Source organism: Paenibacillus sp. 1001270B_150601_E10 (genome assembly GCF_015558675.1).
Taxonomy (GTDB): domain Bacteria; phylum Bacillota; class Bacilli; order Paenibacillales; family Paenibacillaceae; genus Paenibacillus_B.
This window is the reverse complement of record NZ_JADMOL010000017.1, coordinates 1-50,274: the sequence shown is the minus strand read 5'-3', so window position 1 is coordinate 50,274 and position 50,274 is coordinate 1. Positions and strand designations below refer to the sequence as shown.

Annotated in this window: 47 protein-coding genes, 1 pseudogene and 2 riboswitches; of the genes and pseudogenes, 20 read left to right on the top strand and 28 right to left on the bottom strand. The window is 44.9% G+C overall.

Translation table 11 applies throughout. From position 1 onward, the window contains the following. The 3 genes from I2H74_RS22595 to I2H74_RS22585 form a co-directional block, all read right to left on the bottom strand. Positions 1 to 628 (bottom strand): hypothetical protein (locus I2H74_RS22595; RefSeq protein WP_195576509.1); only part of this gene is annotated, 628 nt, incomplete at its 3' end. Between the two features lie 31 nt (positions 629 to 659). Next, positions 660 to 1,187, bottom strand: a complete 528-nt coding sequence (locus I2H74_RS22590) for a GNAT family N-acetyltransferase (protein WP_195576508.1) — start codon at positions 1,185 to 1,187, stop codon at positions 660 to 662. A gap of 151 nt (positions 1,188 to 1,338) precedes the next feature. Further along, entirely contained in the window at positions 1,339 to 1,899 is a 561-nt protein-coding gene (locus tag I2H74_RS22585) for a nucleotidyltransferase family protein (RefSeq protein WP_229506130.1), read from the bottom strand. 551 nt (positions 1,900 to 2,450) lie between these two features. Here I2H74_RS22585 and I2H74_RS22580 point away from each other — a divergent pair. Beyond that, positions 2,451 to 3,236, top strand: a complete 786-nt coding sequence (locus I2H74_RS22580; protein WP_195576506.1) for a TerC family protein — start codon at positions 2,451 to 2,453, stop codon at positions 3,234 to 3,236. 71 nt (positions 3,237 to 3,307) lie between these two features. Here the strand turns inward: I2H74_RS22580 and I2H74_RS22575 are convergent, their stop codons facing one another. The 6 genes from I2H74_RS22575 to I2H74_RS22550 form a co-directional block, all read right to left on the bottom strand. Continuing rightward, complete coding sequence (locus tag I2H74_RS22575; RefSeq protein WP_195576505.1) at positions 3,308 to 3,823, bottom strand: DinB family protein; 516 nt, start codon at positions 3,821 to 3,823, stop codon at positions 3,308 to 3,310. Positions 3,824 to 3,843: 20 nt separating this feature from the next. Continuing rightward, on the bottom strand, positions 3,844 to 4,587 hold the full coding sequence (locus I2H74_RS22570) for a spermidine synthase (protein ID WP_195576504.1): 744 nt from the start codon (positions 4,585 to 4,587) through the stop codon (positions 3,844 to 3,846). A gap of 14 nt (positions 4,588 to 4,601) precedes the next feature. Further along, entirely contained in the window at positions 4,602 to 5,162 is a 561-nt protein-coding gene (locus tag I2H74_RS22565) for a uridine kinase family protein (protein ID WP_195576503.1), read from the bottom strand. Between the two features lie 70 nt (positions 5,163 to 5,232). Further along, complete coding sequence (locus tag I2H74_RS22560; protein ID WP_195576502.1) at positions 5,233 to 5,742, bottom strand: GNAT family N-acetyltransferase; 510 nt, start codon at positions 5,740 to 5,742, stop codon at positions 5,233 to 5,235. Between the two features lie 135 nt (positions 5,743 to 5,877). Beyond that, positions 5,878 to 6,204 (bottom strand): CHY zinc finger protein, encoded by a 327-nt coding sequence (locus I2H74_RS22555; RefSeq protein WP_195576501.1) that lies wholly within the window; start codon positions 6,202 to 6,204, stop codon positions 5,878 to 5,880. A gap of 94 nt (positions 6,205 to 6,298) precedes the next feature. Continuing rightward, complete coding sequence (locus I2H74_RS22550; protein WP_195576500.1) at positions 6,299 to 6,751, bottom strand: NUDIX hydrolase; 453 nt, start codon at positions 6,749 to 6,751, stop codon at positions 6,299 to 6,301. 166 nt (positions 6,752 to 6,917) lie between these two features. Between I2H74_RS22550 and pepT the strand changes: the two genes are divergently transcribed. Next, positions 6,918 to 8,150 carry a peptidase T gene (gene pepT / locus I2H74_RS22545; RefSeq protein ID WP_195576499.1) on the top strand — a complete coding sequence of 411 codons (1,233 nt, stop codon included), beginning with the start codon at positions 6,918 to 6,920 and terminating at the stop codon, positions 8,148 to 8,150. 79 nt (positions 8,151 to 8,229) lie between these two features. Here the strand turns inward: pepT and I2H74_RS22540 are convergent, their stop codons facing one another. After that, complete coding sequence (locus I2H74_RS22540; protein WP_195576539.1) at positions 8,230 to 8,811, bottom strand: nitroreductase family protein; 582 nt, start codon at positions 8,809 to 8,811, stop codon at positions 8,230 to 8,232. 109 nt (positions 8,812 to 8,920) lie between these two features. Continuing rightward, positions 8,921 to 9,094: a hypothetical protein gene (locus I2H74_RS22535; protein WP_195576498.1), complete on the bottom strand. Its 174-nt coding sequence runs from the start codon at positions 9,092 to 9,094 to the stop codon at positions 8,921 to 8,923. A gap of 779 nt (positions 9,095 to 9,873) precedes the next feature. Between I2H74_RS22535 and I2H74_RS22530 the strand changes: the two genes are divergently transcribed. Together I2H74_RS22530 and I2H74_RS22525 are read left to right on the top strand one after the other, a co-directional pair. Further along, positions 9,874 to 11,607 (top strand): sensor histidine kinase, encoded by a 1,734-nt coding sequence (locus I2H74_RS22530; RefSeq protein ID WP_195576497.1) that lies wholly within the window; start codon positions 9,874 to 9,876, stop codon positions 11,605 to 11,607. A gap of 23 nt (positions 11,608 to 11,630) precedes the next feature. Beyond that, positions 11,631 to 13,238 (top strand): response regulator, encoded by a 1,608-nt coding sequence (locus I2H74_RS22525; RefSeq protein ID WP_195576496.1) that lies wholly within the window; start codon positions 11,631 to 11,633, stop codon positions 13,236 to 13,238. Between the two features lie 23 nt (positions 13,239 to 13,261). On the opposite strand, the gene I2H74_RS22520 is transcribed toward I2H74_RS22525, so the two are convergent. After that, positions 13,262 to 14,686: a carbohydrate ABC transporter substrate-binding protein gene (locus I2H74_RS22520; RefSeq protein WP_195576495.1), complete on the bottom strand. Its 1,425-nt coding sequence runs from the start codon at positions 14,684 to 14,686 to the stop codon at positions 13,262 to 13,264. A 314-nt stretch (positions 14,687 to 15,000) separates the two neighbouring features. Here I2H74_RS22520 and I2H74_RS22515 point away from each other — a divergent pair, with 314 nt between their 5' ends. The 8 genes and pseudogenes from I2H74_RS22515 to I2H74_RS24880 all read left to right on the top strand — a co-directional run bounded on the left by I2H74_RS22515 (position 15,001) and on the right by I2H74_RS24880 (position 21,645). After that, positions 15,001 to 16,353 carry a carbohydrate ABC transporter substrate-binding protein gene (locus I2H74_RS22515; RefSeq protein ID WP_195576494.1) on the top strand — a complete coding sequence of 451 codons (1,353 nt, stop codon included), beginning with the start codon at positions 15,001 to 15,003 and terminating at the stop codon, positions 16,351 to 16,353. Positions 16,354 to 16,443: 90 nt separating this feature from the next. Further along, on the top strand, positions 16,444 to 17,337 hold the full coding sequence (locus tag I2H74_RS22510; RefSeq protein WP_195576493.1) for a carbohydrate ABC transporter permease: 894 nt from the start codon (positions 16,444 to 16,446) through the stop codon (positions 17,335 to 17,337). A gap of 13 nt (positions 17,338 to 17,350) precedes the next feature. After that, positions 17,351 to 18,244 (top strand): carbohydrate ABC transporter permease, encoded by an 894-nt coding sequence (locus tag I2H74_RS22505; RefSeq protein WP_195576492.1) that lies wholly within the window; start codon positions 17,351 to 17,353, stop codon positions 18,242 to 18,244. A gap of 9 nt (positions 18,245 to 18,253) precedes the next feature. Further along, on the top strand, positions 18,254 to 18,433 hold the full coding sequence (locus I2H74_RS22500; protein WP_195576491.1) for a DUF6903 family protein: 180 nt from the start codon (positions 18,254 to 18,256) through the stop codon (positions 18,431 to 18,433). 19 nt (positions 18,434 to 18,452) lie between these two features. After that, positions 18,453 to 20,627: a 1,3-beta-galactosyl-N-acetylhexosamine phosphorylase gene (gnpA, locus tag I2H74_RS22495; protein ID WP_195576490.1), complete on the top strand. Its 2,175-nt coding sequence runs from the start codon at positions 18,453 to 18,455 to the stop codon at positions 20,625 to 20,627. A 304-nt stretch (positions 20,628 to 20,931) separates the two neighbouring features. Further along, complete coding sequence (locus I2H74_RS22490) at positions 20,932 to 21,111, top strand: stalk domain-containing protein (RefSeq protein ID WP_229506129.1); 180 nt, start codon at positions 20,932 to 20,934, stop codon at positions 21,109 to 21,111. 45 nt (positions 21,112 to 21,156) lie between these two features. Then, positions 21,157 to 21,309 (top strand): annotated as a pseudogene (locus I2H74_RS22485) (IS1595 family transposase); the annotation flags it as partial. 120 nt (positions 21,310 to 21,429) lie between these two features. Beyond that, on the top strand, positions 21,430 to 21,645 hold the full coding sequence (locus tag I2H74_RS24880; RefSeq protein ID WP_324254138.1) for a DUF3923 family protein: 216 nt from the start codon (positions 21,430 to 21,432) through the stop codon (positions 21,643 to 21,645). Between the two features lie 361 nt (positions 21,646 to 22,006). On the opposite strand, the gene I2H74_RS22475 is transcribed toward I2H74_RS24880, so the two are convergent. The 4 genes from I2H74_RS22475 to I2H74_RS22460 all read right to left on the bottom strand — a co-directional run bounded on the left by I2H74_RS22475 (position 22,007) and on the right by I2H74_RS22460 (position 27,201). Beyond that, entirely contained in the window at positions 22,007 to 22,297 is a 291-nt protein-coding gene (locus tag I2H74_RS22475; protein ID WP_229506128.1) for a hypothetical protein, read from the bottom strand. Between the two features lie 23 nt (positions 22,298 to 22,320). Next, a complete protein-coding gene (locus I2H74_RS22470; RefSeq protein ID WP_195576488.1) occupies positions 22,321 to 23,307 on the bottom strand; it encodes a nucleotidyltransferase domain-containing protein in 987 nt (328 codons plus the stop codon). A gap of 194 nt (positions 23,308 to 23,501) precedes the next feature. Further along, the gene (locus tag I2H74_RS22465; RefSeq protein WP_195576487.1) at positions 23,502 to 24,401 is read right to left on the bottom strand and encodes a glycoside hydrolase family 43 protein; all 900 of its coding nucleotides are present in this window, start codon (positions 24,399 to 24,401) and stop codon (positions 23,502 to 23,504) included. Positions 24,402 to 24,432: 31 nt separating this feature from the next. After that, complete coding sequence (locus I2H74_RS22460) at positions 24,433 to 27,201, bottom strand: glycoside hydrolase family 2 protein (RefSeq protein WP_195576486.1); 2,769 nt, start codon at positions 27,199 to 27,201, stop codon at positions 24,433 to 24,435. Positions 27,202 to 27,350: 149 nt separating this feature from the next. Between I2H74_RS22460 and I2H74_RS22455 the strand changes: the two genes are divergently transcribed. Next, positions 27,351 to 28,283, top strand: a complete 933-nt coding sequence (locus I2H74_RS22455; protein WP_195576485.1) for an ArsR/SmtB family transcription factor — start codon at positions 27,351 to 27,353, stop codon at positions 28,281 to 28,283. A 73-nt stretch (positions 28,284 to 28,356) separates the two neighbouring features. Here I2H74_RS22455 and I2H74_RS22450 read toward each other — a convergent pair whose 3' ends face one another. The 4 genes from I2H74_RS22450 to I2H74_RS22435 form a co-directional block, all read right to left on the bottom strand. Continuing rightward, entirely contained in the window at positions 28,357 to 29,235 is an 879-nt protein-coding gene (locus I2H74_RS22450; protein WP_229506127.1) for a GNAT family N-acetyltransferase, read from the bottom strand. Between the two features lie 53 nt (positions 29,236 to 29,288). After that, positions 29,289 to 30,260 carry a tetratricopeptide repeat protein gene (locus I2H74_RS22445; protein ID WP_195576483.1) on the bottom strand — a complete coding sequence of 324 codons (972 nt, stop codon included), beginning with the start codon at positions 30,258 to 30,260 and terminating at the stop codon, positions 29,289 to 29,291. A 414-nt stretch (positions 30,261 to 30,674) separates the two neighbouring features. Continuing rightward, complete coding sequence (locus tag I2H74_RS22440; protein WP_195576536.1) at positions 30,675 to 31,193, bottom strand: GNAT family N-acetyltransferase; 519 nt, start codon at positions 31,191 to 31,193, stop codon at positions 30,675 to 30,677. A gap of 76 nt (positions 31,194 to 31,269) precedes the next feature. Beyond that, complete coding sequence (locus I2H74_RS22435) at positions 31,270 to 31,758, bottom strand: DinB family protein (protein WP_195576482.1); 489 nt, start codon at positions 31,756 to 31,758, stop codon at positions 31,270 to 31,272. 186 nt (positions 31,759 to 31,944) lie between these two features. On the opposite strand from I2H74_RS22435, the gene I2H74_RS22430 reads away from it, so the two are divergent. Then, positions 31,945 to 32,391 (top strand): hypothetical protein, encoded by a 447-nt coding sequence (locus tag I2H74_RS22430; RefSeq protein ID WP_195576481.1) that lies wholly within the window; start codon positions 31,945 to 31,947, stop codon positions 32,389 to 32,391. Positions 32,392 to 32,445: 54 nt separating this feature from the next. Here the strand turns inward: I2H74_RS22430 and I2H74_RS22425 are convergent, their stop codons facing one another. Beyond that, entirely contained in the window at positions 32,446 to 33,045 is a 600-nt protein-coding gene (locus I2H74_RS22425) for a class I SAM-dependent DNA methyltransferase (RefSeq protein WP_195576480.1), read from the bottom strand. 511 nt (positions 33,046 to 33,556) lie between these two features. Between I2H74_RS22425 and I2H74_RS22420 the strand changes: the two genes are divergently transcribed. After that, entirely contained in the window at positions 33,557 to 34,339 is a 783-nt protein-coding gene (locus tag I2H74_RS22420) for a class I SAM-dependent methyltransferase (protein ID WP_195576479.1), read from the top strand. Positions 34,340 to 34,463: 124 nt separating this feature from the next. On the opposite strand, the gene I2H74_RS22415 is transcribed toward I2H74_RS22420, so the two are convergent. The 4 genes from I2H74_RS22415 to I2H74_RS22400 form a co-directional block, all read right to left on the bottom strand. Continuing rightward, entirely contained in the window at positions 34,464 to 34,847 is a 384-nt protein-coding gene (locus I2H74_RS22415; RefSeq protein WP_195576478.1) for a hypothetical protein, read from the bottom strand. 263 nt (positions 34,848 to 35,110) lie between these two features. After that, entirely contained in the window at positions 35,111 to 39,004 is a 3,894-nt protein-coding gene (locus I2H74_RS22410; RefSeq protein ID WP_229506126.1) for a glycosyl hydrolase family 18 protein, read from the bottom strand. Positions 39,005 to 39,124: 120 nt separating this feature from the next. After that, a riboswitch (cyclic di-GMP riboswitch) is annotated at positions 39,125 to 39,209 on the bottom strand. A 452-nt stretch (positions 39,210 to 39,661) separates the two neighbouring features. Beyond that, complete coding sequence (locus I2H74_RS22405) at positions 39,662 to 40,387, bottom strand: MOSC domain-containing protein (RefSeq protein WP_195576477.1); 726 nt, start codon at positions 40,385 to 40,387, stop codon at positions 39,662 to 39,664. A gap of 153 nt (positions 40,388 to 40,540) precedes the next feature. Continuing rightward, positions 40,541 to 41,032 (bottom strand): hypothetical protein, encoded by a 492-nt coding sequence (locus tag I2H74_RS22400; RefSeq protein ID WP_195576476.1) that lies wholly within the window; start codon positions 41,030 to 41,032, stop codon positions 40,541 to 40,543. 547 nt (positions 41,033 to 41,579) lie between these two features. Here I2H74_RS22400 and I2H74_RS22390 point away from each other — a divergent pair. After that, positions 41,580 to 42,866: a chitinase gene (locus tag I2H74_RS22390; RefSeq protein ID WP_195576474.1), complete on the top strand. Its 1,287-nt coding sequence runs from the start codon at positions 41,580 to 41,582 to the stop codon at positions 42,864 to 42,866. A 122-nt stretch (positions 42,867 to 42,988) separates the two neighbouring features. Here the strand turns inward: I2H74_RS22390 and I2H74_RS22385 are convergent, their stop codons facing one another. Then, positions 42,989 to 43,315: a hypothetical protein gene (locus I2H74_RS22385; RefSeq protein ID WP_195576473.1), complete on the bottom strand. Its 327-nt coding sequence runs from the start codon at positions 43,313 to 43,315 to the stop codon at positions 42,989 to 42,991. Positions 43,316 to 43,675: 360 nt separating this feature from the next. Here I2H74_RS22385 and I2H74_RS22380 point away from each other — a divergent pair, with 360 nt between their 5' ends. Beyond that, complete coding sequence (locus I2H74_RS22380; RefSeq protein ID WP_195576472.1) at positions 43,676 to 44,065, top strand: hypothetical protein; 390 nt, start codon at positions 43,676 to 43,678, stop codon at positions 44,063 to 44,065. A 110-nt stretch (positions 44,066 to 44,175) separates the two neighbouring features. Here the strand turns inward: I2H74_RS22380 and I2H74_RS22375 are convergent, their stop codons facing one another. Next, positions 44,176 to 44,883 (bottom strand): DsbA family protein, encoded by a 708-nt coding sequence (locus I2H74_RS22375; RefSeq protein WP_229506125.1) that lies wholly within the window; start codon positions 44,881 to 44,883, stop codon positions 44,176 to 44,178. A 295-nt stretch (positions 44,884 to 45,178) separates the two neighbouring features. Next, on the bottom strand, positions 45,179 to 45,568 hold the full coding sequence (gcvH, locus tag I2H74_RS22370) for a glycine cleavage system protein GcvH (RefSeq protein WP_195576470.1): 390 nt from the start codon (positions 45,566 to 45,568) through the stop codon (positions 45,179 to 45,181). Positions 45,569 to 45,805: 237 nt separating this feature from the next. Beyond that, a riboswitch (glycine riboswitch) is annotated at positions 45,806 to 45,898 on the top strand. Positions 45,899 to 46,113: 215 nt separating this feature from the next. On the opposite strand from gcvH, the gene gcvT reads away from it, so the two are divergent. Genes gcvT through gcvPB form a run of 3 tightly spaced genes read left to right on the top strand, consistent with a single transcriptional unit; the run spans position 46,114 to position 50,144 of the window. After that, the gene (gcvT, locus tag I2H74_RS22365; protein WP_195576469.1) at positions 46,114 to 47,214 is read left to right on the top strand and encodes a glycine cleavage system aminomethyltransferase GcvT; all 1,101 of its coding nucleotides are present in this window, start codon (positions 46,114 to 46,116) and stop codon (positions 47,212 to 47,214) included. A 48-nt stretch (positions 47,215 to 47,262) separates the two neighbouring features. Next, positions 47,263 to 48,624 (top strand): aminomethyl-transferring glycine dehydrogenase subunit GcvPA, encoded by a 1,362-nt coding sequence (gcvPA, locus tag I2H74_RS22360; RefSeq protein ID WP_195576468.1) that lies wholly within the window; start codon positions 47,263 to 47,265, stop codon positions 48,622 to 48,624. Then, entirely contained in the window at positions 48,621 to 50,144 is a 1,524-nt protein-coding gene (gene gcvPB / locus I2H74_RS22355; RefSeq protein WP_195576467.1) for an aminomethyl-transferring glycine dehydrogenase subunit GcvPB, read from the top strand. The genes gcvPA and gcvPB overlap by 4 nt, the downstream gene beginning before the upstream one ends. Positions 50,145 to 50,274: the final 130 nt, after the last annotated feature.

Genomic DNA, 50,274 nt, shown 5'->3' with positions numbered 1-50,274 from the left:
ATACAGCTCCAGATCGAAGTCGATGATCATCCGGGAAAGGAGCTTTTTCGTCCAGTATCCTTTGCCGCCATGACGCCTCGCTGCTTAGATCCATGCTGATGCCGCCTTGTGCCCATGATTGCTTCGGGTTCTGAACCTGCACCTCATCGCCCCTTCTTATGACCTGTACCTTTAGCTGATTGGTCACTCCATCCCAGACAAGCGTCCCACGGGCATATTTCACATTTTGATCGCCAGATCCATATGCACCGGCTGCTCCATTGATCGGTGCACCATTCATCATCGCAAGGCTGAGCTGTGCAGATTCATAGAAGAAGCCACCGTTGATGCCTGTTAACGCAGACTTGGTTACGTTATCATGGATCGCCTGTATAGAGATATATTGTGGCTTTGTCTTTAGAACATGAAGCTCCATCCCATTCGATGCATGGTAGCTATGATAGCTGTAAAGCCCAGCATCAGCATTGTCCACACTATCCTTAACGTTCCATACGCCGCTTAAGATGATAATCGTAACCAGTACAGTAAAAAGGATCGATCCCATCAGCGTTATTCGTCTACGCGTCCATCCTGAAGCTAGAGGTGTTTCATCAGTGCCCGCTTTCTCATTTGCATTCGTGCGTGACATGGAACTGGCTCAGCTCCTTCCTACCCAACAACTACAGTTTTTTAAGCATATGAATATCTTTCGGCTCCTTTGAGAAGAGCTCCTCATCAACCTGACTCGTCAATGCTCCCCCATGGCTTTGATAGAAGGATACCGCAGATTCTGTCTCCGTAGAAGAAATATACAACCACTTCGCTCCCAGCGCTCTTGCTTCCTCCTCCAAGAGCTCGATGATCCTCGAACCTATGCCTTGTCTCCTGTAGGACCTTGACACATACATCAGATCCAACTGCAGCTGATCCTGTTCTTCCCCTCTCCACTGGTGAGCAAGCACACCGAACCCTGCTAACCGCTCGCCATCAAAAGCTCCATATGCTGTACCACCCTGCGATAGCTCATATTCAAAACGAGTCTTAATCTCTTGAAAAGTTGTCTCGTCCCAGGATTGGCACTCATGATTCTGAGGAATTGCAGTCATCTTTCCGTTCTCAATCTCATAGATGAATGGAATATATTCAGAACGGTCAATATCCTTAATCTTTTGGCTCTCCTCAGCCGTCATTATTCGATAGTGCAACATATATATCATCCTTTTCATTTATCTATTTCAGCGCATCGATCTATCATTCACGATGGACATCGTGAGCGCTAAAGGTGTTGATAGTTATAATCGTTTTGAAAATAATCCGCTTCCCATATTGAATAAAATTGCGAGGAACATGCTCTAAAGGCTAGTCCTCCTTCGTAAGCATCGGCCACCGAGTTAGCCATCCTTTCGATTGTACGCGATGATTGTAATATACCTCGTCTGAAAACAAAGGACTCTTGCGAACCTTCATCTCCATCATGTCGGCAAAGCCCCACGGGCATACCCATTCCAGTGCATCGTCAGCATTCAGTCTGACGCCTACAGCCGTTGCTGTCTCTGGCCATTTGCTTAGCGCATCCTCCACGGACGAATATGGCAGGATCTGATTTCGAATATGCATGCGAGCCTGATTTTTCACCGACCATTTCCAAAAAGGATCCCGCTCCTCGAGCTTTGCTTCATAAGCAAGATCGACAGCTTCATCGAGTTGATCAGAATCGTAATATACGACATCTGTATCGTTAATGGGCGCAAGCTCGTTACGATCATGCAGCTGATTCCAGATATAATTGCGGACAAAACCTGCAGCGATATAGCCTTGAGGCAGATGTAACGCTCGAACATGCTTGAGCGCCTCCATCATCGCTGCATTCGCTCGCACAAATGCTTCTGCTTGACGTTGATACATGTCTTCTTGACGCATCAAGTTCCTCTTTTCCGTAAACAAATTTTTCGTGAGATTCCTTTATTATACATGAAATATTGCATGATTTGGCAGTGTGTGCCTTTTTTCTCGAATTCAACATATCAAAATCATTAAAATTGCTTATTGACAGTTTATCGAAAAATAAATTATGATGATCTAGCAAACATAAGATCCAATAAGAATCACTCACATGATTAAAGGGGAGTAGCTGTTCAATAAAGTCGTCATTACGAGATCAACCATCTCCGGCTTTATTGGCAACTGACGTTGTTAGCGAGACCTTTACCATTGACAGGGTAAAGGTGTATTGATACAGAAGACCTTTACCACAATAGGTAAAGGTCTTTTTTTGTGGATTCATTTGCTATCGGATCATTACGATCCACAAGGCAATCGCCAGAATTCCACATGAACTGCCCACACCCTGTGCATGCAAAGACAGCATCATTGGAAAGATATTGATGGCAAAGGAGATGAGTCGGTCACAGGATACCCTTATCGCACATCACATTTTAGAAACATAGAGCGACTATATAGGAGGAAATCATATGGATATTGGACTTTTATTAGAATATGGCTGGGTACTTATCGTTCTCGTCGTGCTTGAAGGACTGCTCGCCGCGGATAATGCGCTCGTACTTGCCATCATGGTTAAGCATCTGCCTGATGACACAAGAAAGAAAGCCTTGTTCTATGGCTTGGCTGGAGCGTTCGTGTTCCGACTCGCATCCTTGTTTATCATCTCATTCCTTGTTGACGTGTGGCAGGTGCAAGCGATTGGTGCTCTCTACCTGCTCTATATCTCCGCGAACCACATTATTCGTAAGCTTGTTGTGAAAAAAGCTGAGGATGAGCATGCGGATAAGGAAAACAAACCGAAGAAGGAATCCGGATTCTGGGCTACCGTATTTAAGGTTGAGCTCGCTGACATCGCCTTTGCAATTGATTCGATTCTTGCTGCAGTAGCCTTGGCCGTTGCCCTTCCACCAAGCGGTTTGCCTGCTATTGGCGGCATGGACGGCGGACAGTTCATCGTTATCTTCCTGGGCGGATTTATCGGATTGATCATTATGCGTTTCGCTGCAAACTTCTTCGTGAAGCTGCTTCATTCTCGTCCAGGTCTTGAGATCGCTGCATTCTGTATCGTTGGTGGGGTCGGGGTCAAACTAGCGGTTCATACGCTCGCGCACCCATCCATTCACATTCTGTCTCATGACTTTGCAGAAAGTGCGGCATGGAAGATTACGTTCTACGTTGTGCTTGTACTCATTGCTGTATGCGGCTGGTTTTTATCCAGCAAAAAGGAAGACGAGAATCAAGTATCTGCTTCCTAACTCATAAACACATAGCAAAGGCTCTATTCCATCTTAGGAGTAGAGCCTTTTTATATCACTAACATATGCAGTTACACCTCATATCGTTCATGCAGAACATTCCAATGATGGCGCTCATGTCCTGCAATAATATGAGCCAAGGCGAGCGCTGATATCGGCTGCTGATACAAGCTGCCACAGCGGCTCCATGCTGCTTCTGACAAGTTCTTTATCAGAAGCAGCGTCGAGGTTCGGGTCGTTTCATATTGAGCAATCAGGTCTGAAATCTCCCAATTCTCATATTGAGCATTGCGGCCGTACAACTGCTCATCAAAAGGTGGCAGTGCGCTCTGATCCCCTCTTGCCGCACATAACAGTCGATAGCTCATAATCTGCTCTGTATCGATAATGTGTCCGATGACCTCTTTAATCGTCCATTTCTCTGGAGCATAGCGATAATACCATTCTGTTTCCGTTAGGGCTCTTAACGCCTCAGCCGTTTCCTTTTTCTGCTGAGTCAGCATGTCCACAATATTCCCTTCGGGAACGAGTTGAATATATGTACCAAAGTAAGACGGATATTGGTCTTCTGTTAGCTTCATTAGCATGTTCATTCTCCCCTTTCTTTTCAACGATCCCATAGCTCCATGCCAAGAATCAAGTCAATCGGTTCAAATCCTGCCATCCGATCTTTATCTGGTTCAAGCAAGGGAACATAGCTTCCAACCATGATGAGGTTCTGCAGCATTATAGGGTTACTCGCTTCTAAAGCAAAGGTTGCCGTATAAGGAAACACATACGCGAGGGTGGCTGCTATCGACTGAATCCGATAATCCTTCTCCGGTATTCCAATTGCATTCATGATCAAAGCCCCGCGACCCGTAAGCTTCTCCTTGACCATCAGGAAAAACTCCACCGTTGTCAAATGATGCGGCGTTCCGGCAGCAGTAAAAGCATCCAGCAGCACAAAGTCAAATGAACATGGCTCCTGCTGCTCCAGTATGATTCGTCCATCGCCAACATGAACCGAATGTGGCGATTCATAGAAATATTGACGGCTTAACGCCACGACATGGGGATGAATGTCCGCTGCAATCATTTCCTTTTGGGCAAAGCGCCTTACAAGCGTCCCGGTCCCATACCCGATCAAAAATGCTTTTTTAAAATCCGGTGCATGGTGTTCCATAAACGCTGACATGGCCCGAGGATACTCAAGAACCATCCGTTCAGGCTCACGAAGGTCAATCACGCCTTGAACAGCCTGCTCATGAAAAGACATGACCCGAAAGCGTCCTACTTCACCATACAGCTCGTTTGTTTCATAGACGGTGATGGTCTCTTTTTCACTTTGTTGCTGTGCAATGATGTACAAATCCTTAAACTCCTTTACTTCAACTGTGCACGGAGCCAACCTTCCACCAATGCGACCTGCTTTTCCTCTAAACGATTTCCATTTAGGATCAGATCTGCGTATTTCTTCGAGAGAAGAACATGTGCCTGTTCACGGTGCTTGGCCGCATTCACATAATAATCTGCGATCTCCTCTATCGTCAGTCCGCGTTCCTTCATATTGCGCTTAATCCGGCGATACATGCGCTCGTCTGAATCAAGATCGATAAAGACGGACAAATGAAGAAGATCCCGAATGGCTTCCACTTGCAGCGTAAAAATGCCTTCAACCAAAATGACATCAAGCGGCTCCTCACGCTTCAGCAGCCCATCGAGATGCGAGAGAATCGAAGCTTGATTAAGGCAATCGGGATGATTAAAGTCATCCATCTCTTCCCCTGTAATTGGAGATATCATCTTCGGTAAGGGCCATTTGAAAAATTGATCTGTGCGCACTACTGCAATTTTCAGGTCCTGTAATGCCTTGGCTAATTGGTCGCAGTACGTCGACTTTCCGCTGCCAGAGCCGCCAGTAATGCCAATCAGGATTGGTTGCATACAAACACCTCTTCTTTATAGAATGAAATGCCAGAATGAATTGCTCGCTTTCTGTTGACTTCAAAGGTGATCAGGTCAATTTTTTCGTAAAAAACAGGTTCAAATCATCATCTACCAATACGTGCGTTCCAGGCTTCACTTCCTGATTCTTATAAACGAGTCCATGGCCATCCAGAATATAGCCTCTACGGCAATACAAGCGCTGAGCTTGCCCATAGTCACGGAACAATCCCACTCCAATCCCTATAATTCCACGCTCATTGCGAACAATCGATTCGAATTCTTCAAGAAATTGATTGCCAATACCGTGACGCTGATAGGAAGGGAAAACGTTTAAATCATTAATCTCAGGGATGTCCTGCTCTTGGAAAGGCAGATAGTCCGAATCATACTTCAAATGGCAGCAGCCCGCTACTTCACCATCAGCCAACGCTAGAAGTGAGACTCGCTTTCCGTTCAGATTCTCTTCCATACAGCGATCATAATACTCATCTGGACGATGAATCTGTTCACGCTCAAAAGCAAGCTTCCACTTCTGCTTCGTCTCCTCATCGCGAATGACTGCAAATGTAATGTTCATCGTGATTCCTCCTTGACCATTACGTTCATGGCTATCAAAGATATGTAAGCATTTTCTTGTAAAGTGTATCACAGGTTGGAAGGGGCGCATATATGGAATGTGCTATCCCATATGATTATAGTTGATCTATCCTGCTCAAGCTTCAAAATAGAGGTTGCGATGGTTGCCGCAGCCCGGATTAAAGGAAGCTTTGCAGCCTGGACACGTATATTGGCAATCCAAATACTCCTGAATAGTCCATTCATGATGGCATGCGCCGCAAAGAATGGCTGTCGTGTTCCATTCGCGCATCGGCCACACTTCAGCCTCATGATCCGCATGCTCCTGATGACATTGGTAGCAGGGATAATAGGTGTTGCAGCATTTGAACTTGATCGCGATAATATCGAGCGGCTGATGATAATGCTTGCAGCGTGTGCTTGAATCCAGCGCGCTGATAACCTTACATTTACCTCGTTCCATAAGATGTTCTGCCTTTCTGCTAGCTTTCGTTCTGTTGGATAATATGTGCTCTTGCACTCATTGCATGATGATATTCATAACTTTACATTAGACCCTATAGTGATGAGCCAGTCGTCTGCTGTTGGATATCCTTTATGGCCTTATAAACAAAAGGCGTGACACATTCAGGTGACAACGCACCGACATCGATCCATTCCGCTCCTAGTGAATCTTCACCATCCCCATTGACTTTCAGACTCATGGGCGAATGGAGCAAGTTGACCGTGTAAAGAATCCCAAGGTGATGCAGATCCTCCTCTTCTCCAGAAGCAAGTGTAATTTCCATCTGGTAGGATTCCACGGAATAGAGGGAATAGGAGATTCCAACAATGCCTGTCTCCTCCTCCCATTCCCTGCACAGTGTTTCCTCCGGGGTTTCACCATGTTCGATCGTGCCTCCAGGAAGGTCCCACTTTCCTGTATGAGGTCCTCTTGCCTTTTTGATCAATAATATCTTGCCTTGCTCTACACAAATGCCATATACACCAAGATGTCGATATTGATTCATCGAACTCCCCTTCACGTAAGATGGATGCTTTTCTATCAGGTTCCATTAAATATAGCAGATGATGGGATTCTCGTTCTATACACACTCGCGCATGTTGTCGATATGGCGTGTTGAAAGTATCCATTCGTGGTAAACTAAGGATAGATACATAAAGGAGATGAAGGCAGTGAAGCAAGAACTCATTGATAGACTTACGACTTATGTGAAGGTGGATACCCAATCCAATGACGAAAGTGAAACTTGTCCATCTACCCCAGGACAGCTTGAGCTTGGAAAGCTGCTCGTTGAAGAGCTCCAATCCATTGGCATGGAAGAAGTCACAATGGATGACAACGGCTATGTGATGGCTACGCTGCCTGCCAATTCGGAAAAAGAAGTGCCAACCATTGGCTTTTTAGCCCACTTGGATACGGCCCTTGATATGACAGGCAAAAATGTAAATCCTCAGCTCATTGAACAATACGATGGCGAGGATATCGTCCTCAATCCAGCGAAGCATGTCACTCTTTCACCAAGAGAGTTCCCTGAGCTTAAGCAGTATAAGGGACATACGCTCATGACGACAGATGGAACGACGCTCCTAGGAGCCGACGATAAAGCTGGCATCGCAGAGATTATGACCGCCATGAATTATTTGATTCAGCATCCAGAGATCAAGCATGGCCGGATTCGAGTCGCCTTCACGCCGGATGAGGAGATCGGACGCGGCCCTCACAAGTTCGATGTCAAAGCCTTCGATGCGGCATATGCCTATACGATGGATGGCGGTCCACTCGGTGAGCTTCAATATGAAAGCTTTAATGCAGCGGCTGCCAAAGTTACGATTTGCGGAGCAAGCGTGCATCCTGGTACGGCTAAAGGAAAGATGATCAACTCCATGAAGGTTGCGATGGATATTCATCGCCATTTGCCAGCGCTGGAAGCGCCTGAGCACACAGAAGGCTATGAGGGCTTCTACCACCTGACTTCCTTCCACGGTGACGTCGAATCCTCCACGCTCAGCTATATTATTCGCGACTTTAAAAAGGAAAGCTTCGAAGAGAAGAAGGCCTATCTGGAACGCATTGTGAATCAGTTCCAGCAGCAATACGGTGAGAAGAACATTACCCTTGACATGCACGATCAGTATTACAATATGAGAGATAAGATCGAACCTGTCATGGAAATCGTGAATATTGCGCACAAGGCGATGGAAGCATTGGATATTAAGCCTGTCATCCAGCCTGTACGCGGTGGTACAGACGGTTCACAGTTGTCCTACATGGGACTTCCGACGCCTAACATCTTCACTGGCGGTGAGAATTACCACGGCAAATTCGAATACGTATCCGTGGATAATATGGAAAAGGCGACAAAAGTGATCATTGAGATCGCAAAGCGATTCGAGCAAGAATCCTAGGCTATACAGCAATGCTATAATGCTAAAGCAAAAACCCCCTATATTCGTTCAAATGAACGTTATAGGGGGTTTCTTCGTCTTACAGTTGGTCTTCTTCGATCCAGACCGTCTTCTCTGCAAAAGGAATTCTAGTACCAGGCTTTGGCGTCATGTCCGGATATCCGATATAAATAAAGCCCAATACCTCGTCTTGTTCGCGAAGTTTAAAGAGCTCCTTCATCTTCGGATGATAAGTTGGCAATCCTGTGCGCCATACAGCTCCAAGCCCCAAGGAATGTGCAGCGAGCAGCATGTTTTGAATGGCTGCATTCACAGCTCCGATCTCTTCAATATGGACCGCCTTCGGATCATCTGATGGAATCGCTGCTGCTGCAATCACAACTGGAGCTCGGAATGGGAGCAGCTTCTGACGCTCCAGCGTCTCCTGATTCTCAGGCGTGGATGGGTCTTCCATCTTCACGGCAGCAATATCAGCCAATGTGCGGCCAAGAGGTCTGCGACCTTCACCTGTCAGCACGAAGAACTTCCATGGCTCTGTCTTATGGTGATTCGGAGCCCATGTTGCCGCCTCTAGCAGCTGTTCAATCTTTTCACGTTCAACGGGTGTGTCTTGAACCTTGCCAATGCTTCTTCTTGTATGGATAGCCTCTAATAATTGCAATTTAAGCACCTCAATTTTTAATGATAAACATTCTCATCAATGAGTGTACCATAATTACTGAATAATGGAAACTGACGTTGTTTAAGCTGTTTCATCCACGCACGAGCCATTAGCCGTGCAGGTTATGGATCGTTCGTCGTGCAAGCGAAAGCTTGTACAGCTCTGCCAGATCATAGCGCTGAATGCTCTCAAAGCGTCTTTCCGTCTCGGTGATGCTTACACGATCTACTTTAACAGCATATTGCAACAGTTTGCAGGCATTGTAATCGTTGCCCGTATACACGTCGACATAATAGAAGTCGAGCGCAGGATCATTCGGTATATCCGGATCTTTCGTCTAATGGTATAGATGTTCGAATCGTTCCTTCAGTTTAAGACAGCTTTAATATTTGGTTGCTTCCTTCTGCAAGAATGGCAGACGTAGCATTGCTTCCAGCCACGAAGCCTTTTCTGGTTCCATAGATGGATAATTATTCGTATACGACACATCATCCAAATGAATAATTTAGACATCATCTTGTTCCTTTTATTCTGCACGAAATCCTTCTTCATTCTTGTAGCAAATGGACTCAAAGCGCTTCATTATGCATCATTCAAACGGTTATACTTACATGTCACAATCAATTAAGATTGGTGATTTTTTATGATCTAACGCGAATCTGGCATCAAATCCGAAAAAAAACACGGTTTCATCGACAAATAAAACTGGTTATCTATAATTTATTCTCCTTTTTTTATGATGAAATAACGCTTCTAGTCATGAGATCTCTCCCCTTTCTTATGAAAGCGTTGTTATTTTATGCTATAACCTTATTATTAGATATTGCATTCGTAATACAGCAACAAAGTAAACAAGTTCATGGATGATATTAGCTTTTATATGTCCGGTTACATCACTAGTCGTTATCGTCTTTTTCTCATAATTAGATTTTATTTCATTGCCCTCATCGGATAGACAATTTTATTCTCTTTTTGGACTATCCTACCCAATTGCGTTATGGTAGACAGGCTTTTCTCGATATCTATGATAATATAGGCTTAACAAATGAAGGGGCCAGATTTATGTTACGTAAATTCAAGATTCAACATCGATTAATTAGCACTTTCCTGGTCGTTTCGGTTCTTCCTATCATCTTTCTTGGATATTACGCCTATCAAATCTATTCGGAATCGATCAGCGACAAGCTCAGCAAATCCACCTATCAGGCTGTCACCTTAGTCAATAGAAGCTTGCTTGCCGAGCTCCAGAATTATCAATATCTGTGTGGATCAATCTCGACAAATGAATTTGTTCAAGCGAACCTGTCTAAAGAAGTCACGCAGCAAGAAGTCGATGAGAATGCCAAGGAAGCCGCAATGGATAACATATTCAGAACGATCTTTCCTTCCCACGTCGTTAACGTAAGCATCGTGGATTCGAACCATCATCTATTTTATGAACTGGGATTCGAGACCATCAGCAGTCAAGCCTTGGAGAAAGCCATACAAGATGTCGATAAGAATGCCCCGTACGATGGCCTTACTTATATTAAAACTGTAAGGTCGTACGACACCATCGTTTTGGGTAGAAAAATACATGCCTTGAATGACAGCTCAGTCCAGATCGGATATGCCTTTGTATTCATCAGTAACGAACTGTTCACGAAAAACATTCTATCTAGCATCGATTTAGGAACGGGCTCGAAACTCATGATTATGGGTCGTGATGGAAGCGTTTTATCTGCCAATGACAAAGAGATCGCATTAGGAGAATCGTATGCTGGGCCCGAACTTTTCAAATTAATCAAGGAACAACAAGCACAGGGTAGCCACTCATTTTCTGCACAGATCAATCATGAATATCAACAAATTTCTTATATCTATAATAAGCAAGTCGGCTGGTATCTCGTATCAATGATGCCTTATTCGTACATTAATTCCGAGACGAACAGAATCACTACCAGCATAACGTTGATCAGCCTGATCATCGTCCTTTTCTGCATTGTCATCATCTATTTCATGTATAACAGCATCGTAAAACCGATCAAAAAAATCATCACATTTAGCAATCAGATTTCAAATGGCATATTCTCGAATCGTATTCAAGACCATCATGAGGATGAAATGGGCGTGCTTTCACGCAAAATCAATAGCATGGTGGATGAAATTGAGAAGCTGATGCACAATCAGAAACTGGATCAAAAGCGCAAGCGTGAGCTCGAGCTCCAGATGCTTCAATCTCAAATTAATCCACACTTTCTATTCAATACCTTGAATACACTGAGATGGCTGGCCATTATCAATCAAGTTCCGGTGCTAAGCAACGGCATCAGCTCCTTATCTGAATTACTTCACAGTACGATCTTGGATCAGGATGAGGAAATTACAATTGAACAGGAAATTCATAATCTAACCCATTATTTTGAGATACAGAAGATTCGCTATGCTGATAGCTTTCATTTTGAATATGAAATCGATGAAGATCTTCTCAACTGCCGCCTTCCTAAATTGATCTTGCAGCCTGTGGCCGAGAATGCGATCATTCATGGTTTATCCGATCATGGAAAGTTCATTGAGATAAAAATTAAAGTACAGCAAATCGAAAACCGGATTCATATTGAAATCATCGACAATGGCAAAGGATTTGATACAAGCCTTGTTCATGCCCCGCACAATAATAAAAAATTGTCAGGCATCGGGATTATGAACGTGAATGAACGCATTAAGCTCTACTATGGAGAAGAATATGGTTTATTTATTTCGAGTGCGATCGGTCAAGGTACCCGTTGTAAAATAATCATTCCTAAACATGAGTAAAGAGTTACAAGGGGGTCTTCACAATGTATAATGTGCTGCTAGTAGACGATGAACCAATTGTAAAAATCGCCCTTCGAACGATGATCCATTGGGATGAGCTTGGGTTTCCAATCTGCGGAACGGCTTCTGATGGGAAAGAAGCTTTGAATTTGATGAAAAAATTAAAACCAGATATCATAATTACAGATCTCAAAATGCCGAATATGGATGGCCTGCAATTCATGCGAGAGCTTAACGCGCAAAACTATAAAGGAAAGGTTATTGTGGCAAGTAACTTCGGGGATTATGAGCTTGTTCGCGAAGCGATGCTGCTTGGCGCTGTTGATTATATTCTTAAAATTAGTATCCAAACGGAGGGCCTTATCACACAGCTTCGGCAGACAGCCACTCTTCTCCAGGAAGAGCAGCATACTTTACAAGAACAGGAAGAGAAGGACCGATTTTTGAGAAACAATCTAAAAAGCGTCAAGAATTCCATTTTAAAAGATTACTTTACAGATACAAATTACGATATTCATCATTTCCTGCAAAATCAACAAATCGCACTGAATCTGTGGACAACTCCCTGTTATCTATTCTATATCACATTTGATTTGGACGCTTCCGATGAACACAGGGTGAAAGGAAATATTTCGGCATCGTTTATCGAAAATACGATCCTAAATCTCATTGAGACGGTCAACGATATGGAAGTATTTCAAGTAGACGCCAACAGCATTATTGCGTTGATTCCAGTCCATCAGCTGAAAGAGCATCATATGGAACCGATCGATTTTATGAGCAAAATTTGCAAATTAATAGAAATGTATATTTCGTTAGAACCTATTATCGTATTTACGAAAGAATTTGTTGGCTATGATGAAGCAAGGCGGAAATATTGGGTCTGTATGGACGCCATGCAAATTAATTTCTATCATCATCATGCTGTGATTGATGTGAGTGAAGTCGAATTTGCATTAAATATGGGACAAACAAACTATGTGGATTACTCGACATCCGTACTTCAGCAGTGGCAAAAGGATGGCAAGGATTCGATCAAAAGTAGGCTGGGATCACTAGCCCAACAATGTAAGCGCAAACAAATTCACCCAGATACCGTCAAAGAATTCATAATGAAGTGCCTTGATTATATTCCATTAAGTGAAAGCAAGATTCAAGTCCATGATGCAGAGCGATATAAAAATCATAGTAAAAACATTGCGAAATGCAAAACAATGGATGAACTATTGTCCGAGACATGGCAAGCCTTCGAATGTTTAAATATATTTCCGGAAGTCTCCACTCTACCAATATTAAAGAAAGAAGTACAAGATGTTATTCAATATATCGAATCGCATTACCAAGATAAAATTACACTTGAAATGATCGCGGATCATGTTAACTTCAGCGAGAATTATTTGTGCCGTGTGTTTAAGGAACAAGTAGGGACAAGCCTGATTACCTATATCAACCAAGTTAGAATGAATAAAGCTGCAGACTTAATCATGAAGGGCAGCATGTATATGAAGGAGGTTGCCTCGTTGGTCGGCATAAGCGATCAATTCTACTTCAATCGATTATTTAAAAAACAATTCGGCATCTCTCCTTCTGAATATAAGCCTAGACAATTAGCATCTAAAAGAAATAGCTAAAAATAAAAGCGTCCCATGCGTCACTATGACGACGCGTGGGACACTTCGACTGCGATCTCCGCTTGAATGATTCCAAATGCCTTCTCGACGTTTTCCATCCACTCATCCGTCGTCATCTTCCCCGTCATGATTGGGGTCATCGCCTTCTTGAACAGCTCTGCCTTTATATCGATCTCCGAACCCTTCGGAATAGATATCCAATCTTGGAGAATTATCGTTGCTCCGTCATATGCACTGAACATTTCATATACACCCGGCGATAAGTAAGGCTTTGAATGCTCTTTTGCATCCTTGAGCGCATATACACCATTCGATTTCTCTGCAAACAATTTAACGGATGCATCGGTGTAAAGAAATTTCAGAAATTCCTTGGCTAGCTCTGGATTTTTGGCCCTTGCTGGAATCGAAAATTGTTCGTAGCTTGTAAGAATATAACGTTGATCGCCTTTTTTGAATACAGGAACAGGTATCATGCCGAACTCGAAGCCCGGTTCTCTAGGCGAGTTTTTCATTTCATTTTCCATCCAGGTTGCATTGACAATAAATACAGCTTTCCCAAGCATCATATCAGTTTGTGATTGCGTATGATTCAGGGCAAACGTCCCATCCATTAAAAAGCCTTTCGTACCAAGCTTAGCGAATGTATCAAGAACTTTCTTAACCGCTTTCGTTCTGAAAGAGCCGGGTTCATACGCAAAAATTCGTTTAAGGTGGTCAATACCAGCCGTATTCGCAATGGAAGGATACATGATTTCCTCTAAGTAATTCGGATAAATGCCTTGGTAGGTAAACAAGGCTCTCTTCTTCTTCTTTCCCTGCTCATCGACAAGGAAATTCTCTTCCTTCTTTAATTCCTCATCCAATGCGAAGAATTCATCCCATGTTTCGGGCAGCTTCCACCCTTTTTCTCGAAATAAATTTTTATTGTAAATCAACCCCATCGGACCCGCATTAAATGGTGCCAAATAGATTTTTCCGTCTTGGTACGGTGAAAATCTCGTACTCTCAAGCATGCCCGGAAGAACCATATCCTTCAGCAACTGATCCTTGTCTAATGCCTTGCTCTCAAAAACATCCGTAATATCTAACAAGGCTTTTTCCTTCACTAAGGCGTCAATTATCCCACTCTGCTCTGTATCCATAATTGCTAAAAAGTCCGGTGGGTTACCTGCCACCAGCTGAGGCCTGATGACATCAGTAATTCTGGGGCTGATTGTCAAATTGACTTTCACGCCCGGATACGCTTGTTCAAACATCGTGATGACTTCTTCCCAGTATTCAGGTCCATATGCACCTTGAAATACGGCAATACTTAATTCCTTGTCATTAAAAATAAAACCCTCTTCGGTAGATATTGAACTATCTTGAATGGAAACGGCATTATTACTCCATCCCATGAGGCACCCTATAAGAATAACGACTAAGAATAAACCTGCCATTTTCCGCATTGCGTCCACTCCTAAGCACTTTTCCAATGCCTCGAATATTTCTACTATACGTAATTGTTCTATAAGCGTACATAAATAAAATGAAATAATCTATGTACAATCTTAGCTTATATCCACTTTTATCACATAACTTTTTGAATAATCCTTACATGACATTTTTTAAAATGACATCCTTGGTTGAACTTTTAGATAATTTTTGCATCTCTATGGACGATTCTATCGACATCAGCAAAGCTAATTGTAATCAGCAATTTGAATGCGTAATCTAGTCAACAAGCAGTCATCTACAATTAAACGAAATGTGGAGGGTTCATATGAAAAGAATAGTTGGCCTTGTACTAACGGCATCATTGACACTCGGTCTTGCAGGTTGTGGCGGCAGTAATGAAAGTAATTTGAACACAGCTCCTGGTGAATCAGGTGGTAAGAGCGGCGATACTCGTACAATAAAATTCGCTGCATTGGAAACCGCTTACGGAGCAGACGTATGGAAACAGGTTGCTGCGTCCTTTGAGAAGCTTAATCCTGACGTAAAGGTTGATTTAACCATTGATAAAAGGATCGAAGATGTTATTGGACCTAGTATGAAATCCGGTGAATTCCCAGATATTGTTCATCTAGCGGTCGGCCAGCCTAAGGGTCTTACCGAAACCTTTATCAAGGATAATAACCTTACTGATCTTACGGATGTGCTCTCCATGACAATCCCTGGTGAAAGCGTTACCGTAAAAGAAAAGCTCATTCCAGGCTTCACAGACACCACCATTACGAATCCTTATGGAGACGGTAAAACGTATCTGATGCCAACGTTCTATAGTCCTTGCGGTCTATTCTTTAACGCAGACCTGTTTACACAGAAAGGCTGGGAAGTTCCAAAGACATGGGACGAGATGTGGGCTTTAGGCGATAAAGCGAAAGCTGAAGGAATCGCGTTATTCTCTTACCCAACCACAGGTTATTTCGATGCCTTCTTCTACGCGCTGTTGAATGAGGTAGGAGGTCCTGAATTTTTCACCAAAGTGATGAACTACACGGAAGGAATCTGGCAAACGCCAGAAGCGAATCAAGCACTCGACCTCGTAGTTAAGCTGGCTTCTTACACGGATAAAACGGTTCCTGCGAATGGAAATAAAGATAATTTCACGAAAAACCAACAACTGATTTTGGACAACAAAGCGCTCTTTATGCCTAACGGCACGTGGGTCGTAGGTGAAATGAGCAAAGCGCCTCGCGCAGAGGGCTTTAAATGGGGCTTCACTGCACTCCCATCTATCACTGAAGGAGGAGACCGGTATTCCTACACCTTCTTTGAGCAAATGTGGGTTCCTGCCAAAGCGCAAAACGCGGATCTAGCGAAGCAATTTATCGCTTATTTATATTCGGACGAAGCAGCTTCTATCTTCGCTAAAGCAGGTGCAGTGCAGCCAATCAAAGAGATGTCTAGCAAGCTGGACGGCGACAACAAGCTTTTCTATAGCATTTATGATCAAGGCGCTAAAGCGGCGATGGGCGCCTTCGCAACCACAGATCCTGTTGAAGGCGTTAGCATCTCTGATGCGGTGTTCGGTACAGTTGATTCTCTCGTTACGGGCGCCAAAACCAAGGAGCAATGGGTGGAAGCCATAACGAAAGCAAGCGACGCCTTACGCCCTGCTCTGAAAAAATAATAGCATGGCTTGACATGGGTTTGGGCAAGCACGTAATGTAGGGCAGCCTCGCTGCCCTACATTACGTTACCATAGGAAGGAGTTAAGGCTATGAAACACAACAAAGGAAGAGGACGCTTCATATTCTTTTGCCTTTCACCGGCGATCACCCTTTTTGTTATCTTTCTAATTATCCCGACAATCGACGTGTTCCGGATGTCGCTATATAAATGGGGTGGTTACACAGATGACAAAACCTTTGTAGGAATGCAAAATTTCTCGAAGCTTTTTCAAAGTGAAAAATTCTATCAAGCGATGCAAAACAGCATCCTGCTGATCGTCATCGTATCTATCATTACTTTTGCATTTGCGCTTCTATTTGCATCCATGCTTACGCGAGAGAAGCTCAAGGGACAGAACTTTTACAGAGTTGTATTTTATATCCCGAATATTCTATCCGTTGTCGTTATTAGTGCTATTTTTTCAGCGATTTATGATCCGAACAACGGACTGTTAAATGCATTCCTGAATTTATTTCAAGGTGCTGAATCAGAACCCGTTCTTTGGCTAGGTGATCAAAAAATTGTCATATTCAGTCTCGCTGGTGCAATGATTTGGCAGGCCATAGGCTATTATATGGTGATGTATATGGCAAGCATGGCCAATATCCCAGAAAGCTTATATGAATCTGCTAACCTTGAGGGCGCAAGCCGCACACAGCAATTTTTCAACATTACGATTCCCTTAATCTGGACGAACATTCGCACGACGCTTACCTTCTTTATCATTAGCACCATTAATATGAGCTTTTTGTTCGTTACAGCGATGACAGGTGGTGGTCCGGATGGTGCTACCGAGGTAATCCTGAACTATATGTACAAGGAAGCTTATACGAATTCATCGTATGGTTACGGTATGGCGATTGGTGTCGTTGTATTCCTGTTCTCATTTGCACTAGCAGCAATTCTGAACGCGGTTACCAAACGAGAACACTTGGAATTTTAAAGGAGGGGACAATATGAGGAAAGATAACCACACGCTGAAAACAGGCAGCAATTCATTTTATAAGGCCTTTATCTACTTCCTGTTGACAACGCTTGCAATCATCATCATCGTCCCGTTAACTTGGGCGTTTACTGCATCTGTAAAACAAGATGTTGAATTTTACGGCAGTCCATGGGCGCTGCCCAAAGGACTTCACCTGCAGAACTTTGTTGATGCGTGGCAAAAGGCAAGCATGGGCAGCTATATGCTCAACTCGGTTATCGTAACCGTTTTAGCACTTGGGTTACTCCTAATTATTGCTTTGCCAGCAGCCTATGTTCTCTCAAGATATACTTTTAAAGGAAATGCCTTTTGGAACACGTTGTTCATGGCTGGATTGTTCATCAATGTGAACTATATTGTCGTCCCGATCTTTCTCATGCTCAACAATGGTGACAAAACGATTCGCAGCATCATCGGACACCCGTTCTTCCTAAATAATTTGTTCATTCTAGCACTTGTCTATGCTGCGATGGCGCTACCATTCACCGTATATCTGCTGTCAGGCTACTTCAAATCACTGCCGAAGGAATACGAAGAAGCAGCTTCTGTTGACGGTGCAGGATACTTCCGAACGATGGTTCAAGTCATTATGCCGATGGCTAAACCAAGTATTGTGACTGTTATTTTATTTAATTTCCTTTCGTTTTGGAACGAATATATCATCTCAATGACACTGCTCACGCAGCCTGGACTTCGTACCTTGCCTGTCGGCCTTATGAATCTAATGGCAGCACAAAAATCTGCTGTTCAATATGGTCAGATGTATGCCGGTCTTGTGCTTGTCATGCTGCCAACCCTGATCCTGTATATTCTAGTACAAAAGAAGCTGACCCAGGGGATGACCATGGGCGGACTGAAAGGTTGAGGTGCTATTATGAATGATTCCTTGAGAGAGACGTTGCGTAATATGCTGATGCTGATCGTCTTTATTGTCGCTACCGTTCTTGTCATTATTGGCCAAAAAAGCATCGGTGCTGCTGGTCTAGGGCTCATGCTGTTTGGGCTGGCGATGTTGATAGGACTTCTATGGTTCTATAATCGTAAATACAAATAACAAACAAGGAGAGATTGTCATGAATAATAAATATGGGCGTGTCACCATTCCAACAGATTTAGATGTCATTGCACAAACCCAAGAAATCATGAAGCGCTGGGGTGCAGATGCTGTCCGCGACTGTGATGGCACTGATTTTCCAACTGAGCTGAGCAACACAGGCAATAAAGTCTACTCTACTTACTATACAACTCGTAAAGCCAATGCATGGGCTATAGCAAATCCAGATGAGATTCAGCAGATGTATCTGATGACGCCATTTTATACGGCAGAAGATGCTAACTTAGCGATTCCGCTAATGAAGGGCCTCTATCCAGATATGCTGAAGGTGAACAGTAATGATGACATCAAGCGTTGGTGGGAAGTTATCGATCGTGCGACAGGGGAAGTCGTCTCCACGGAAGCCTGGAGCTATGATGAGTTAACAGGCTGTGTGACCATTGAAGCGGTTCCGTTCCATGATTACACCGTTAGCTTTTTGGCTTATATTATGTGGGATCCTGTACATATGTATAATGCCGTAACCAATAGCTGGGAAGGGGTTGAGCATCAGATTACCTTTGATGTTCGTCAACCAAAAACTCGTGAATTCACGATGCAGCGTCTGCGTCAATTTATTGAAGAGCATGCTTACGTTGATGTCATTCGATTTACGACCTTCTTCCATCAATTCACGCTCGTCTTCGATGAGCTTGCACGTGAGAAATATGTAGATTGGTATGGCTATTCCGCTTCGGTCAGTCCTTATATTCTTGAGCAGTTTGAACAGGAAGTCGGCTATCCGTTCCGGCCTGAATATATCATCGATCAAGGCTACTTCAATAACAACTATCGTATTCCAACGAAGGAATTCCGTGATTTCCAAGCCTATCAACGCCGGGAGGTTGCAATCCTCGCGAAGGAATTAGTTGATATTACACATGAATATGGGAAGGAAGCGATGATGTTCCTCGGTGACCACTGGATCGGCACAGAGCCATTCATGGAGGAGTTCCCTACCATTGGCCTAGATGCCGTAGTTGGAAGTGTCGGCAATGGTTCAACGCTGCGACTAATTAGTGACATCCCTGGAGTGAACTATACCGAAGGACGTTTTCTACCTTACTTCTTCCCTGATACTTTCTATGAAGGCGGAGATCCGGTAAAAGAAGCCAAGGTCAACTGGGTAACAGCAAGACGGGCAATTTTGCGCAAGCCGATTGACCGAATCGGCTATGGCGGCTACTTGAAGCTGGCGCTTGATTTCCCAGATTTCATTGATTATGTGGAGAGCGTCTGCGACGAGTTTCGCACGCTGTATGACAACGTTCAAGGCACAACGCCTTATTGCGTGAAAACGGTAGCCGTTCTTAATTGCTGGGGTAAAATGCGGGCGTGGGGCAATCATATGGTTCATCATGCGCTCTACTATAAACCAAATTACAGCTATGCTGGCATTATCGAGACGCTATCCGGTGCGCCATTTGATGTCAAGTTTATCAGTTTCGACGATATTAAGCAGGATGCCTCCATCCTTGATGGAATCGATGTCATCTTAAATGTTGGGGATGGTGACACGGCATATACAGGTGGCAGCTGGTGGCTGGATACGGACATCGTTACAGCCGTGAAGAAGTTCGTACATCGTGGCGGCGGCTTCATCGGGGTCGGAGAGCCTGCTGCGCATCAAGCGAACGGACGCTACTTACAACTGACGAACATCCTAGGCGTTGAACTGGAGCGAGGCTTCACACTTGGCTATGATAAGTATAACTGGGAGGAGCACGACCACTTCATCACAGCGGATTGCAAGCTCGATAAAGCAGGCAAGCGTGTCATCGACTTCGGTGAGGGCAAGAAGAACGTATTCGCGCTTGAGGGCACGTCTGTACTTCGTCACATCGACAAGGACGTACAGCTTGCCGTCAACGAATTCGGCAAGGGACGCGGCGTCTACATCAGCGGCTTGCCGTACAGCTTTGAGAATAGTCGCTTGCTCTATCGGGCTATTCTCTGGAGCACTCATAGTGAAGATGAACTGCATCACTGGTTCAGTGACAACTACCATGTAGAAGTTCATGCCTACGTCAAGAACGGCAAATACTGCGTCGTCAATAACACGTACGAGCCGCAGGAAACCGTCATCTATCGCGGTGACGGCACCAGTTTTTCGCTTACGCTAGAGGCTAACGAGATTAAGTGGTATGAGATATAAATGAATCAAACTCTTTATGCTAGATTTGTCTAGTGTAAGGAGTTTTTTTCATGTTTGATTATACCTCCTCGTAAGACTACGTTGTTTTAGTTGAATTGAGAATTCCAAAGAATATTGTGAAAACGTGGCCGATTAGAACCTAGAACGACTAAATAAAATATATCCATTTTCCTAATTCAGACACATATTTCCTTTCTAGAAAGATAAAGTAAGTATGATCGCGCATTTCTCTCAAACCTCAGGAGTAAGCGTAGATGAACTCCATTCCTGGTACAAAAGTTCACAGAGAGTTGAAATTTCGACAATGACGGATGATAAAGAAATTAAAACTTATCATGAAATGAAAAATGCTACTTCCACTTCTACTCAAGGCAATATTCTTATCCCTATACGTGAAGCTATCTTATTGCTGGGTCAAACGATTGAATGGGATAGCAAGACCAAAACGATTACTGTAACAGGAAAGTTGGACTATAATTATTAGTTTATTATGAGGTGAACAAAATACTATATCTACATACTTTTTTTATATTTGTACAGTTACCTCACTCGGTTTCAGGTATTAGAAAGTGTTCAACACCAGATAAATGAAGTCACTTTGAAAGACTTGATTATTAAAGGAAATCTAATAAAAAATTCAGAAACATATCGCACACTTAGGTTATTTAAGTATACGATATAAATTATTTTTCTTATTTAACTAGCTGCGCAGGATAATTTTACGATATAATTGAATTTTTACACTTTTTCATAATTTTTCCCTATTGCAATATGTATAGTATTTAGGAAAGGAGGAAGAAGGGTGAAGCTCTGGTGGGGTGCAAATGTTTTTTGGTTAGTCATTTTTTCTTTTCTTGCTATTATTATCGGAACAAGACAAGTAGATGGAGCTGGAATTGCACAAACTCCTGAAGTAAGAATTATTTCATATATTATTTTAGGTGTTGTGTTTATGTTTATACTTATTGTGCAACTAATTTGGTTATATTTTGTTCGTAAAAGAATAAGGCTGTCATAGACACCTGTTTACCCTAATGAAAACAGAGTTAATACCCAATCGTTTATGAATAAATGAACTTAAACTATCGGGGCGTTAGGTTAAGAAGTACATAACAAAAATAACTTCCGTTATATGGAAGTTATTTTTGTACACTTATCATCACCATTAATATTTTGATAGCCTAAAATTAAGATAAGCGATCAATTAGTTATGCACCGTAGATCTTCGCCCAACCTTAATTTACAACCCACTACGTTCATATGGCTTACACTTTGAAACCCTGTCAGTGAGTCGGGTAGGGAAAGAAGTATTCTATTAGAGTGTCGGGAAATGAAGCAAGTTGCCTGTCATATTCATCCTCCGCTCATTCAATGTGCGATTACGGGCGTTTATTCAGAAGTTCTTTGTACTTCTGAATAAACGCCTTCGGGTGGTCTCTCACCATATAAGAGTACACCCCATACTTTGTATGGAGATACAAGAGCCCTTCTTCGCCGCCGAGCGGCTTATAAGACATATCAAACACCTCTTTAATTTCAAATTCGTGCTGTTCCGTCTTGATTCTGTCGGGAAACATGATGATTTCACAATGATGGGTGATGCATTTCTGCTCAAAATCAATCATGGCCCGTTCAATCCTTATATAGGACTGCACGATTATGGCTTTCACGTTATTGGCTCCCCCTTTTCGCTTCACATAATATTCCGGAGTAGTTGTGCTTCTGACAGATGAAGCAACTCCTCTGTACTCTGCTGAAGCTTACTGCACCCTTCCTGCGAAAGGTTTACAAATCCCAATCCTTCCATTTCTCGCTGCAGGAAGCTTGGCAAATTCGACTTATAGTCTTCGAAAGAAACACCATTGGAGGTTTCGAAATACAGCCACAGTGCCTCTGCATACAATTGATAAGATATGTTCTGCCAGTCCTTGTACTGCATATAGCGAGCTGCTTTCCGCTCAATGAGCTGATTCTGCAGATCCGATAGTCCAAAAGGGAATTCCGTTCCTTGTGATATCAGATAAGCTCGAAGCGCTTTCACTGTAGATACGGGCTTATGCCAAACATCATGTTGAGTGGGGCATGTGAAAAATAACATCAGGATGCTGTCCAGATCAATCGTCTCTCGAAGCAGCGGAATCAGCTCTCCTGTAGCTAAGGAGCCTTTTGCGAGCCACATATAAAGATATGCGGCCTCCGCCCAAGCACCGAAGCAGGCAATCGCCGCCGACTCTCCGTTTCCTGCCTTCCAGCTAGCCATGCCGTCAGCCAATCTCTGATGAGCAATTCGTGTGACTTCCTCCAGCATTCGTTGTCTTCCACCCTCAGATCCGACATAATCACGGCAAAAGGACTGAAGCTCACAAAGAGTGTGGTCCTCATCCTGTAGAATATAGCATTCATTCCAGAATCGATGCGCCCATGGCTGCCTTGCAATCGCCTCTTTTGTGGGGAGTTCCTCAAGCAAACACTCTTCTAATTGAATATATTCACCTTTGTAAATGAAATTCTGGTCATGGCCTGTCCGCTTAGTACCATAGAGGGTAAGATCGACATCACTATAAAGGTCAGCATCCCCTCTTGCAACAGAACCTCCGATACAGGCGTAACTAGAAGGTTCTTGGCAATCCTTGATCCATGCCGCTGCCGTACGAATCAGATTCTCACTCCGTGAATTCAATGGCTGCACCTCTCTCCTTACTTGATGTACCCATAATCGGAAGTTACCTTTTATTTCTCAGCTTCTCGATCTCTATATTTTATCAAAACACAATCGCCTGAATCAAAATCATGAGTGTACAAAAAAGCTCTCCTATTCTAGCATGGGGCCAATCCCAGCACAAATAGAAGAGCTCTAACTACAATTTTACTGCCTTATAGGGATTCCCATGCATTCGTCATGACCACTGGCTTAATAACCCCGTCTGCAATATCCATCCGATCGATGCACAGCATGCGATTACCAGGCTCCATGTCTCCGATATAGCGCCGGTGATATACAATGAGCCACTCGTCAGTATCAGGAATATGCAAATAGCCATGGTGGCCAGGACCTTCTGCAATCGGTTCCTGTCTCTCAAGAATCACACCTTTATCCTCAAATGGCCCTGCTGGATGATGACTCACGCCGTAAGCGACTCGATACGAGCCATCCACCCAATTTCCAAGCGACCACATGAGATAATACTGTCCTTCTTTCTTCAGCATGCAAGGTCCTTCTACATAGCCTTTAGGCGTAATCGAACGGAATATCTCCCCGTCCTCCCAAGGGATAAACCCTGTCATTTCATCGTTCATCTTCGCCACATTGCATTGGCCCCAGCCGCCATAATACAAATAAATGGCGCCGTCATCATCCTTGAACAAATGCGCATCGATAGGCTGTGCACGTTGAATAAAACGATCAACTAAAGGGCGATCCAGATAGCTTCGAAACGGACCTGCCGGATGATCCGATACCGCTATCTCAAGGCCGCCTATCTCGTCGTCTGATTGAATATCGTTTGAGGCAAAGATCAAGTAATACTTGTTCTTATGCTCAATGATTGTCGGTGCCCATACAGCCCTCCAAATCCAAGGAAAGTCGGCCATCTCAATGATTCCCTCATGCTTCTCCCAGTGAATCAGATCTGTGGAACTGAAGGCATCGATATTCATCTGCTTCGTATATTCGGTAAATGAGCGAGTGGCATAGATCCAATACTTGCCTTCATATCTTCTTGCTTCAGGATCTGCATACCAACCGGGAACAATCGGATTCGTTATCCCTCTCATCTCTACATCTCCTTTATATCTTTGATCATGTTTACAGAGATCGATAACGTATCACGATATCTATCGGATAGCGACCGGCATTGCGGCCGTATAGGGACACACCGCCCTCATCTCCTTGAATTCGAAGCTTGCAGCGACGCTTCTGATCGAGCCTTGCTGCAACTCTGCCTGGCAATGATAAGTGACACAGTGTGCCATAAGATCCTGCTTCATCCAGCTGCTTCGTGGATGGCTGATAATGCCAGGATAGAACCCCTCTGCTGTCCGCCGGATGATCGTCTAGAGCAAATGAACCCACCCATTCTTCATCTATCCAGACTTGAATATGAGAAGGCTTCTTATCCTCATCCGTCATATAATAGGTGTTAGCATTATACTCCACTTCAGCCGAATCACCATACATGAGATCGATTAAGATCTCCCTGCGCTTCGCCCCTTCTCGATGTCGCGCAAGCAGTTGCGATGAGCTTGCTTCGAACCACAGATCAAGCGAATATATTGGTCCATGCTCTTCCGTCTCAGGAAGAACGATATCATAGACGAACGAACCCTCCCTAGCACCGCATACCTTCTGCTTCTGAATCGCATCCCACTGGTACTCAAAGCTGTGCTCGCGAACCTTTTCCACCGGAATCGAAAAATAGCTTCCATCAAGGGCATAGCAGCCGTCCGATTTGCCGCTCTGTACATCGAATGTCGTGAAATTCCGCGACACAACCTCTCCTTTGTCATCAAGAAGACGTAAAGACAGAATGGCTAAAGCATCCTCATTCGGCATATTGACCTCAAGCACAGCTAGCGGAAAGACACCATAATCCTGCCACTGCACCTCAATTGTGCCTGATTCGCTCTTCTGTCTTACTCCAAATTGATCATAGCTTAAGGTCCAATCCAGCGTTAATTGCTGTCCATGATATTGGTCATCATAGCTTGAGCCTAATAACTTCACCTGCTGAGTGGCGCTGCATGAGACCGTTCTGCAAGGCGGGCCGTCAACAACGACAAAGTCAGGGGCATGAAGGTCAGCAATCGTCATTCCAGCCACAAAGTCCTCATAGCCAAAATGCTTCTCTGTCCCATCCAAACGATAATAGCCGTTAAACTCATTCACAACGTCTCTGAATTCAGTAAATACGAAGCCGCACAGCTTATCATGACGTCTGAATTCATTCATCATGTAGAAGTAGTGCCAGGCGATATCGCTGTCTCCAGCTCCGCCTCCTTCTACGCCCCATACATTGCCGCACTCGCTGTTCAGTAAGGGAGCGTCCGTTTGCTTGTTATGGCCGATATAGTTGTAGGAGGAGCCCACGAAAGTTTTATCTACCACCTCGCTAAGATGAGCACAAACTTCCTCATAGCCATTCACATAGAAATGCCAGGTGTTGATATCTGTTACGATGTGGTCCCCATTGCAAGGTGAGTTGTCTTCTACGAGACGGGTTGGATCCATTGCTTTTGCCATCTTGTACATTTGGCTTACCCATTCGCGTGTCTTAGGCAAATAGGACTTAGCAATATCGGGTGTGCCTGTCACGCTGCTTAGCGAGCTGTTCGTTTTTAGCCCCCATGTTTCATTAAACATCACCCAAGAGAAAATAGAAGGATGATTGCGGTCTCTCAACAGGATCTCGCTTGCTTCAATCTCATAACCCGACTGTGCCCTAGGTTCAGGCTCACCCCAGAAACACGGCATATCCTCCATCACAAGAATACCCAGCTTATCAGCCCAGTACAGCTTGCGCGGCTCTTCCGGCTTGATATGAATCCGTACCATATTCAAGCCAAGGCGCTTCATTAAATAGATCTCTTCACGCATTGCTTCATCGCTTGGGTAAGTAAAGTACCCCTCCTTATTAAAGGATTGATCCAGTGCGCCATTCAAATAGATCGGCTTTCCATTCAACGTGATCCATCGGTAGTCTCTCTCACCGTACTTAACTGTTCCGATCTCACGAATGCCGAAATACGTGCTAACGCTGTCCTGATCAACGCTGCTTAACAACTGCAGCTGTCCTTCGTACAAGTAAGGCTGGTCCGGCGACCAGAGCTTCGCATCCTGCACGACAAACGGCATGTGAATGCTTTGCTCCCCTTTCTTAAGCTGGATCTGCACCTTGTCATGAACATTCCCATCTGGGAATTGCAGGCTTAGCGTCGCCTTCCATGGTTTAGAAGAGCTAATCTGAGCAATGAGTTCAACCTCGCCGCTTACACGTGTCTTAAAGAATGCAGAAGAAATATATGCTTCTGGCCGTGCTTCAAGCCACACCGTTTGCCAGATTCCTCGAATCTCGCCATACCCTTGCTTGCCGCGTGTTTGGTTGTCCCGATCCAGATCCTCGGCTTTAACCACAATCACGTTGTCTTGTGATTTCCATGCGGTTGTCACTTCGCACTCGAAAGGACTATAGCCTCCCTGATGCTGGCCCACTGCTATACCATTGATCCACACTTCACAATCATAATCAACGGCTCCAAAGCAAAGAAAGATGCGCTGGTTCGGTTTGCTTGGCGACCAGTTGACTTCACGGCTGTACCATCCTGTTCCCTTTACATTGCGCCCGATACCAGACAACGGACTTGCCCATGAAAAAGGCACGATGATCCTTTCGTTGTAACCGCTTACTCTAATTTGATTATGGATCCTTTCCTCCTGCAGACTATCGGCCTCTTCCAATTGAAAAGACCATTCCCCATTTAAATTCAACCAATCCTCGCGAAACCAGTCAGGACGAGGATGCTCGGGTTTAGGAATGGTAAGATCGCCCCTCATTTGTTGAACATGCTCATGACACATGTCACCACAACCTTTCTTGATGGATCGTATTTTCGGCTATTGTAGCATTAATATATATTATTTACAATGTATATTATAGTTTTACAATACATCATTTTCATTGTACACTGATGGTGGAATGTTGATCTTGAGTCAAAGGATGAAAATGAATGAACGATATTCGCAAGGAATCCCTTCGCTATCCCGCTTCTCGCATCGTTGAAGTGGCAAAGGCATTGTCAGGAGATGTTCGGGTACGCATTCTAGAGGCTCTCGGGGAACAACCCTTAAGTGTGGGCCAGCTTGCTGAGGCTTTGGGCGTTGCACAACCAACGATTTCCATCAATGTTCAAACTTTAGAGCAGGCCGGACTCGTCACCTCATGGCAAGGCAATAATCGCGAGAAGATCTGTCATGTAACGGCGCGTTCGATTGTATTGGAGCTCCCGAATCGTCCTGGCGACGGTCTTCTTAAGACCGAGGAAATCTCGATGCCGATCGGCATGTATGCATCATGCTCTGTTCAGCCGACCTGCGGCATGGCGAGAAAAGATGGCTCTATCATTGGATCACAGGATGACCCGCGTGTATTCTATATGCCTGAACGTACGGAAGCACAGCTCCTTTGGTTTTCTGGAGCGGGCTATGTCGAATATCTATTTGCAAATCCGATGCCGCCAGGGACTAAGTTAGATGAGCTTGTGTTCAGCGCTGAATTGTGCTCAGAAGCACCAGGATTTCGAATGGAGCATCCTTCTGATATCTCCCTATTCATTAATGGTCAGCGGATTGGGACCTGGACCAGCGAAGGAGACTTGGGGGATCGCAAAGGAAAGCTGACACCGGAGAAATGGCGTGTGGGGAGCGAGTATGGCAAATTGACAGAGTGGCGCGTAACGCAACATGGTTCATTTTTAAATGGACATAAGCAGAACGATACCTCCATCTCAGAGCTTGATCTTAGCTTCAACAAACCGATTGCTGTGCGTCTGGAAGTGTCTGAGAATGCCGCACATGCCCATGGCCTGAATCTATTTGGACGTGACTTCGGGGATTATGAGCAGGATATTAAGCTATCCTTTATTAGAAATGAAGAGAGCTAAAGGACATATCCTTTAACTCTCCTTTTTATTTTCAACCATTCATATTGGATTAAAAATTCAGCTATGAAATGCACTACACATGGATTCGATAGTTTACGAGTTCATAGAGGCGTTCAAATCCAGCGCGTTCATAGATCGACATCACCCCTTGGTTGCTCTGATTCACGCAGAGCGACAACGATGTGATCGCATCAAAGGACATAAGAAAGGAAAGCGCATGACGCAGTAAAGCCGTCCCGAGCCCCTGCTTCCTTGCGGCCGGATCAACCGCGATAAAGTGAATATGGCCTTCTTCAAACGCAGGCTCCGCTTCCGTATATACATATCCTATTAGCTTATCATCATGTATGGCTGCAAAGACTTTATGCGTTGAATCGACTTGACTTAGAATCTCTTCAGCAGAATAGTAGGCTTCTTTAAATGCTGCTTGATGCAGCAGCTTGAAGTCCGAATAATGCCGCTCTGTCAATGCTTCAATAAGTATGTTCTCTGGCTTCTCAATCTCCAAGATATCACGCTGGAAGCGCAGGACGGTGTGCTCGCCTATCCGCTCAGCACCAAGCCTGCTCATCAACGAAGCGGCATAACCATGCTTTGCATTGTAAAAGCCATAAGCAGTCGTTAGCGCTACCGGTATCTGGGATAGCAACCTGTTCCACATGAGCTGCGACATCTCCTCCCATTTGGGATGAGAAACGAAAGGACCCCAAATCTCCGCTGTATGCTGTTCTTCATCTATGTCTAGCCCTAGTACGCCGATAAGCTCATCTTCCTCATAGGCTGCGACCATGGATTGCTCAAGAGGAAGTTCCGAGAAATCGTGGCATAACGTATGATAAATTTCTTCTGCTTGAGTGCCGCAGTATCCAACATGCTGATCCGCTTTCCCATTCATTGCGGCCATGAATCTTGCAATCGATTCAACGTCGTCTGCCAGTCTGATTGTGATCATATAGACACCTTCTTTAAGCTCTTGATTCAATTGCAAAGTTTGTCCCTCTACCATTACTTATCGTACATCTGATCATGCTTCCACCTTGGGACAATGCACAAGCAGCCGATCAGGATAACAGACAGGAGTGCCATGAGATTGAAGAATCGATCCTGGAACAATAGAAGGACAACAGGGATGGTCGCAAGTTTAAGACTTCGTTTCGTCAAAAACACATACTGCTTAGATCGTTCAACATATTGGATGGCATCTTCAATTTCGTCCCTTTGCGCCTCACACACGGCAAAGCTTAGTGCCCTGACATAGTGATTCAGTGCTTCGTCCAAATCTTCCCTGCTGATGTAATAGTCAACGCCTGTAGCATCATCGGTATATGCTTTTTCATAGCCCATATCCAAGTAGAGTTCAGCCATTTGATATCGCAGATCGCTTAGATCAAATTCCCATAATGTCTCGTCAGACTCCGTCCATTGATCATATAGTTGATGAAAGATGGCTGCCGCTTCGTCATACTCGTCATTAAGATAATATAGATAACCCAAATGAAATTGATAGGAATAATCGTCCGGATCTCGCTTCACCGCTTCCTGTGTATAATGGAAGCCCCTGCGCAGGCTTTCTTCTTCATTCAAGTCTGGATGATCATCATAGAGAAGAGCCAGCTCATAGTAATAGGAAGCCTCATCGAGATCCCGCTCAATCGCTCGTTTAACAGCAGCTTCCCCTACTTCTAACTGACCAAGTTCAATATGAGCCTGCCCCAACATGAACCAGGATTCCGCATATTGCGGATCAAGAGCCAGCGCCTCTTCCGCACATTGTAGTGCTTCCTTATAATGTTCATGGACAATATAATCCGAGGCATCTCGAAGTAAGGCCTCTATCCTCGCGACTTGAGAATCTTCAACAGGATCCTGCTGATCCCCACTCCCAACATTTAACCTATGTTCAATAATAGATTCAGGACGTTCAAGGGTAGACATGGAAGAGCCTACCCGCAATGTTTGTTCAAGATTGCGATTCATCCTTTTCTACTCCTACTACATTTTGAAATGTGCTTTATCCTTTAACAAGTCGCTACTTCAACGTTTCGATGTCAGAAGCTGCTTTCATGTACAAAAAACGAGTGTCCATATCCATGATTCCCATAGCTGTATAATTGCCATATCGCAATAATGATTAATAGGATCGTAAATAGGATAAGCATGATTCCGAACCTTTTTAACTTGATAGAGGAAGGTCCCGTGCCACGATACCCACGATACATCATGAAACTCCCAACAACAAGGAGTATCAGGACAATCATGATAAAAGAAAGATCTATCTCCATACCAACACCCTCTGCCTCTCCACTTTATTGTGATAATGAAGCTAACGGTTCCAAATGCAATCTTCGCTGCCCTTTGATCATCGACGAAAAGATGCAGCGATATAGGTTTCTACAAAGCTTCGAGTACTTTGAAGTAAATAACCGTACTGTGATAGGTTCCATCTGACGATTTGGCAAAGTGAGGGATGCGCCCCGCTTCCCTATAGCCAAACGCAAGATACAAATCATTTGAAGGGTCACCTTCACGCGTATCTAAGATCAACAAGGATCGATTCTCTTCCTTTGCCGCCTCCTCAGCGGATTTCATTAAGGCTTTTGCAATTCCCCGTCTGCGATAACGAGGATGAACCATCAGCTTAGCCACTTCCGCACGATGCTGTCCGTTGGACTTCATCGCAAGGTGAAGCTGAATCGAGCCTGCAAGCTTGCCGTCATGATCGAAGGCTCCCCAGATTCTAACGCCAGGTTCGATCACACAGCTCCAATACGCATGAGCCTCTTCTTTCGTTAGTGGAGCAAGAAATCCAATTGAAGCCCCGTCATTCACGGTTTCGGTAATCAATTCAATGCAATCACAGAGGAGTTCGTCATTAAGTTCATCCCATTCTTTTATTACCATATCCTTCATCATTCCCGTCCTTTCTCCATTCGTTATCTACTCGTTCAAACTTTTTCGAAGAAGCCATTTAAGAAAATGCTGCTTGCTATTCTTGAGTTGAATCTATCCAATCAGCCAGTCCGCGACCGATAAAATTCGCAGACACAACGTCTACACTGATGTCCTTGCTCCATACCGATAGCTGTCCGATATGATGAACCTCATGGACCATGACATGACGAATAACTTCGCCCTTCACAAAGGATTTTCCTGCGATCCAGCCTGGAAACACAAGCTTATCCTCACTTTCCTGCGCTAGCACATTCAAGTACTCGATAAGATCAGGGCGCAGTCTGTCTGATAGAGTCCGAAGCGATGGAATATCCGGATAATCCTCCAATCTTAATTCAACATCGGATAAACCCATGCATGCTCTTAGCCAGCTGTATTCCACATCGAGGATATGAAAAATGGTTTTGCGAATGGAGCCAACGCCACCAAGGCGCTCCTTATTAAGCTCCTCGATGGGCAGGTGGCATAACGCGTCAAACCATTCGTCTCGAACCTGCCAGTTATATTGAAATAAAGATCTCATAGCGATGTCTCCTTCTCTTAAGGTGTTAGCGATAAATACTAAATCGAACGGCCTCTGCCTACTATATGTACAGATCATCTTTTCTTGTGGCAGCGCCTTTCGGCTACTATAAAGCAGAGATTTGAAACGTTATGGCTATATGTACGTATGAATGAATATTCACATAATAGTAAAGGAGTCATTCATTTGAAAAAATCACTGTTTATTCTCCTCGCTTCACTTATCCTTGTCATAGCTAGCGGCTGTTCTTCGGATAAGACAGAAACCGCTTCAACACCCGCTAATCAGACAGAAGCATCCAATCAAACGGAGTCCAACTCGGCTAATGCCTCTTCTTCTGAAGAAACGAGCATGACAACGAAAACACTCGATGATGTCCTAGCTTTCTTTGAAGAACAAGGAATCACGGTAGAATCCAAAGATAAGCCTTTATTCGAAATGATTAATGCTCAGGATGGTGTCTTGTTCAACCACAATCTAAAGCCAGTGAAGATCTATCAGTACGCCTCCATTGATGCCTATAATGAAGCCAAAGAATCCTTCAGCATCATGGATCAAATGCTTCAAAAGGGTGTCTTTGTTCTTGAAACCAATGATGAAGAAGTGAAATCCGTGTTTGAGCAGCTGCCATAACCGTCGGACAAGCATTTCGATCTAGCGTTCGCGATGCTTGTCTTTTTTTAAAACCTATGCCTTCTTGCATGAAAAATAAAAATAATCATCATCCTCTAACAACACATCGATGAAGCCATGCTCACAAGCGAGTCTCTCAAATTGTTGATCGGGTGGAATAGGTTCCCGCATGCTCACGATGCCCATCTTCCGTCTATGCGATAAGAGCCCTTCTCTCGTTCTGGAATGAGCAATCGCAAATAAGCCCCCTGGCTTGAGGTTCATAGAAGCATTTTGAAAGATGCCATCGAAGTCTACGAAATGCGGGATGCTGTTATAGATCAAAATAAGATCATAGCTGCGTTCCAGCTTGATCGGAAGCTCCCAATCCAGCAACAGCGTTTCCGCATTGGGGTGATTCTCTTTAAGCACCTCTAGCATATTCTCCGCAATATCGGCTGCTGCATATAAGCCTGCCTTTAACCCCTGTTGCTTCATTGTTTCAAGCACGATTCCAGTTCCCGCTCCAATGTCAAGCATCATCGTATCCTCCGTAATGGGGAGCCTAGCCACAAGTTTGGGTATGGTCGCGAGAGATTCCGCTGTATGTGTCCAATTCGCCGCACGCTCATTAAAATGCTTGGTATCCTCGATTTTTCTCATATCGTTTGTCATTCCAGTTTCTCCTCGTTCGTCTGTTTCACTTCTGCTTGCTGTCTTCATTTTCTATTGACATCAACGGTTTCTTAATATTATGATTCTATTCGGCTTTGAAGCAGTAATGTGAACATTCATATACTCAAAGTCTTACAGCACGCCGCTAATGCATGGTTTATGCGTCCAATATGCCAAGCGGCATGTTCTTAATATACCATTTCTTAATTATTCATCAATTGATTTCCATTGGATTTTTTGACTAGACGGTTATTCACCAATCGAATGGGGAACACTGACAAGCTGACTCGTGGTAACATAACAAGATGAGCCTACACCTTGTCGAAACGACGCTTCGACTATAGTGAGGCTGCACACTCCCAGTATGCATGCTGCCTGGAATAGCGCAGCTTCTGCTTCTGAAATTATTCGTATGACGACACCTCTTGTTGCTGATGAAAGAACTGCATTCCCCATCATTGAGGCATGGCTTCGATGTAAGATATGAAATGATAATACTGGAGGAGTCTCGTTGGAAGCGCATCATAACAAACAATCCTGGAATACGGGGGCCTATCAAGCATGGCTTCACCGCTTCGGAACACCGGAGGAAGCTGCACTCAAGATCAAACAAGACCCGATAAAGCGAGTCGATTCCGTTCTCGACTATATGGGTGACCTGCAAGGTCAAAACATAATCAATTTGCTTGGATCCAACGGAAATAAAGCCGTGGCGCTCGCTTTAATGGGTGCTGAGGTAACAGTTGTGGACTTCTCAATTGAAAACGAGAAGTATGCCACTGAGCTTGCACAAGCTGCAGGAGTTAGCCTTCGATATCTGCTTTACGATGTCCTTCATCTTCCTGAGGAGGAACTGACTGGCACCTATGATATTGTGTATATGGAATTTGGCATTCTGCACTACTTCGAGGATCTTGCACCTCTGTTCGGGGTCGTTCAGAAGCTGCTCCGCCAAGGCGGCAAGCTGATTCTGCAGGACTTCCATCCTGTAACCACAAAGCTAATTACGTCAAAGGGCACAACCGCGAATATTCGCAAGCATAAAGTAGCCGGAGATTATTTTGATACTTCACTTGTTGAAAAAGACGTCGCCTTCAGCAAATTCCTGCCGAAAGAGAATCAGGGAGAGCCTCAAAAGGTTCGCCTGCGCCATTGGACGCTAGGAGAAATCGTGACTGCAGTCGCAAGCCAAGGCTTGTATATCAAGGTTCTTCAGGAGCTGCCGAATCAATCCTCTGATGTCTTTGATCGCGGCATTCCTAAAAGCTTTACGATTGTGGCGGAACGATTATAGGGTTGCATACACGCCTGTAACAAATGGAATAAAAAAGAAGCCAGTCTCCACGACAGGAGGCTGGTTTATCTATGTACCTTCCTCTTGCAAGTGAAAACGGAATCTAGCAGGTTCCGTTTCCATGCTACGCTTCGACTTCTTCTCTCAAGTTCACTTGCAGGGACAGCATCGAAATGATAAAAAAAGAAGAATAGGCTGCAGCTCCGGCAAGCACATGGACTTTCACACAGATGATACATAATGTCACAATGCCAAGCAACTGAAACACGGTTATCCGCTTCCAGAAGGTCCTAAGCATCCAGCTAATGCCATAGTATATGACACTTAAAAAGAGATTGTAAATATAGAGCACAATGAAGAGCAAAAAATACAACGCCACACCATAATCATCTATCATATTCGGGTAGAGATAGCTCGCCAGAATAGCCGCAAACAATACCCCCACTAAGCTAAGCAGCATGGAGACTACCAACAAATTGACAAGCAGTTCCCGATTGCGCTGATCCAACGATATCTCCCCCCTTCCCCATCTAATGATGTTTCCTATCATGATCTGATTTACGCAATTAGACGACCCCTATCCTATTGCAACACAGATTCACAAACTCTTCATATTTTACCATTTTATATCATTATAAAAAATCATCCCTTCGTTGGCAATCTCAAATTCGATAGAATAGGTAAAAAGAAGGGCTAACCCTCCATGATCTATTCCTAAAATGATGCTTCAGGTTATCTGCATGAACCGATTAGCCCCTGCTCTATCATGACTTACTGTACAAGCTCCCAAGAGCTGTCGCTGCCCGGTGCGCTTTGTGTCCACCACTTCGCAAGATAGAGCTTGCCTTCATATCGAACAAGATCGCCTTGCACATAGACAGAACCTTTTTCGTAATCTACACTACCGTCTTCATTGAGCACCTTTTCTTTTTCCCAAGCATCTGTTGTACCTGGTGCCTGCCCTTGCACCCACCATTTAGCAGTATACGTATATCCATTGAATATTACCGTATCGCCTACCAAATAGATTTTATTAGGATCCCACGTATCTTGGAGCTTATCAGTTACCGTAATCGTTCGATCCACAACCGTCGTTGCTCCTTGGCTGTCGATTACCGAATATACCAGCCTGCATGTCCCTTTTGTGTTCGTATCTACAATGCCCTCTATCATTAGAGATGCGGTAAGATCGCCATCCTCTGCATCCGAAGCTGATACTCCTTTTCTTGGATCAAAGGCATCTCCGAGCTTGATCATAATATCTACGGCACCATGAATGACTGGCGGTTGATTTACAGGCAGTACAACCGTAATGGTCCGTATTGCTTCTGCAACAAGTCCTTCACCATCTGTTACGCTATACACAAGGGTGTATGTTCCTGGCGTTGACGGATCAACCGTGCCTTCAATGTTGATCTTATCCGTCAGGTCACCATCCTCGCGGTCTGTCGCCGTTACTCCTGCGCGAGGATCGAACACCTCGCCTACAATGATTGTTTTGTCTGCCGCTCCATGAATGACAGGCTTCGTATTTGCTGGAGGCGTGCTTCCCTCTCCGAACTGCTTGAAGATAGACGTAAATTCATACTGCGTATGAACGCCAGCATTGCTTTCAAGCATCGCATCGCGATTCATCGACCAGAAGGAGGTCATGCCAAGACCTTTCTCATTGGCGTGATCAACGACCCATTGCGTCCATTCCGTAGTAAAAATGGGGTGTGCTGCGCCTTCAAACCCAATGGATGGCGTCGTCCCTATTTTTGCATACGCCTCAGCATCGGTTAGGCTGACATTCGCATATTTTTGAAAGTACGACTTGAGCTGATCCTTCGTCGAATCCACGGCTCTTAATGAGGCAGAGCCATAATTCTCACCTGGAAGCAATGTGCCGTTGCCGTAGCACATTGTCATGATATTTACAATCTTCACATCTACGCCATTTGCCAAATAAGCTTCCAGTACGTCCAGCTGTACCTGCGTCAAGCCGCTCGGCAGGACAGGGAGGGTGAGAATGATTTCTACTCCTGTAGCATCCTGCAGCTTCTTGATTGCCTTTGCATTGGCAACATTTATGGCTTTGTCCTGTGCCCCGCCTTCGATATCGAGATCAAGATGGGTAAGGCCGTAGCCTTGGACAAGCTCCAGATAGGCTCGAAATAGTGTATCTACGTCTTGTGTGACTTGCCAGAATGTCGTGCCATTCAGTCCGCCTAACGAGATCGTGACATCGCCGCCCATCTCGCGCAGCTCACGAATGGACTTCTTAATGCCTTGATACTGGTCGTTATTGTTATTCTTCTCATTCAAGACAGAATAACCGCCCCAGCCCCATTGAATCTTGCCATCCGACAATTGGCTGCTCGTTGCTTGAATGAAGCCAAGATTGAAATACTTCACCCCTGTATCCTGTGCGATCTGCACAAGATTCGCCGCACCGTTATTGCTGTATCCAGGCTTTGTCACCCAGGCAACCATGTCCACAAAGGGCGCATTTACCTGCTTCGGCCATTCAATGCCTTGGCCAACTCCAAAGTCATAATCAGGAATCCCGTCAGACTGTACAGTAATCATGCGATCCTTAACCGTCACTGCTCCTTCAGCATCTGCTACTGAGTAAGTGAGACGATACTGACCAGGCAGCTTAGTGTTTACTTCTCCAATAACCAGAATTTGATGGGTTAAATCACCGTCTTCTCTATCTGTTGCAGTTACTCCAGCAAGCTTATCGAAGGCTTCCCCAACCTTGATCGTCTTATCGATAACACCGTTAAGGACTGGAGCCTGATTCTTGCTAGGCTCATCGTCGCCATAGATGAATTGCCGATTCATTTCCGGACTGTTGTCAGATACGCGCTGTACAAGCTCAATGCTCTCTACTGCAGCATCTCCCTTGATTTTAAACGTGTAGGAAGCGCCTGGCTCAATCGTTTTACCATTATAAACGCTTTTCAGATCGACGACCGTATACCCATTCTCGCTCATCACGGTTCCTGCCAGCCAATCGCCGGAAGTAAAGGCCCCATCTGCTTTGATATACAGCTTAGGAAGCTTGATCGTCTCTGCTCCTCTTTCGACCTTGCGCAGTACGTTACTTTGTTCACTTAACGTTTCCTGATTGCTGATCGTAATTTCATAGCCCTTGCCATTGCCCCATGACTCCTGATAAGGTGTAACATCCGCAGTGACATTCAAGCTAGTATACGCTATTTCGTGCTCCTTGAGCTTCTCGCTGCCGAACAATCCTTGCTTTGTTGCCTTCGTCAGCTGATCACGCTTATTCGGAACTGTTGTCGGTGCATCATTGGAAGCCATCCACGCGATGACACCGCCTAGACCTTTCTCCAGTACATAGTTGGTCTTTTCTTGGATAGATCGTTCATTATCATACGTAAAAAATGCACCCGACTCTTTGTCGTACAAGTATGGAGCCTTCGCGATATCGTCCCAATACTCTTGCAAACGAGTTTGTCCTGCCTCATCTGCAAACTGTGCCTTGAGCTTATCCAGATTCCGGAAGGACCATATTCCTGTCGCTCGTCCTCCATCACCTACAGCAAGCGGAGCCTCGCTAATCGCACCACGAGACGGCGTCTGATCTGCATCCTTTGCATTTAAGGCTGCTTCTCCGAAAAGGCCTGGCAGGTTCGAGTCTGGTCCTCCAAATACCGAATTCCAGCCACGCGTATAATACGCAGCACCAATGACAATTTGATTAGGTTGTGCGCCTTGTTGAAGCAAATAGTTGACACTTTCATCAATGGATAAATGTCTTCCTTTGAGGGGGTCAAGCGGGTTTGGATATAGCCCGGTCTGATGGCCGCTGTATTCATCCCATGCACCGCGCATATCGTAGGTCATGATATTGGCAAAGTCGACGATGCTGAACAATCTCTGAACATCGATGCCAACATCGATCTTATCCTTTGGTGCTGGCAAAGCTACGGTCAGCTCATAATATCTTCCCATCTCGGCGCCGAGCTTATCGAGCGCATGGCGGAAATCCTGGAGCAGCAAAATGTAGTTGTTTTTATCTTCCGGGGTGGAATATAGCGCACCCTCGTCATTCTTATTGTCCACGAGGTCTGGCTTGCGGACTTCTGCGGGGAATTCCCAGTCAACGTCAACAAAGTCCATATTGGTATATTGGATAAATGAGATCACGTTGTCTACAAAATGAGCTCGCTTCGCGGGATCTGCCGCTACAACGGAGAAATCACCTGACTTTGACCAGCCGCCGAGCGAAATGCCAAGCTTCAAATTCGGGTTCTCAGCACGAAGCTGCTGAAGCGCGATCAAAATGCCTGCATTTGCTGCATCCCACTGTACGCCTGCTTGGCCAACTGGAGCACCGACTGCTGCTCCCTCATCGGTAAAGATGAGCTCTCCAGATGAATTGAAATCAAGAAACGCATAGTTCAGATGGGTGAGCTGATCGGCTGGAATATCCTTTGGCATAAAGTAGCCTTGTCCACCCCATATCGACCAATCCCCATAGTACATGACATTTCGAATTTCATTAGTGGTTCGCCCTAAGGCTCTGGTGTCTCTTGCTTCAGACGAAGTCGTGCTTGCATACGCTGGCGCCAGCGAGGATACAAACAGCATCATCGCCATTACGGTCATGGCAAGCATCTTTTTGATATTTCTCTTTTGTTTACCGTTCATTCATTTCTCACGCCCCATTAATAGATTATATTAATAGGCATCTAGGGTGCTTTTCTCTCTACTTCCTTTCTTTAATTAACGCGAACAACGAATAGAGAGTAACCTAGCATCACTCTATTCATTGGCAGCTGGCTGGCATCGATATTCATCCTTAGCCCCTGTAGCTTTGCGTCACTAGATTTCCCTAGTTTTGCCTAGTAATACCGAGAAGAGGCTCACTTATGGTACTAAGCCTATTTGTTTTTCTTGGTGTATCGATAAATATAACTTATAATTCAAGCGCTTCCATGAGTCTTGGGGATAGTTTCGTGAAAAATAGTACATAGGACGTTTTGCGCAGCATTCACTGCATTTAACCTTTTAGCAGCTAATAGATAATAGCTAAAACTTCCTTATAATCTCTCACTTGGGTAAACCGCATTTTTTATGCAGCATAACCAGTGCCCCCTTGCTGTATCTGAAGCCTTCTTCACAGATTGAAGAGCTGATCTGATCATGACTGCGATTACTCACGTGACATCGAATACATCTCTCACTCTATGCCCCTAGTTCATAGGTCACAGATTCATCTCTCTTCGCTTTGTACTAGAGCTGTAAAAAAACTCCAACAGGCCTAATACCGTTCGCCCATAGGAGTTTATAAATTATCTTATTGATTTAGTCAATCATCCACACTTGGTCACCTGCGCGCACTTGCCCAATCTGTTTAACCTTTGCATAAAGGCCAAATTGAAGCTTCATCTCCTGATGGACCACCTTAAGTAATGAGGCATCTCGAGCTTGGGATTCAGGGTCTAAGGTAATGATCGAGCAGCGCTCGCACTTGGAATACACCTGAAGCTCGGCCTCTCCCAGCCTCAGCGTCTTCCCGATCCAAAGATCTTCCTCTAACGCGTCTTCCTGCAAGGTTAAGACAATATTCCCTCGGAACCTTCTAGGATCCACACTTGAGCCCCATAGCTGCTCCAATGCACGCAGAGAACGATCTGTCACGATTAGAATGTGTGCTTCGTCAACAGCAAGCACTTCATCATTCGTTGGGAGATAGGATTTCATCGTTAGCTTTGTACGTGTAAGCGCCTGAATCTCTTCAAATAGTCCCTCATCCCATCCATGTACACGACCGGTAGGTCCCGTAACTTCAACCTGAGGTGACGCAGAGCCAGCTTGCTCATCAATAAGCTTTGCCTTAAAGGAAAGCATCTTGGGAATGTTGCGTGCTGTGACATACTGGTTCCAGCCCTGCTTCGTCTCGTCGATAAATGCGTAGCTGCGATCGCCATACAATCCATAAGGTGCCACCTCGCAGGATTCGAGTTGTTCTCCACCAAATGATTTTACCGGATATCGATGAATCTCACGTATACATCCTATATTTTTCATGTTTTTGATTACCTTTCTTTTGCTATTCTTTGTATTTCCTTCTCAAGCTTCTCTAACCGCTTATGTATTCGATAAATGATGGGTGTGTAGCCTACGATGATAATGATGAGAAGAATCGTCATATCCAGCGTGCACCTCCATAGATTTATGAATTTACATGTGTTGCTGCTGCTTGGCTCCTTTGCTCTTCAAGCTTTGGAACAGTCGTTTTAATCCAGAGAGAATAAGTTGGAACAGCCAGAACAATACAGCAAGAATAATAAAATAGGAGAGCTTGTCATTACGCATCATATGATCTCCCGTATACAGCACATAAATAAAATGTGCAATGATGCCAATTAGCACATACTGTATGATGCTTACGGTGCCGCTTAGCACTCTTCCCCATCGAGATAAATGAAGCGATACTGTGTCAGCGAACATGGACATAGGCAGGATTAACAGCAAGGTGATAATTAAATTTAGCTTTACCCCATAAAGAAGCATTCCCTTTACTTCTGCGGCGTAGCCTGCATTGAAGAAGTCAGTCTCGTATACAAAAGGGATCGAATAGACATAACCGATAACTGCCATTAGCGAGCCTGCCGAAAGCATTCCGGCAATAAGCTTTATTATGATTCCTGGCGGTTGATAGATGCGATTCATGGATGACACTCCTTCTTGAAATCATAAATCGTATTCCTCTTATAACCCTTGTTAAACAACGCTTACCATGTCAACATCTGATCAGCTTGGTAAGCCATGAGATAAGCCTCAGCTGACACCCCCGCAAAAGGCATGTCCGCCTAATCGACAACGACACCTCCCGCTTCCTTTACCATCAGTAGTCCAGTGCACTAATCGTCCTCTTCCGAAATAGAACAATTCCACTCCTTTATTGTAGAAGCTGTTTAAGATTCTGTCATCCTTAACCTAGCATCATACCGAACCTTCTTATAAGATTGGTTCATTTCCTTCTTTAGTTCATCCGTCATAGTTCCGAGCACCCCTTTCATACGCTTCTTCGACGAGTTCTCTTTATATCCACTAAAGTCCTTCTGCATCTTCATCACTACATCTGGATTATTCTTCCACTTTCTTCTGCATTCAGCAAATTTCACACGAAGCGCTAGTCATGAGCGACTATATACAAAGCGCTTTAACATTGATAAGGTGTTGATGAAATCCAATTCAGTGAGTAAGGAGAATGATTATGTACGAAGGTAAATTTCCCTTTTCCAACAAGGTGGCTAAACGCAGTATAAGCCTTGCCGTTGGTGCAGCTCTCCTCATGGCTCCTCTTCCTGCGATCGCAGCGGAATCCAAAACTTCACCTGCTTCAAGCGCTTCAACCTCAGCGGGCGCAAAAAAAGCAACTCCCGATACCTCATCTGCCGCACCAAAAAATGACAACGCTTACGTACATAAAGGCAGCTCGCTTGAGGTCGGTGAACATCGCCTGCTTACTCACAAGGATCTCGTGCAGGATTGGGATGACCTAGACCCTATTTATCTCCCAGATAAGGCGATCGAAGCAGTCAAGACTGCCCTGCCAGAGAAGGACTTCGAGGAGTTGTTCCCTTACCGCCTTGGATCTGAAGAATGGCATAAGGTAGCAAAGGGGAAGGATTATTACAAAGCCGATCAAACGGATTATTTCTCCTATGAAAACTTAATAAACGCCGTTGCAGAGGTATCCAATCTTAAAATTAAAATTAGTACTCGAAAAGGAACAGGCGAACAAGAGATACATAGGCTTGATAAAGACGCAAGGGTAGAAACCCTCGTCATGCGTTCAGCTAACTTCAATGCCAAGGATAATCTGACCAAGGAAATTGAAACCGTTATCATCGACTGCGGCACGTTTTTGAAAGAAGGATTTAAAGCGGATCGGAAACGCGAGCTCGCGGCCTTCCTTGCCAATCTATCTCACGAGACCGGCGGGGGCTGGGCGACTGCACCAGGCGGCCCGCTGCGCTGGGGTCTCTTCTGGAATGAGAATATTGCTGGACGCACCGGTCAAAACATGTCCAACTTCGTTGACCCTGCTTCTCGCCAGCAGTACCCTGGCGCAAAAGGAAAGCGCTATTACGGACGCGGACCGATTATGCTTAGCTGGAACTTTAACTATGGCCTTTTTAGCTCTATCATTTACGGGGATAAGCATGTACTCCTCAAAAATCCAGAAATCGTGGCTGAGGACGGAAAAATCGGCTATATGACCGCCATTTTATTCTGGATGACCCCTCAAGCGCCTAAGCCATCTGCTCACGATGTTATGGTTGGAAGATGGAAGCCAACTGATGCCGAGAAAGAGAAAGGGCTTAAACCTGGATTCGGCACTTCGATTATGGTGCTAAATGGATTGGAGGCCAATCTCGGCGAGACTGAAGGCAGTCCTGTCGAGCGGCGCGCGGGACATTATCGCGAGATTACGGCACGCATGGGCGTAGATATCACAGGTGAAAAAGTAGATACACTCGGCATGCAGCCATTCTAAACGAGAAGAAAGGTGGTTCAACAGGGACAGTCCCGTTGAATCACCTTTTTCTATCGGCTCTAATCGTTTATCTCGTCTGACTAGACTAACAACACCTGGTGGCATTGAATTGCTTTCTTAAACTATGAGAACAATTGATTTCCAACCATGAACAACAGTATCAGTCCAAGAACGACGATAAATCCCTTTGCAAAATCGCGAACAAAAGGTTTTTGAGCAATTTCACGCAATGGAAAGATGCCTAAAAGCAGCGTAATTATTAGAGTCAGCATCGAAACGCTAATGGCAAATCGAATGACCTTGAGCGAGTAGGAACGAAGAGACAACTCAATCTCCGATACTCCACCGTTAGGATGTAAAAACACCGAAGTATCTGGAATCAGCCATATACCAAGAAGAATTCCAACAACAAAGCTATAAATGCCGTTTCGCTTATAGACAGCCATCATGATGAAGCACTCCTTCTTTTTAATCTATTCACATTGTAATGGACATCCCCATATTCTTCCATATACACTTTTTGGCTTCAACAGTTTTTTCGTCATCAACAGCATCAGAAGGATTAATACAGCTTCCTTCGAAAGTAAAGCTATACTTGTCATATATATTCCTAAGGTTGTCTTTCACCCTTATGCGTGGAAAGCGCATTCATAATAATGAATTAGAAAATTTGTCCATCTATAACAACTATTTTACCTATCTTGCGTTTAATCATATAGGAAACATTTGTTTATTACGCATTTGTTCCTACTTGTAAGCTCAATGGTCGAATGCTTTAAGGAGGTAATGGAATAAGAAACACCTGTATTGTGTGGCTAAGGTTAGGAAAACGACTTCTTCTATTTCTGCTTGTCCTCTTCTTCCTCGTCATCCTTTTGTTTTTCTTCGTTTTTAGCAGTGCCATTTCCCAGGAGGATCGTCCTGTACCTATATTTAAAGCCATCATCCGATTACATATGGACGGACTTGCGTATGCTCCCGTTGAGCAGACGCATGATACCATTCGTCACGTATCGGTCGTCGCTTCCGACAATCGATATCAAGTTATCTTGGATTACATGCGAGATAAAGGCTGGCATTTACGGGATCAACTCGGTTCCGTTCTCATTTTTGAAAAAGAAGACAAGCGTATCGGCGTCTCCACCCGCCAATTTTCCAAGCACTATCTGCTGTGGGATCTTCCTGTAAACCATGAATAACGTCTCAAATAAAAAAAGGAACCATCTTATACCGATGATCCCCTATCCCTTTTCATTTTGATTTACAACGATTCGATCATTGACTTACACCCATTTGCACGCCCGAATGCTTAATGATTCATATGAAGAGCCAGCTCTTTATCGATCAGCTTCTTAATCGATTCATAGGAGGAATCTTCAGCAAGCTTGCCATTGACAAAGATCGTCGGATTATACTCAACGCCATACTTTTTTGCCGCTTCTTGATCCATAAGCACCATGCTCAGCACAGACTCACTTTGATAGCGCTGGATGAAGGTCTGAATATCCACCTCAGGGAAATAGACTCGAAGCAAATCCAGAATAAAGGCCTCGGTTCCCCAGCGATAGTGCATGAAACCTTCCTTTTTGTATAGTAACGTATGAAAGCGCCAGAACAGATTCTCATCCACATCCATCAAATACTCTGCTGCTCGAGCAGCCAGATGAGAATCCATATCAGGCAGCGGATTATGCAAATAATAATAAGCAGCTTTGCCAGATGCTATATATTCTTCTTCGAGCTTTGGGTATACCTGCTCTTCCCACTCCTTGCTGTATGGAGATTTGTAATCTCCAAACTCCACAATTTGAACCAGTGCATCACGTTCGCCTCGTACAGGCTGAATCTCAAGATGCAAATCCGCTTTAAATTGCGCTATGGCAAGCTGATTTTCGGTAACTAAGCCTTGATTGGAAGATAGCTGCTTCGCCTCAAACAAAGTCATGGCGATCATCACGACGGTGAGAATAAGAATGGCAATGAGCAGCGTCCATGCAAACATGTAATTTTTTTTCATGACGGAAAGCCTTGCTCCCTCTCTATGCTGACTGACTAGCGATGTAAATGAAAATTATATAACATTTTTCAATTACATGCTATCTCCTTCATCATATCATACGGGCATACTTACTCTATTTCAAATGCAAGCATATGCTATCAGCCAAAAAGAAGAATCTGAACTGTATTTTTGTAGGATTGGGTCGCCGCAAATGAAAAGCCCCAGCTTGACTAATTATTAGTCGCACTGGGGCTTTAGTTCTCATTTTTTTACCGCCCGTCATGGACGAGAAAGCCTATCCTAATCGCTCCAATTATTCCGTAATTTCACGGTATTTGTCAGGAGACAGCAAATGTTTGACGGCATCCTCCGCAGAGCCTTCAACCTCAATCTCAGCAATCCAGCCTTGACCGTAAGGCTCCTCGTTCACGTGCTCAGGAGTAGCTTCAAGCTCTTCGTTGATCTTCACAATCTTGCCTGTTACCGGAACATACAGCTCAGATACGGTCTTAACCGATTCAATAGAGCCCATGCTGTCACCAGCAGACAGCTCTGTTCCGACCTCAGGGAATTCAATAAATACAATATCGCCAAGCTGATGCTGTGCGTGATCTGTAATGCCGATACGAACTGTTTTTTCATCGACAATCAGCGCCCATTCGTGTTCTTCACTGTACAATAGGTTGTCCTTAATTTCGCTCATCCCAGTACCTCTTTTCATCCGTTGTGTAGTGGTGTTCACGTTGGTTTCATTTCATCTGTTAGGGTGTACAAGTTGACACGTTGCTTGCTTTCGCAATTCATTTATAGGGTATTGCACCGTACGGAGGCTGTCAATACATACCTTTCTTTTTAGGAAAATTGTAATAAATGGATTGACAATGTCAGGAAGCTTCAAGTATTAATGTAGGTAGGACTATAAATTTTAAAATATGAGCGGATGAAGGTAAAGGGAGAGATTACAGCTACAACGTAACGCCGAAGGAGTAAGCCGGAAGGTGAATCTCTCAGGCAAAAGGACTTTTACTGGACGCACCTCTGGAGAGCATCCTGCCACTCTCGGACAGGATCACCCAAGGGGAAACTCTAAAGCTCGAGGCAACGGGCCTTTCCATGCCTTGAACTTTAAAGGACACTCTCAGGTACCAAGGACAGAGCCAAGAAATGAAGCTGCCGCAAAGGGAGCATGTTTCTTTGGACTGTCCTTCTTTAGCATGCAAAAAAAGTCTAGGACGACGAGGTGATCATATGACGGAACTGAAGCGCACCCCTCTATTTCCTCTATATGCGGACATTCCTGGTTCACGCTGCATTGATTTCGGTGGATGGGAGCTTCCTGTGCAATTTTACGGCATTCAAAAGGAACACGAGGCCGTACGCGAGCGTGCAGGACTGTTTGACGTCTCCCACATGGGTGAATTTTTAGTTGAAGGCAAAGGAGCAGAAGCTTTCATTCAGCACATGACGACTAACGATGTAACGAGAATTGCGGATGGTCAAGCACAATACAGTCTGCTTTGCTATCCGACTGGTGGCGTTGTGGATGACTTGCTGGTATATCGACTGGAAGAGAATCGATACATGCTTGTTGTGAATGCTTCGAATATCGATAAGGACCTTGCATGGCTGCAAGAGCACTTGCCTGCAGAAGGCGTTTCTTTAACGAATGTATCCGGCGAGACCGCACTGCTTGCCCTGCAAGGCCCTAAAGCGATTGCGATTCTTGAACAGCTTACTACCGAGTCTTTGGCAGACCTAAAGCCATTCCACTTCCTTCAAAACGTACAGGTTGCAGGTAAAAACGCGCTGGTATCGCGAACTGGCTATACCGGTGAGGACGGCTTTGAGCTGTATGTCGCGTCTCAAGATGCTGCGGAGATCTGGCAGAAGCTGTTGTCCATTGGTGAAGAGCACGGCCTCCTGCCTGCTGGCCTCGGCGCACGCGATACGCTTCGTTTTGAAGCTCGCCTGCCTCTGTATGGTCAAGAGCTCTCCCAAGACATCAGCCCGCTTGAAGCGATGCTCGGTATCTTTGTGAAGCTGGATAAAGGCGATTTCATTGGCCGCGAGGCGCTGTTGCAGCAGAAGACAGATGGCGCGCCGCGCAAGCTTGTCGGCATCGAGATGATTGACAAAGGGATTCCTCGTTCTCACTACCCTGTGTACGCAGATGAAGAGCATATTGGTGAAGTCACCACCGGCACACAATCGCCTACATTGAAGCGCAACTTAGGATTAGCCCTGATTAAAAAGGAATACGCAGCCCTCGATACGGAGCTGTTCGTCGAAATTCGCGGCAAAAAGCTTAAAGCCAAAGTGATCAAAGCGCCATTCTACAAACGTTCCTAATTGCCTAACGTCGTTGATTACGTCATAAACTAAGAAGGAGTTAAACCTATGAAGCAGAAGCATCGTTACATTCCGATGACAGAGCAAGACCAAGCTGAAATGCTAAAGGTCATCGGAATCTCATCTGTAGATGAGCTGTTCCATGATATTCCTGAATCGGTGCGCTATCAAGGCACACTGCCCATGTCTGAAGCTTTGGATGAAGCCAAGCTATTGAAGCATATGCGCAGCTTAGCTGATCAGAATGCTGACTTTGATCGCTATACAAGCTTCCTTGGAGCTGGACTTTATGATCATCACGTTCCTGTCGTGATCAATCATGTAATCTCCCGCTCCGAGTTCTACACGGCTTATACGCCATACCAGCCTGAGATCAGTCAGGGCGAGCTGCAGGCGATCTTTGAGTTCCAATCGTATATTTGCGAGATTACAGGCATGGCTGTTGCAAATGCCAGCATGTACGATGGCGCAACAGCGCTTGGCGAAGCAAGCGCATTGGCAGCGGCTCATACGAAGCGTAAGCAGATCGTCATTTCGAAGGCTGTTCATCCTGAAGCAAGAGAGATCGTGTGCACGACTGCTCATGGCCTTGGGCTTGAGATTGTGGAGATCGATACGTCGAACGGAGTAACAGACCTCTCGAAGCTTGAAGCGGCCGTATCCGCCGATACAGCGGCTGTCGTGATTCAATCCCCGAACTTCTTCGGATGCATTGAGGATGTTCGTTCCATTGAGCCTATTATTCACCAGCACAAGGGTCTGCTCGTGATGAGCACGAACCCGCTTACGCTTGGCCTCTTGGAATCACCTGGCAAGCTTGGTGCTGACGTTGTCGTCGGCGACGCACAGCCATTCGGCATACAAGCTTCGCTTGGCGGACCGACTTGCGGTTTCTTCGCCGTAACAGAAGCGCTCATGCGCAAGATTCCTGGCCGCATTGTCGGCCAAACGGTCGATGTCGACGGCAAACGCGGCTTTGTGCTCACTCTTCAGGCACGGGAGCAGCATATTCGCCGTGAGAAGGCCACATCGAATATTTGCTCGAATCAAGCGCTGCTTGCGCTTTGTGCATCCGTCTATTTGTCCACGATGGGTAAAGCTGGCCTCCAGGAAGTGGCCAACTTAAACATTCAAAAGGCGCATTATGCTGCTGAGCGCATAAAGCAATCGAACAAGTTCGAGCTTGCCTTCAGCTCGCCATTCTTTAATGAATTCGTCGTGAAGCTTCCTGCCCACGTCTCGGTTCAAGAAGTGAACGAGAAGCTCATCGCAAGAGGAATCATTGGCGGCTACGACTTAGGTCTACAATATGATGAGCTGAAGCAGCATCTATTAGTAGCTGTAACCGAGCGTCGCACGAAGGAAGAAATCGACGAGTTCGCAGCACAGCTGGAGGAGGTTCTATCATGACACAACCAAACGGTGATTCAATCGTAACGCAAGCAGAAGCACAGCAGCAGGCCAGTGCTCATGTTTCTCCAGACAAAAAGCTGATTTTCGAGATGAGTCGCGAAGGACGGGTAGCTTACTCTCTGCCTGAGTGTGATGTGCCGGAGCTCGCTCTCGATGAGCTTATTCCTTCATCTTACCTAAGAAGCGCTCCAGCAGAGCTCCCTGAGGTGTATGAAGTTGACGTGATCCGTCATTATACCGAGTTATCTCGCCGCAACTTTGGGATCGACAATGGCTTCTATCCGCTCGGCTCTTGTACGATGAAGTACAATCCGAAGATTAACGAAGATACAGCACGTTTCGCTGGGTTTGCCAAGATTCACCCCTATCAGCCTGAATCGAGCATTCAAGGGGCGCTTGAGCTCATGTATACGCTCCAGAACGACCTGGCTGCCCTTACAGGCATGGATCAAGTGACCTTGCAGCCTGCAGCAGGCGCACATGGCGAATGGACGGGTCTGATGATGATCCGTGCCTACCATGAGGCACGCGGTGAGGTTCGGACGAAGGTCATCGTACCCGATTCCTCCCACGGAACGAACCCTGCCAGTGCAACTGCTGCGGGGCTTGATACGATCACGATCAAGTCGAACGAAGACGGCCTCGTTGATCTGGATGCCCTGCGTGCAGCCGTAGGCCCTGATACAGCGGCCTTGATGCTGACAAATCCAAGTACGCTGGGGCTGTTCGAGGAGCATATCGTGGAGATCGCCGATATCGTTCATGAAGCAGGCGGCTTGCTCTACTATGACGGAGCTAACTCCAACGCTATCATGGGAATTACAAGACCTGGCGATATGGGCTTCGACGTCGTGCACTTGAACCTCCATAAGACAATGAGCACGCCTCACGGTGGAGGCGGCCCTGGAGCAGGACCGGTAGGTGTAAAGCAGAAGCTTATGCCATACCTTCCTAAGCCTATCGTCGTGAAGAAAGATGATGGTAGCTTTGCCTTTGATTATAATCGCCCTGAATCAATCGGACGAGTGAAGGCATTCTATGGCAACTTCGGCATTCTTGTCCGCGCGTACACGTATATTCGAACGTATGGACCTGAAGGCCTTCGTACAGTCTCTGAATGCGCAGTACTAAACGCGAACTACATGATGCATCGACTTGCGCCGTACTTTGAAATTCCATATTCGCGCGTATGCAAGCATGAATTCGTCATGTCAGGCACGCCGCTGAAGCAGTATGGAGTTCGTACGCTTGACGTCGCGAAGAGACTGCTTGACTTCGGCTTCCATCCGCCTACTATTTACTTCCCGCTTAATGTGGAAGAATGCATGATGATTGAGCCTACGGAAACCGAAAGCAAAGAGACGCTGGATGAATTTATTGACACCATGATTCGGATCGCAGAAGAGGCGAAAGAGAATCCAGAGATTCTATTGAATGCACCTTATTCTACACATGTGCGCCGCCTGAATGAAACACAGGCCGCCCGCAAGCCTGTGTTGAACTGCGCTTGTAACTAACGCTGGATTCCTCCTATTGTAGATGGATATCCTATCAAAGTCTTTCATTATTATTAAAAAATCCCGGGAGATCTTTGGTCAAGCCCCATTTTTGTAGACATTGAAAAAAGCCCTAAGCTGAAAGCTGGCG

Coding starts and splice junctions, on each gene's coding strand:
- I2H74_RS22590 (WP_195576508.1), bottom strand. CDS start 1,187: ATGTTGCACTATCGAATAATGACGGCTGAGGAGAGCCAAAAGATTAAG.
- I2H74_RS22585 (WP_229506130.1), bottom strand. CDS start 1,899: ATGCGTCAAGAAGACATGTATCAACGTCAAGCAGAAGCATTTGTGCGA.
- I2H74_RS22580 (WP_195576506.1), top strand. CDS start 2,451: ATGGATATTGGACTTTTATTAGAATATGGCTGGGTACTTATCGTTCTC.
- I2H74_RS22575 (WP_195576505.1), bottom strand. CDS start 3,823: ATGCTAATGAAGCTAACAGAAGACCAATATCCGTCTTACTTTGGTACA.
- I2H74_RS22565 (WP_195576503.1), bottom strand. CDS start 5,162: ATGCAACCAATCCTGATTGGCATTACTGGCGGCTCTGGCAGCGGAAAG.
- I2H74_RS22560 (WP_195576502.1), bottom strand. CDS start 5,742: ATGAACATTACATTTGCAGTCATTCGCGATGAGGAGACGAAGCAGAAG.
- I2H74_RS22555 (WP_195576501.1), bottom strand. CDS start 6,204: ATGGAACGAGGTAAATGTAAGGTTATCAGCGCGCTGGATTCAAGCACA.
- I2H74_RS22550 (WP_195576500.1), bottom strand. CDS start 6,751: ATGAATCAATATCGACATCTTGGTGTATATGGCATTTGTGTAGAGCAA.
- I2H74_RS22530 (WP_195576497.1), top strand. CDS start 9,874: ATGTTACGTAAATTCAAGATTCAACATCGATTAATTAGCACTTTCCTG.
- I2H74_RS22525 (WP_195576496.1), top strand. CDS start 11,631: ATGTATAATGTGCTGCTAGTAGACGATGAACCAATTGTAAAAATCGCC.
- I2H74_RS22520 (WP_195576495.1), bottom strand. CDS start 14,686: ATGCGGAAAATGGCAGGTTTATTCTTAGTCGTTATTCTTATAGGGTGC.
- I2H74_RS22515 (WP_195576494.1), top strand. CDS start 15,001: ATGAAAAGAATAGTTGGCCTTGTACTAACGGCATCATTGACACTCGGT.
- I2H74_RS22510 (WP_195576493.1), top strand. CDS start 16,444: ATGAAACACAACAAAGGAAGAGGACGCTTCATATTCTTTTGCCTTTCA.
- I2H74_RS22505 (WP_195576492.1), top strand. CDS start 17,351: ATGAGGAAAGATAACCACACGCTGAAAACAGGCAGCAATTCATTTTAT.
- I2H74_RS22500 (WP_195576491.1), top strand. CDS start 18,254: ATGAATGATTCCTTGAGAGAGACGTTGCGTAATATGCTGATGCTGATC.
- gnpA (WP_195576490.1), top strand. CDS start 18,453: ATGAATAATAAATATGGGCGTGTCACCATTCCAACAGATTTAGATGTC.
- I2H74_RS22490 (WP_229506129.1), top strand. CDS start 20,932: ATGACGGATGATAAAGAAATTAAAACTTATCATGAAATGAAAAATGCT.
- I2H74_RS22465 (WP_195576487.1), bottom strand. CDS start 24,401: ATGAGAGGGATAACGAATCCGATTGTTCCCGGTTGGTATGCAGATCCT.
- I2H74_RS22460 (WP_195576486.1), bottom strand. CDS start 27,201: ATGTGTCATGAGCATGTTCAACAAATGAGGGGCGATCTTACCATTCCT.
- I2H74_RS22455 (WP_195576485.1), top strand. CDS start 27,351: ATGAACGATATTCGCAAGGAATCCCTTCGCTATCCCGCTTCTCGCATC.
- I2H74_RS22450 (WP_229506127.1), bottom strand. CDS start 29,235: ATGATCACAATCAGACTGGCAGACGACGTTGAATCGATTGCAAGATTC.
- I2H74_RS22445 (WP_195576483.1), bottom strand. CDS start 30,260: ATGAATCGCAATCTTGAACAAACATTGCGGGTAGGCTCTTCCATGTCT.
- I2H74_RS22440 (WP_195576536.1), bottom strand. CDS start 31,193: ATGAAGGATATGGTAATAAAAGAATGGGATGAACTTAATGACGAACTC.
- I2H74_RS22435 (WP_195576482.1), bottom strand. CDS start 31,758: ATGAGATCTTTATTTCAATATAACTGGCAGGTTCGAGACGAATGGTTT.
- I2H74_RS22425 (WP_195576480.1), bottom strand. CDS start 33,045: ATGACAAACGATATGAGAAAAATCGAGGATACCAAGCATTTTAATGAG.
- I2H74_RS22410 (WP_229506126.1), bottom strand. CDS start 39,004: ATGAACGGTAAACAAAAGAGAAATATCAAAAAGATGCTTGCCATGACC.
- I2H74_RS22405 (WP_195576477.1), bottom strand. CDS start 40,387: ATGAAAAATATAGGATGTATACGTGAGATTCATCGATATCCGGTAAAA.
- I2H74_RS22400 (WP_195576476.1), bottom strand. CDS start 41,032: ATGAATCGCATCTATCAACCGCCAGGAATCATAATAAAGCTTATTGCC.
- I2H74_RS22390 (WP_195576474.1), top strand. CDS start 41,580: ATGTACGAAGGTAAATTTCCCTTTTCCAACAAGGTGGCTAAACGCAGT.
- I2H74_RS22385 (WP_195576473.1), bottom strand. CDS start 43,315: ATGATGGCTGTCTATAAGCGAAACGGCATTTATAGCTTTGTTGTTGGA.
- I2H74_RS22375 (WP_229506125.1), bottom strand. CDS start 44,883: ATGAAAAAAAATTACATGTTTGCATGGACGCTGCTCATTGCCATTCTT.
- gcvH (WP_195576470.1), bottom strand. CDS start 45,568: ATGAGCGAAATTAAGGACAACCTATTGTACAGTGAAGAACACGAATGG.
- gcvT (WP_195576469.1), top strand. CDS start 46,114: ATGACGGAACTGAAGCGCACCCCTCTATTTCCTCTATATGCGGACATT.
- gcvPA (WP_195576468.1), top strand. CDS start 47,263: ATGAAGCAGAAGCATCGTTACATTCCGATGACAGAGCAAGACCAAGCT.
- gcvPB (WP_195576467.1), top strand. CDS start 48,621: ATGACACAACCAAACGGTGATTCAATCGTAACGCAAGCAGAAGCACAG.